Source organism: Ruegeria sp. BHSB056 (assembly GCF_059613305.1).
Genome location: NZ_JBXWSG010000006.1, coordinates 1 through 57,671 on the forward strand (window position 1 = coordinate 1; position 57,671 = coordinate 57,671).

Below are 57,671 nucleotides of genomic sequence, written 5' to 3' on the forward strand. Positions count from 1 at the left end.
CCGGTCGATTCTGAGAATTCTGGCCGAGGATGGGCGCATTTCGGTCGCCGATCTTGCGCGCGAAATCGGTTTATCTAAATCACCGACACAGGCGCGCCTGAAACGGCTTGAAGCAAGCGGGGTGATCAAAGGATACCGGGCGATGCTGGATCCGATCAGATTGGGGCTGGACCACGTTGCCTTTGTCGAGGTGCGCCTGGCCGATACCCGCGAAAAGGCACTGGCCGAGTTCAATGCGGCTGTCCGAAAAACTGCCGAGGTCGAGCAAGCCCATATGATCGCCTCGAACTTCGACTATTTGTTGAAGGTTCGCACGGCCACAATGTCGGAGTATCGCCGTGTTCTGGCTGAAAAGATTTCATCCTTGCCGCATGTCGCCAGCACTTCGACCTTTGTGGCGATGGAGGCGGTTAAGGAAACCGGCAGTTTGGGTGGGTTCGAGCATCAGGCTTGACGGATCAGGAATACGAACCATCCTTGGTGCATGACACACGGTTTCCTCGCTGCTCTTGCTGTTGTTGCCTTGTCCTGCACGGCGCACGCTCAGTCCTGCCCGACCGCTCCGGATCATTCGGAAAGTGTGGAAGCGCTAATCAATCAGGTTCAGAAGGCAGAATCGCAAAGTGATGCGCGCGCCATTTCCAGCCAGATGTGGGAGCTTTGGACCGACGCACCAGATGCGCGTGCGCAAGGCTTGCTGGACCGGGGAATGGCGCGGCGAGAGGCCTGGGATTTACAGGGCGCGTTGGACGAACTTGACCAACTAGTCGATTACTGCCCGAACTACGCCGAAGGCTATAATCAGCGCGCGTTTGTGAACTATCTCAGACAAGACTTCGCTGCTGCCTTGCAGGATCTGAATGTCACGATCGAGTTGTCGCCGAACCATATAGGCGCGCTGAGCGGGCGTGCCTTGTCATTGTTGGGTCTGAAGCGCCTTGACGATGCGCGCGCGGCACTTGCCGAAGCGCTAGAACTTAACCCATGGCTGTCAGAAAGGGCCTTGTTGGAACCTGGCGGTCTTTTGGAACCGCCCGGTCAAGATATCTGACATCAGGTCCTCGAAAGAACCGCAATGGGAAACCGAACCTATTTGCAAGCAAACTGGTCGTGTTGGACCCATCCGAGTTGTTCACTGGCTATCATATGGCATGACTACTGGCTGACGGACGCGTCTATCGACGCTGAGCATCATTGGCGAATACACCAGCGAGGCGCTGATGATCCGTGTCGATCGCAAGTTCAACTCAACCGATGCGCTGAATGCTTCAACGACCGGTTCCGGGATGAGCTGCTCAACGGTGAAATCTTCTACAGCCTAAGGAAGGCGCAAATCCTGATTGAGCAATGTCGTGTCCACTATCACTCCGTCAGGCCGCACAGCGCGTTGGGCTACCGCCGGCCTGCGCCCGAAAGCATCGTCCCGATAGACCAGAGGCCCACGGTGCAGTAACAAACAAACCGGACCACCCGAAAGGGGCACGCCGCCGAAGGCGCTGAAGGCGGCAATGCTGACCCTTCTTGAATATCCTGCCGAACACAATGTGGGCCACCTGTACAAAGCCAAACCCGATTTGGCGGCGCATTATAAATGCTGTGATCCAACCAACTCTTTCAATCCGGGGATAGGAAAGATGTCCAAGGCGCGAAACTACCGGTGACTATGTCACATGGGATTTGGGCGCGTGTGATAGGCATCCAGCAGAGCCTTGCCGTTTTCATAGAACGCAGTTTCGCCAACCAGTTCTGTGACACCGTAGCGATCCAGCTCGGCTTTCACATCTGGCTCGACCAGCGTGAAAACCAGCCGTATCCCCTTGGTTCGTAGGAAGCTGATTATACTGCGCAAAGTGAACCCGGCTGTGAAATCGACAACATCAATTGCCGAGGCGTCGATGCAGAACCATGTCAGTTTTCCGTCTGCGTTCTGAACGATTGTTGTGACTTCTTCTGTAAGTATTTGCATGTTCGCGTAGTACATACCGTGGGAAAACCGATAGATTACCAGACCGGGCTCGAACTGGTTTGGTGCTTCCAACCCCTTTGAACGCCAGCCACCGGACTCGGTGCGCAATACGACCGAATTCTTTGGGTGGTATCCCCGGCGCGTGTGGTCGACCAAAGACAAGACCATGGCAAAAACGACGCCTTGCTCGACCCCAACCAGAACGACCACGGTGGCGGTTGCCGTGGCAACCCAGAATTCAGACCGGGCCTGCCTGTAAATTGTTGTCATTCCATGCAGGTCGATCAGCTTGAGACCGATCAGGAAAACGATGGCCGACAATGCTGCTGTGGGCAGAAAGGCTAAAGGCTTGGTCAGGAACAGGATAACCAACAGGACTATTGCCACTGTTGTTAGTTGGGCCACCTGGCTGCGCCCTCCGGCGCTGGCGACCATCTCGGTCTTTGTTGGGCTGCCATTGACCACGAATGTCCCCGTGAAGGCCGCTCCGAAATTCGCAAGACCCAGTCCGATCAGATCGGTATTCTCATTGAACGTCTCGTTATATTTTGAGGCGTATGCCCGTGATGTGGCGGCGCTTTGTGCCAGAATAACTACGAAGATGGACAGGGCCGTGGGTAGCAGTTGTTTGAACAGGACCCAGTTCCACTGCACGTCCGGGATCGAGAACGAGGGCAAGCCGCCGGAAATCTCTCCCAATACTGAAATTCCGGAAGTGTCGAATGAAAAGGCCCAACTGCACAGGACTACCCCGACTATGGCGACCAATGGCCCAGGAATCTTGTGTGACAACCTTGCGCAACCTAAGACGGTGCCCAACACGGCTGATGAGACGATCACGGTCGGCCAGTTGACGTTGGATATGTTGAGATAGAGGTCCTTTAACCTGGCAAGTGTTCCGTGCCCAGCGGATTCGATCCCCAACAATCCAGGGATTTGACCCGTTGCAACCTGAATGCCCACGCCGGTCAGAAAGCCGACCAAAACCGTTCTGGACAGAAAATCGGCAAGAAACCCCAGCCCGATGACACGCGCAGCAATCAAAAGCATGCCAGCCATAAGCGCCAGCAAGGACGCCAGTGCCAGATACTCAGACGTTCCGGACATCGCCAAGCCCGCCAGTCCCGAGGCGGTGATGGCTGCTGTCGCCGAATCAGCGCCGACAACAAGGTGTCGGGACGATCCGAACAGCGCAAACAGAGCCATGGGAATCAGGATCGTATACAGCCCGGACATGACCGGAGTGCCGGCGATTTTGGTGTAACCCATGACTTCAGGGATCGCGAGGCAGGCAAAACTCAGACCAGCCAGCATTTCCGCCGGAAGGCGCGCGCGGTCAACAGGCAGAATGCCCTGCAGGATTTGCAGACGCGCCGCTCTAAGATTTCTGTCCTGTTTTTCCATGGGTTACCCTATACCCATTCAACCAGCGAACCGAATGTTCGAACCGTCAGGCTATCTTATAGGCAAATTATCACAGGTAAATTGGGTGGCTTGATTTGCTGTATTTCCCAGTTTTTAAGTTATTTTCGCCGAACTACGGGAATCCCCCAATTTCGCAAACTGCCGATCAGGGGTAAACATGACCTACCGTACTTACCACACACAAACACGGTATTTACTTTCCCCGATGAGGGGCTGGTCACACCCCCTCGGCCGGCCCCTCTTAACTTTTAGGGGTTCGCGAAGGCCCAACTCACTCGTTTGAAAACTGACATCGTGTGAACGTACTTAGTTTTGGATCAATTTGGCCACGAGTGTCGGCAGTGTTTCAGATGCACTGTAAGCAACGGTGTGCGGTATATTGGCCACCAGGGTTTTGCGGTACCCTTCCGTGAACAGCAGAAACGGTATCTTGGCGTTTACAGCTGTTTCTGCGTCGACCTCGCTGTCGCCGACATACAAGCGTGTGCCCGAGGTCCCAATTGCTTTGAAGCTTTCCAGCAGGTGGCCCGGATCCGGTTTGCGAATTGGCAATGTATCACCGCCGAAAACAACGTCGAAGAACCGGGATAGGTTGAGCGCCTCCAGCACGTGACGTGCGGGTGCTTCGGGTTTGTTGGTGCAGATACCAAGAACGCAACCCATCTGTTTCAGTGTTTCCAGGGCTTCGGGAACCCCGGGATAAGGCACTGTCGTTGCACTGACCGCCGCATTGTAGTGTTTCAGTGTCTGTTGCGTCAGTTCCGTGTGGCGGTCCATGGGCAAATCACAGTGTCGCATCAAACGCTCGACCAGTTTGGGAAGGCCATTGCCAACAAACCCTCTGATCACATCAACGGGTACAGGATCGTGACCGACGCCATTCAGCGTTTTATTGGCCGCTGCTGCCAGGTCCCCGACGCTGTCGACCAACGTTCCATCCAGATCAAAAACAACTGCTGCGGTCACGTTTTGCTTGCCTCTCAATACCTGTCTCAAGTCTTAACTCGTCGTTTTCAGGGGCGCAATCTGCTCAATGACGCCTGATTTGAAACAATGCTTGACATTTCTTACCAAAATAATCAGGTTTAATGTCAGAAACAGGAAGCCAACCCTCTCGGGTCAGCCAGATAAAACGAAACGCAACAGGTATGGCACCATGCCGACTAGCTCTGGAGATGCCCCGATGAACGTACAGAACCCGACCCCAACCCAAGGTTATGCTGTCTCGATGCTGCCTGCGCACAAGGCCGAGGATTTGACCAAGGGTGGCCACCTGGCCCATATCGAGTTGGGCGACCAATTGTATACCCTGCGCATCACCCGAGCAGGTAAACTGATCCTGACGAAATGAGCGCGCATTCAATGCGCGGCGGTGCCGCGGTCGGCCGTCTGGCGGACCTTGATCCAGTCGAAGCGGGTGCGGTGATGTATCTGCGGATGTGGAGCCAGGGCGAAAGTGGTCGCGCTGATGTCGCGAGCGATTTTTGCATAGCGCTGGGATCAGATTATGGGCGTGCCGCCATGCTGACGCTGGATCGTCTGTGTTCTCTTTGCGCAACGCATTGTCGACGCCCGTTAATCAGGCACGGTATGGGTTGTGCATGTCTGGGCGCGGATGAGAATTGTTTTGCCCAAATGGTTGCCGCCGCATCCGAAGGGGCACGCGAAGACGCGATGATGATGGCGTCACTGATCGTGCGCCCGGATTTTGCGCCTGCTCTGGCATCCTTGTCGGAGGAACTGGGCCTGACGCTCCGGCGTATGACAACGGGAAATGGGGTTCCGACAACAGGCCACGATACCCTCTCTGCCGTTTTGCATTGACTGTGCTTGCGGGTCGGTCAAACCCCGGCAATGCACCGGGGTTTATCCTTCAGCAGCACCCACATCCCGCGTGGTGATGGTCGTGATCGCAAACCGGGGCAGGGGTGAAGTCACCGATCTCGGACAGCACGTCCCTTAGGGCCCACAGGATCATGTCCACATCCTCGGCCTCAATCGTCAGCGGGGGGCGGATTTTCAGAATGTTGTCCTTTGGTCCCTCGCTGCCGATCAGAATACGGTGATCGCGCATCCGGTTTTTGACATAGCTGCAAATTTCGCTGCCTTCGCTTCCGTCAGGATTGATCAGCTCAACACCCAGAAACAGTCCCATACCCCGCACGTCGCCAACGCAACCAAAGTCGCCTTCGATCCGGCGCAGCCCCGCCATCAGGCGCTCACCCATCAGGCGGGCATTGTCCTGCAGGCCTTCGTCATCGACGATGTCCAATACTTCCTTGCCGATCCGGCAAGACAGAGTCGATCCGCCAAAGGTCGAGAAGAACTCGATCCCGTTGTTAAAGCTGTCGGCAATCGCCCGCGTCGTAACCAAAACGCCCAGAGGGTGCCCGTTACCAATGGGTTTACCCATCACCACGATATCGGGAAGCGCGCCTTGATGCTCAAAGCCAAAGTAATATTCACCCAGGCGACCCAGACCGGTCTGTACCTCATCTGCAATGCAGACACCCCCGGCGGCGCGGATTTTTTCATAAACCGCAGGCAGGTAGCCCTTGGGCGGAATAATCTGTCCACCGACAGACGGGAAAGTTTCGGCGATGAACCCGGCCAGACCCTGACCCCGGTCCTGCAAAGCCGCAATGGCCGGGTCCACAAGATCAGCAAATTTCTGCGCCCGATCCGCATCGTCACGCTTGAATGACCCGCGATAGTCATCAGCAACCTCAACCAGTTCAACCCAGTCGGCTTTCCCGATGCCGCCCGGTTTGTTGAACTTGTAGGCCGAGATCGCCACAGCCGCATTCGTATTGCCGTGATAGCCATGGTCTGGCGTCACGATCCCTTTGGCCCCGGTATGGGCGCGGGCAAGCCGCAGGGCCAGTTCGTTGGCTTCAGTTCCGGAATTGACGAAGAAACAGACCTCGAAGTGATCGGGCAGTTTAGACAGGATCTTGTCGGCAAAAGCTGTCTGTGCCGGATGCAGGTACCGTGTATTCGAGTTCATCCGCTTCAACTGGTCCGCTGCCACGGCCTGAATACGCGGATGCGCATGACCTACGTGCGGGACGTTGTTATAGGCGTCCAGATAGGGGCGGCCCCATTCGTCAATCAGGTGATGTTTCCACCCGCGTACGAGCATGACAGGGTCATCATAAGTCAGCGACAGGTTGCCGCCAAAGTGATCGCGGCGACCCTGCAGGATCGCCTGTTTGTCTGTGGGTTGGTAGAAAACCTTGTCATCCGGCAGGTTCAGTAAGGCCGCCGGGTTCGGGCAGACTGCGTGCCACAACTCCATCTCATCCGGATCGCCGACACCGGGCCAATCCGCCTCCATGCCATTGGTTGTCAGCGCCAGCTGGAAATGCACATGCGGTGCCCATCCGCCATTCTGGCTGGCGTCGCCCAACCGGGCGAACGCCGCCCCCTGTGCCACCGGATCGCCGGGTTTCAACCGGTCACAGCATTCCGGGTCCAGATGACCGTAGAGTGTATAGAACGGATCGCCCTCGGGTGTTTCATGGTGCAGGATAATCACCCCGCCGTAATCGAGGTGTCGATCTCGGTTCTCGACCACTTCGACCCGCCCGCTCATTGGTGCGTGCAGCACCGTCCCTGCGGGTGCAAACACATCCACCGCCAGATGCACTGTTCGCCGGTCCGAGGCTTTCCATGGCCCTTTGCGAAATCCTGGCTCGGCATAAATCAGGCGGGGTTCGTTGTAATAGCCCAGCCACAGCCCTTCGCCGTATTCTTCACCAACATGTGCGGCCTCGGCCAATGGCATGTGGAAAGGGTTCTGGGGCCACACACAATTTTCAACCGACAACGACCCCATAGGAACATCGCTTAGGTCCTGACCGAACAGTTGGGAAAACCGGCCGCGATGTTCTTGCAGATACGCATGGATGCGTTCTGCGCCGTCCACGACCGGCAGCCCGCACGCTGCCCGAAGACGCGCAGACATCAGTCCGCCGTTGACGGATGCATTCTCAAGAAACCGCCACGCAGGTGCCTGCGAGATTGTCACATATGGATCGTCCGGGTTTTCGACCGCCATCAGGGTCGAGTTGAGGACAGATACTGCCAGTCGCATCCGCAGCAGAGGCCAGATCAGGTCGATCTCCTCGGCTTGCAGTCGGTTTGCGGCATGGTACCCCCGTATGAGAGCAGTTAATGCCCGCTCGGGTCTGGCATGATCTAGCACCACATAGGCCCCGGCGATTGCAAGGTCACAGACGCGCGGTGCTGCACACATGTCACCCAGATCAATCAGGCCGGAAACCCGCCTCCGCTCGCCCAATTCGCCTTCAACCAGAACGTTATAATCATTGGCGTCGTTGTGAATGGCCTGTTTCGGCAGGCCCTCAAGCCTATCCGTGATCGCCGTGAATTCGTTGCAGATATCCCGAAGCAACGCCCGACGCGCGGGATCGCTGATGGCGCCCAGCTTGTCATTGATCCAACTCGCTTGCGTCAGGTCCCATTTGAAATCTGGGCGGTGCAAAGCTTCATGCTGAAACCCCTCCAGCGCGCGATCTGTTGCGCCCACAACACGACCCAATTTCAGGATCAGCTCTTCGGATTTCGGGTTCGCTTGTGCATAGCAGCGCCCGGGCAGGCGTTCCTGCAACCACACCAGCCGCGATTTCCCTTCGGAATCGGAAATTTCCGGCAGCGTCGCGCCGTTCAACGACGGGAATACCTTGGGAAACGGCAACCCCGGTGCTTCCGAGGCGATATGCGCAAGCGCTTCGATCTGAAGATCTACCAGACCCGCTTCGCACCCCGCGCGCATGACTTTCAGCACATAGTCTTGGCCATTTGTGGCCTGCGCCAGAAAGTTCAGATCATATTCGCCATCCAGCCGGGTCAACCGTGCGTCCAGCCCCCAGTTTTGGCGCAGCGCGTCCGCCCAGAAGTTCACCAAGTCGCTCATGTCTTTCTCCGTCCCGCTCATCCGGGACCCTCTTCATCTGGCCGAAAATATCCTCGGGGGTGAATTGGCCCAAAGGGACAAGAGGGGGCAGACAGCCCCCTGACCCCTCAATCCAAGGCACGCAAACGTTTGAACAGCGATGAGGTATCCCATCGCCCGCCGCCCAGTTTCTGCACGTCCTTGTAGAACTGATCGACCAGAGCGGTCACCGGCAGAGACGCACCGGTCTCATTGGCGGTATCCAGACAAATCCCCAGATCCTTGCGCATCCAGTCGACAGCAAAGCCATGTTCGAATTGATCATTCAGCATGGTTTCATACCGGTTTGCCATCTGCCAGCTGCCTGCCGCACCCTGGCTGATCACCTCAACAACAGCCTTTCCGTCTAAGCCCGCTTTTTCGGCAAAGTGCAATGCTTCACTGAGACCCTGAACCAGACCGGCAATCGCGATCTGGTTGCACATCTTGGTCATCTGGCCCGCGCCGCTGGCTCCGAGGCGACGGCAGATTTTGGAATAGACGTTCATAACCGGCTCAGCCGCATCGTAAGCTGTCTGGTCGCCGCCACACATAATTGAGAGAACGCCGTTTTCAGCGCCGGCCTGACCGCCCGAAACCGGGGCGTCCACAAAAGCGATACCCTGAGATAGGCCAGCAGCGTAAAGCTCGCGCGTGACCTTTGCTGAAACCGTCGTATGGTCGACAAAAATGGCCCCGTTGGACATTCCCTGAAACGCGCCATCCTCTCCGGTGCAAACCGCGCGAAGGTCGTCGTCATTGCCGACGCAGGCCATGACAAACTCAGCACCCTTGACGGCGCCTTTCGGAGTGGTCGCCATTGCGCCGCCATGCTGCGCGACCCAGGCCTCGGCCTTGGTGGTCGTACGGTTGTAAACGGTGACGTCATGGCCTGCGGTTTGCAGATGTCCGGCCATGGGATAGCCCATGACACCAAGGCCAAGGAACGCGACTTTTGCCATTTTGTGATCCTCTCCGCTGTTCGGTCGGCTTCCGCGAAACAGGCCTGACCAAAATCTCTGGCGAAGACAAAGCAAAGCTGCGCCCAAAGGGCAACCCCAAGTCAGCCTTTCCCACCCAGATCCCGCAGGATCGGGCAATCGGGCCGGTCGTCCCCGGCGCAGGCGTCGATCAGGTGGCTTAGCGTATCGCGCATGGCGTTCAGGTCTGCGATCTTGGTTTCGATCTGAACAAGATGGTCGCGTGCAACTTGTTTCACGTCGGCACTGGCACGGGTTTCATCTTCGTAGAGCGCCAGCAGGGTCCGGCAATCCTCGATGGTGAACCCAAGCGCCCTGGCGCGGCCCAGAAAATTCAGCTTATGCACGTCCTGGTCGCGAAACCGGCGATAGCCATTGTCGTCGCGCATCGGTTTGATCAGGTTGATGTCCTCATAATACCGGATCGTCTTGGCGGGCAGGCCGGTGCGGGCGGAAACATCTCCGATGTTCATGCGTGCACCTCTTTGGTGGCCGTACCTGATGTTTCCGGCACGCTGGCGCGAATACGGCGCAGGCGCAGCGCGTTTGAGACCACAAAAACGCTCGACAGTGCCATTGCGCCAGCTGCCAGTGCAGGGGACAGCAGATAGCCGCCAAACGGGTACAGCGCACCGGCAGCCACCGGTATCAGTAGGACATTGTATCCGAAGGCCCAGCCTAAATTCTGGCGAATATTCTTCATTGTCCGGCGACTGATCTCGGTCGCATTTGCGACACCACGCAGATCACCAGACATGAGGACAACGTCGGCTGTTTCGATGGCTACATCCGTTCCGGTTCCGATGGCGATGCCGATATCAGCCGCCGCCAGAGCGGGGGCGTCGTTGATCCCGTCACCGACAAAGGCCAGCACTCCGAACCGGTCCCGCAAGGCCGTGATTGCGTCTACCTTGCCATCAGGCAGTACCTCGGCAGTGACATGATCAATCCCCAGCCGGTCGGCCAGAGCCTGCGCCGTGCGCGCGTTGTCACCGGTGATCATGGCCACGGTCAAACCCATCTGGTGCAACCGTTTCAGCGCCTCCACTGTGCCGGGCTTGATCGGGTCGGAAACGGACAACGTGGCCGCCGCCTGCCCATCCAGAGCGACGAACAGAGGGGTTGCCCCTTGGGCGGCACGCGCTTCGGCCTCATCCGCCAGGGGTCCAAGTGTAATCCCACGCTGCTGCATCAGTCGGTGCGACCCGATCAATACGTCGCGGCCTTCGGCCAACCCTTGCAGGCCGAGCCCGGTAAGCGAACGGACATCCGATGCCTCTGGCAGTGTCGAGGGGCCCGCGCGGGTGATGGCGGATGCGATCGGGTGTTCCGACCGTGCCTCAAGGGCTGCGGCCAGTCGCAAAACCTCCTCCCGGTCAAACCCCTTCGCCGTTGTCACGCTGTCCAGTTCGGGGCGTCCCAGCGTCAGGGTTCCGGTCTTGTCCAACGCGATGACGCGCGCCTGCTGAAGCTGTTGCAACGCATCACCCTTGCGGAACAAAACCCCGAGTTCTGCCGCCCGCCCGGTGCCCACCATGATCGAGGTTGGGGTCGCCAACCCCATTGCGCAGGGGCAGGCGATGATCAGAACTGAAACACCCGCGACAAGCGCCAGAGGAAGGGCCGGGCTGGGGCCGAAGATCAACCAGAGCGCGACGGTGATCACTGCAACTGCGATGACCGCAGGAACAAAGCGATAGGTAATCCGATCCACCAGACCCTGGATCGGCAGCTTCGCGCCCTGCGCCTGCTGCACCATACGAATGATCTGTGCCAGAGCCGTGTCGCCGCCGACGCGGGTGGCGCTTACTCGTAAAGCGCCGGTGCCATTGACAGTACCACCGACAACAGGCGCGCCAACCGACTTGCCAACGGGTACAGGCTCGCCCGTGATCATGCTTTCATCGACGTAAGAGGTACCTTCGACCACTTCGGCATCCACCGGTACACGCTCGCCGGGGCGGATGTGCAGGATATCTCCGACAACAATTTCGGCGATTGGCCGGTCCTGTATCTGTCCATCCAGTTCGACCCGCGCGGTTTTTGGTTGCAAACCCACCAGTTTTCGGATCGCAGCACCTGTTTTGCCTTTGGCACGCGCCTCCATCAATCGGCCGAGAAGGATCAGAACCACGATCACCGCGGCCGCTTCGAAATAGACATTGGCGGTACCTTGCGGCAGCAGGCCGGGCGCGAATGTGGCCGTGACCGAATACAGATAAGCTGCGCCGGTCCCAAGCACTACCAACGCGTTCATGTCCGGCGTGCCCTGCAACAGCGACGGGATTCCTTTGCGGTAAAACACACGGCCCGGTCCGATCAGCAAAGCCGAGGTCAGGGCAAACTGAATCAGATGGCTCGTCTGCGTTCCAATGGTCGCCTGTATCCAATGGTGGAAGACGGGGATCATGTGCCCGCCCATCTCAAGAATGAATACGGGCAGGGCTAGTGCCGCTGCCAGTATTGTGGAACGGACCAGCCGCTGAATTTCATCGTCTTCCCGGCTTTCTGGTTCCGCAACGCCTTGGATACGCGCGGGGTATCCAATTTCGGTAACAACCTGGGCCAGCGCCTCGGGTGTAGTTGCCGCTATAGCATAAGTTACCGTGGCCGTCCGAGTTGCCAGATTGACCTGTGCTTCGATCACACCAGCGGTGGATGCCAACGCGCGCTCGATCTTGCCAACGCAGGATGCGCAGTTCATGCCCTCGATACTCAGATCCGCTTCACTAGTTTCAGCCGGATAGCCAGCTGCATCCAGCGCCGCTGTCAGTGCCGAGACCGGCCCGTCAAATGCCACCTGCGCTGTTTTGGTCGCGAAATTGACCGAGGCCGCATCAACACCAGACACATCACGCAGTGCAGCCTCGACACGGCCCACACAGGATGCGCATCCCATGCCGGTGATTTTCAGTTCTGTCAGTGCTTCTTGCGCCATGCGACTCATCCCAAGTGGTTTTCTGCCCTCCAGATGGGGGTTCCAGTGACGGGAAGGTCAAGGGGGTCGCGGCGAAATTCTACGACCCGGGCCCGCGCATGTTACGCTCCATTAAGCGCTGATACTGGCGTGGTGACAGTCGGTTGAACCACCACGATATGTGTGCAACGCGACCGACCGGGATCATGGGCTGCGATTTGTCCAGTCCGCGCAGGATCGCCATGGCGGCACTCTCGGGGCTCATTTCGTCCATTCCGTCCTTGGCCGATCCGGGGCGCGCGGTTCCATCGGGTTGCTCCATTGCGTTGCCGGGGTTGGTGGCCACAAAAGACGGCGCTGCAATCTGAACCTGAACGCCATGTGGCTTTTCTTCGGATCGAAGCGATTTGAAAAAACCCTCAAGCGCGTGTTTCGAGGCAGCATAAGCCGTGCGATGGCAGAGCGGAGCGAAACCAGCCACCGACGAGATAGCCAGATGCGTTCCCTTTGACGCGCGGAGAGGCTGCAAGAATACGCGGGCCATTTCAACGGCTGCGAAATAGTTGACTTCGAACAATGCACGGTGACTGGCCGCGTCAGCCTGATCAAACCCCCGAATTTGAGTAACCCCGGCGTTGTAGATGACCAGATCAATACTGTCGCTGGACGTGATCGCCCTTTGAGCCGCGTTGGCAAGCTGTTCGGGGTCAGTCAGATCACAGGCAATTGGCAGTTGGTTCGGTTCTGTTTGCAGATCGGACACATCAAGGTCCAACAGCACCACCCGCCACCCACGGGCTTGCAGTGCACGGCTCAAAGCTTGTCCCAAACCGCCCGCACCGCCAGAGATGACTGCGGTCTTCATAACCCGGCCTGCCGTTGCCAGAGCGCAAAAACCTCGGCGCTGGATTTTTCGGGCACATAGCCGAATTCAGATTTCAGGGCGGAATTATCCAGAACTGGCCGATATTGAAGGAACCGTACCTGTTCCGGCCCATAGCGAGATAAACCCAGTGGGCGCGCCACGGCTAGGGCCGCTTTCAGCACCCATGCGGGCAGACGCAGAACCGGTTTTCCCATAGCGTAGGCCATGTCGGTCACGCCCATCGTTCCGTCACCGGCGACGTTGTATATCCCGGCTGGCCCGTCGGTTGCTGCGCGCTGAAGGATGCGTGCCAGATCCTGGGTCCAGATAAAGACAAACGGGCTTTCGCTGCGGGACACCGCCAGCAAACGGGGTTTGCGAAACAGGGCGGTGATCTGGTTTTCGGTTCCAGCCCCCAGAACCGTTCCAACGCGCAGAACAACCTGCTCAAGATCCGGGGCGGCACTGCGGGCTTCGGCCAAAATCTCTTCGACCTGACGCTTGTGATCTGAATAGGGAAACTCGGGGTTGCCGCGCAATGGGTCGTCTTCGCGCAACGGCACAGGACTGTCTGCATGATATCCATAAGCGGCACCGGAAGACGTAACGACCAATCTGCGCACCCCGTTTGCGATAGCGGCATTCACCACATTGCGCGTGCCTTCGACATCGACAGCATAGGCTGTCGCGCGCCCCATCTTCGGTGGCGGCGTCACGACAGAAGCCAGATGCACGATCACATCCGGTTTCACATTGCCAATCACACGTGCAGGAGCGTCGGTTGTAACATCCATGGTCAAAAATGAGACGTCTTCCGGCAGGTTATCCGGGCGTTTCAAATCGGTTGCAAAGACCTTGTGCCCCACAAGTTCGGGTAACAGCGCTTGCCCGACCATCCCGGCAGCGCCGGTTATCAGGATGCGGGTCATCGCGCAGCCTCGGTTCGCGCCATGACCGACGCCAAAGCCAGGCCCGAGATAGCGTGCCATACTCCCCAGAATGCAGCGACCACGGCCATGCCGCCCAGACCGTTGAAGAATGCAAAGATCAGGACGAGCCCAAGTCCGGAGTTCTGAATTCCTGTCTCAATGGTGATGGCGCGGCGATCAAAGGGGGACAGCCGGGTCAGAGTGGCCACAACCCAACCGACCCCCAGCGCCAGGGCGTTGTGAAGGATCACAAGCCCGGCAACAGCCCCGGCAAACCCAAGGAAAAACCCCCAGTTGGCAGCCAGAGCAAGTACGATAAACCCAGCAAAGATACCCATCGACAGAAGTTGCAGCGGTGCGCGTAAACGTGCCGTCAAGGCGGGGAGGCGTTGATTCAGCGTAATTCCCAGAACCAACGGCAGGATCAACATCAGACCGACCAGGATCGCGATCTGCATTGGGTCGATCTGGGTCTGTTGCAGGATTGCGCGGGTTGGTTGGTAAAGCCCGCCCCAAAGCGCAATATTGAAAGGTGTCATAAAGATCGCACAGATGGTGGCGAAGGCTGTCATCGACACCGAAAGCGCTGCATTTCCGCCCGCGCGGTGGGTAATGAAGTTCGAGATATTGCCCCCTGGGCAAGCCGCCACAAGGATCAGGCCAAGCGCAATTGATGGTTGCGGTGCTGCAATCCACACCATCACAAAGGTCAGTGCTGGCAGGACGACGAGTTGTGAAAACAATCCGACAATCACAGGTTTGGGTGCGCGCCTTAACCGGTCAAAATCCCGAGGCGTCAGGTCGATGGCAATCGAGAACATCACGATTGCCAGAATAGCATTCAACAGCGTCAGAGACGCCGGACTGAAATTCAGTGTGATCTGGTCAATATCAATCATGCGGCGGCCTTCCGCAGCCGGTCGATCCAGCCGGTGACAGCCCTTCTGTAGGTATTCTTATCAACGTAATAGGCCATGCGGGGCAGGTCGATATAGTTCATACCTCCGGTGGCGCGCGTATAGTCTTTTTGCTTTTCTTCGTGCAGATCGGCTGCCACGGGGCAGCCGTTTCGAAGCCCCTTAATGTAGCGCGCCACCATCTCGGCTTGCTCGTGCCTGCCCTGCCAGCCCAGGCCCGTGGCCTCGACCATGCCCAGCACGAACAGATCGTCCCGTTCGGGATGTATCGTGTTCAAATACAGATGCGGGGCATCGCCGCGCCAGTTCAGCAGGTCCTTGTCGATAAACGGGTAGTGCAGTTTATATCCGGTCGCGGCGAGGATCATGTCATAGTCGTCGCAGGAGCCGTCCTTGAAATGCACGGTGCGGCCTTCCAGCCGGTCGATATCCGGGCGAATGCTCAGATCGCCATGACCTGCGTGATACAGAACCAGTGAATTCACTACGGGGTGACTTTCGTACAGCTTGTAATCCGGTTTGGGAAAGCCGTATTTCTGCGGATCACCGACAAACCAGCCAAGGATCAGGCTGTCGACCTTACGCTTCAGCCACATCGGCAGACGGATCTTTCCGCCCATTGTGTCAGCGGGTTTGCCAAAGACGTGTTTCGGAACGAAATAATACCCGCGCCGCATCGACAGATCGCAGCGTTTCGCGTGATGGATGGCGTCGACTGCGATGTCACAGCCGGAATTGCCTGCGCCCACGACCAGCACACGCTTGCCGTCGAATTGGCTTGGGTACCGGTATTGCGAGGCATGGATCAACTCGCCGTCAAATGTACCTGGAAAGCTGGGTACATTCGGTTCCGACAGGGTGCCGTTCGCAATGAGTACGCCGGCATATTCGGCCTGATGGTCGCCATCCTCATCCCGCCAGCTCACGCGCCAACCGTCACCCGGATTGCCCAGCGGAGTGATCTGAGTGACTTCCGCGTTGAATCTGAAACTATCACGCAACCCGAAACGATCCGCAAATGCGCGGAAATAGTCGCGCATCGCCCGGTGCGAGGGGTACTCGGCGACCGCGTCATCCATGGGGAAATCTGCAAATTCGGTCATGCGTTTGGACGAGATCAGGTGCGCTGACTCGTACATGGTTGATCTTGGGGCATCGATGTCCCACAGACCGCCCACATCCGAATGCAATTCAAACCCCTGGAATGCGATCCCCTGTTCTTTCAGCACCTTGGCCGCGGCCAAACCCATTGGCCCCGCCCCGATCAGGGCGAATGCGTCGCGCGTTTCTGTCATGAACCCTCCCAAAGTTCGTGAGGTTTAAATTGAACGAACGACCAAAATAAGGCAAGATGAATTTCATGACGCTGAAAAACGTAGATAAACCAAGACAAAGGGCACCGTCCAAGCGGTCTTTGGAAACCAAAGCGCGGATCATGAATGCGGCCGAATCCGTCTTTGCCGAACGCGGATTCGAAGGCGCGTCAATCCGCGATATCGCTGCGCTTGCAGGCGTTCAGGTTGGCCTTGTTCATCACCATGGCGGCGGCAAGGAGGAGCTGTTTTTTCGAGCGATCGAACGCCGTGCGGGCAAGCTGGCACAAATCAGAACCGATGCGCTGGCCAAAGCAAGAAAAGCAGGCCCGCTAACATTGCGCAGCATTCTGGACAGTTTTATCCGGCCTTATGTGGAACTGGCAGAAACAGGCGGTTCGGGATGGATGGCGTATGGGCGCCTCGTGGCGCATGTCTCGGTCGATCCCCGCTGGCGCGATATCGCGGCTGAGTGTTTCGACCCGACCGCCCGGCTTTTTATCGACGAAATCGCTGCGCTTTATCCGGATGTTGACCCTGCGCTGCTGGCCAGCGGCCAGGTCTATTCAGTTTCGGCAATGCTGGCGCATCTCAACAGTGGCTGGCGGGTCGGGGCCCTGTCGCAAGGCGGCGGAGTGTCGGAGGCGGAACGCCTGATCGATTTTTGTGCAGCCGGTATCGAAGCGATGGTTCAGACCAGTCGTGGTTGAACGCGCGGCATTGCTATTGCTGCAAATGGTTGAACAGGATGGTGCTGAACACAGAAGGTGGTGACGTTCGGACGGCGCTGGGTGAGACAAAAAAACCGAACATCATGATCATAAGGATCAGGGCCGCTCCGGCAAGGCACGCCGCAGAAAGCTGAAAGACCGAACGAACCATTGGCTTATTCCCTGTTTATACTCAATAAAATCTGTGGTGTCTTACGCGTCACGAGAGCTTTGACAGCTCTTGTTTCAGCCTTTCATTTTCAGCCTGCAACTGCGCCATTTGCTGGCCCAGACTGTTCAGATGCGGGCGCAGTTCGGCTTCGGTGAAACGCGGCGTGATGTGGCGCGGGCAGTTCCAGTCAAGCGCCTCAACACGTATGATCGCAGCCCGTTCAGCAGGGGCTTCGGCCCCTTCTGGATACAAGCTGGCTGCCGCTGCTTGACCCTCCGTGAATTCGACACGCCCCAGGATCTTTAAACGGCGTTGATTGGCGTAATCCATCAGGATCATCGCGACCCGATCGTTGCCGTCCAGATTCCCGCGCGAGATATACTGTTTGTTACCCGAAAAATCGGCATATCCGATGGTTTGCGGCCCCAGTACTTTCAGAAACCCGACCGGCCCGCCGCGATACTGCACATAAGGCCAGCCTGTTTCAGACACCGAGGATTGATAAAACCCGTCGCGCGCCTGAATGAACTGTTTTTCCGGCTCGCCGATCAGATGGCCCTGTTGCGGGCCATCTTCAATGAATTTGGCATAGGTTTTTGCCGATCCCATCCGCTCCTGATGGGCACGGACGGCAGGGGTGAAGGTCAGTTCGGAAAACGCACGCGGCACGGTAAGTCCTTTCAAAGACCCAGATCAGAAAGCCCGAGATGGTCATCGGGGCGTTCACCCAATGGCCAATGGAACAAGCGGTCGCTTTCGGCTATGGGGTGATCGTTCAGCGAGGCATGCCGATGCGACATGCGTCCGTCTTCGGCAAACTCCCAATTCTCGTTGCCATATGACCGGAACCACTGACCGCTATCGTCGTGCCACTCGTAAGCGTAACGCACGGCGATGCGATTACCGGTAAAGGCCCAGAGTTCCTTGATCAGCCGATACTCCAGTTCCTTGTGCCATTTACGGCTTAGGAAGGCGTGAATTTCGTCATGCCCTGACAGAAATTCCGCCCGGTTTCTCCACTGACTGTCATCTGTGTATGCGGGGGTGACGCGGTCGGGATCGCGGCTGTTCCAGGCATTCTCTGCCATGCGCACTTTTTGCGTGGCAGTTTCCAACGTGAACGGGGGAAGAGGGGGTCGAGACATGGTGCAGGGGGCTTTCAGGTCAGAGAAGCGGCAAGAATGGCCAGTGTCAGAAGAAATGGAACGTACTGAGGGGGGAAAATGCTGGCGCGACGTTTCATCGGTCAAATCCTCTGGTGTACTGATCGGTTAACTTTGCAATAAGGTGTACCGATCTGTTAACTTTTACAAGGGGGAAAGCAGAAAATTTTTCGCGCGGTTCAGGGCGAGTCGTGAGTTCTAATGAAAACAATGCTTTGTGTGAGGCCGGTTGTACTTCATGTTTCGGGGCAATATGTACAGAACGGTACACCATGGAGCCGAATCATGCGTCCAAACAAACGGGATGAACTTGTCAGCAAAGCCCTGAAGGTTTTTTACCGCGACGGGTTTCACGCGACCGGCATGGATAAGCTGGTGGCGGAAACGGGCGTTTCGAAAACGTCGATGTACAAACATTTCCGCACTAAAGAAGACCTGATTGTAGCCGCTCTGCGTCTGCGGGATGAGAATTTTCGCGAGTGGTTCTATCGGCGCATCGAAGAGATGGCAGAAACACCGGCCGGGCAACTCATCGCTAGTTTTGATGCCTTGAAGGAATGGTTCGAGGAAGATGGATTCCGGGGCTGCATGTTCATCAAGGCCGGGGCAGAATATCAGGAAACAGATCATCCGATCCATGTGCAGGCAGCCGAACATAAACAGCTGTTGCTGGAGCATTTCACGTCCGTCGCCGAACAGGCTGGTGCGCGTGATCCTCAGAAACTCGCCAGCCAGATCGTGTTGTTGCAGGAAGGGGCAATCGTGTCTGCGGTTTTGCTCAAGAATTGTGATCCTGCGGAAGACGCCAGGGATGCGGCACAGCAATTGCTGGCATTGGCGCTGACTTAATTTCCTTAAAAACAAGCAGGTTCTTTAAGTTACCTAGCATAGAAACGTTGCGTTGTTCCAAGTCGGAACGCCGCGTCACATGGATTGGCGGGAATCGGGCGGACCGCTAGGCTTTTGCGAAAGACAGTTTGGAGAGCCTTTGATGTCACTTTTCACTTCGACCGCAGCATGGGTCACCGACGAACACCGCATGTTTGCAGATATGGCTGGCCGGTTCATGGATGACGAACTGTCACCGAATATCGAAACCTGGGTTGAAAACGGGGCCGTTGATCGCGACTTCTGGCGCAAAGCGGGTGAAACCGGCCTGATGGCTGGTGCAATCCCCGAAGAATATGGCGGCGTCGGCGGTGGTATGGGCTTTGACGCCATCACTGCGTACGAACAGGGCGCACGGGGCGACGCCGGCTGGGGCTATGGTATTCAGTCGATCGTGACCCATTATCTTACCGCCTATGGCAGCGAAGATCAGAAACGGAAATGGCTGCCCAAACTGGCTTCGGGCGAAATGGTCGGCGCACTTGCCATGACGGAACCTAGCACCGGCTCGGATGTTCAGGCTGTGCGCACAACAGCCGAGAAAGACGGAAACTCCTACCGGCTGAATGGCTCGAAAATTTTCATCACGAATGGCCAGACGGCTGATCTGATCATCGTGGCCGCCAAGACTGACAAGTCCGAGGGCGCGCGGGGTGTGTCATTGATCGTGGTCGAAACCGAGGGGGCCGAGGGGTTTCGCAGGGGGCGCAACCTCAAGAAACTGGGGATGAAGGGCAACGACACGGCCGAACTGTTTTTCGAAGATGTCAAAGTTCCGATGACGAACCTGCTGGGGGCTGAGGAAGGTCAGGGGTTTTATCAGCTGATGAAGCAACTGCCATGGGAACGGCTGAATATCGCGATCATGGCGTTGGGTTCGATCGATTTTGCCATTGCCGAAACGGTAAAGTACGTGCAGGAGCGCAAAGCGTTCGGTCAGCGGGTAATGGATTTCCAGAACACGCGTTTCAAGCTTGCAGAATGCAAGACCAAGGCCGAGGTTCTGCGCAGTTTCGTCAATGACTGTATCGGCAAGCTGGAGGCAGGAGAACTGGACGCGGCAACCGCCTCGATGGCCAAATACTGGGGCTCGGAGGTGCAGAACGAAATCATGCACGAATGCCTGCAGCTGTTCGGCGGCTACGGTTTTATGATGGAATATCCAATTGCCCGCCTCTACGCAGACGCGCGCGTGCAGATGATTTACGGCGGCACCAACGAGGTCATGAAAGAGGTGATTGCACGGTCGCTCGACGTCTGAAGGTATCCGGGCGGCCTCTTGCCTGATGTCATCATCCCTGACGGACTATTCGCTTCTTTTGGACCTCGCAGGCCCGTGCTTGCGGGGTTTTTTCTTTGCTGACCCGACCGCAGTTGCCCACTTGCAAAGGACGTGCAGCGGCATGATGATCCGCCGAAAAGACTCAGAGGTCTGACGTGAACGATCCCGAACAAGCCCTGTGGCGGACCACATGTACCGAAGCAGTCAAAGCTCTGCCGCTGAGCAGCGATACAACCGTTGATCTGGCCATCATAGGTGGCGGATATACCGGGTGTTCAGCTGCCTTGACGGCAGCCCGTACCGGCGCTTCGGTCTGTTTGCTTGAAGCGCAGAAGATCGGGTTTGGCGGGTCGGGGCGCAATGTCGGTCTGGTCAATGCCGGGCTGTGGCTGCCACCGGATGACATTCGCGCGCATATCGGTGCAGAGGCTGGCGATCGGCTGATTGATTTGTTGGGTAAAGCACCGTCAGACGTTTTTTCCCTGATCGAAGAACACGGCATCGCATGTGAGCCCATTCGCAACGGAACCCTGCATTGCGCGCATTCCGCCGCGGGGCTGAAGAACCTGCAAACGCGCCACGCGCAGCTAAGCGGGTCTGGTGCGCCGGTAGAGCTGCTGTCGGCGGATCAGGCCCGTGACCGGACCGGTAGCGATGCTTTCCATGGGGCGTTGTTCGACCCTCGCGCAGGAACCATACAACCCTTGGCTTATGTCATGGGATTGGCGCGTGCCGCGTCTCAGGCCGGGGCGCAGATCCATGAACAAAGTCCAGTGCAGACCCTTCGGCACAAAGGTGGGCAATGGGTGTTGACCACACCGGGCGGGACTGTAAGGGCCAAGTCCGTCATTCAGGCAACCAACGCCTATCACCTTGGATTGCCGGATACTGCACCCGCCTATGTTCCCGTTTATTACTTTCAATACGCAACGGCCCCGCTGTCGCATAATTTGCGCGCCAACATCCTGCCGCAGGCAGAAGGTTGCTGGGATACAGGGCTGATCATGACGTCATTCAGGCTGGATCAGGCGGGGCGGATGATCATTGGCGGCATGGGCGATCTGGGGAATGCAGGCCGCAGCGCGCATACCGGATGGGTCCGACGCAAACTGGCTGAGCTTTATCCTCAGCTTGCCGATCAGCCGTTTGAACAGGGTTGGCACGGTCGCATTGCCATGACCTCGGACCATATCCCGAAAATCACGCAGATTGGCCCCGACGCTCTGGCCGCGCACGGATATTCCGGCCGTGGTATCGGCCCTGGCACGGTGTTCGGTCGAATGATGGCCGAAAGTCTTATTGCAGCTGAGCCTTCGCTTTTGCCCGTTCCTGCGGTGCATGAGCATCGCGAAAGCTGGACGCGCATGCGCCGCGCCTTTTTTGAATCCGGCGCGGCACTGACGCATCTGATAAAAGCGCGGATCTGAAATTCAGACCGAGCGGGTGATGCCACCATCAACCCGGATATTCTGCCCGGTGATGTAGCCGCCCCCTTCGGATGCCAGCAGGGCCACGACCGAGGCGACCTCATCATAACTGCGCCCATAACGCCCCATGGGAATGCGCGCGCGGAACTCTTCTTTTTCGGGCAGGCTGTCAATGAAACCGGGCAGGATGTTGTTCATGCGGATGTTTTCGGCAGCGTATTTGTCCGAGAACAGTTTGGTGAAGGCGGCCAGCCCGGCGCGAAACACGCCCGAGGTCGGAAAGACCGGGTCAGGTTCGAACGCGGCGAAGGTCGAGATATTGATGATCGATCCACCGCCCTGCGCCTGCATGATCGGTGTCACAAGCCGCGTGGGGCGGACCGCATTCATAAAGTAGACGTCCATGCCGGTGTGCCAATCCTCGTCCGTCAATTCAAGGATCGGGGCACGGGGGCCGTGGCCGGCGGAATTGACCAGGACGTCAATGCGCCCCCAATGGGCCATGGCCGCATCAACAAGCTTTTGCAGATCCACCGTAGACTGGTTAGAGCCGGTTACACCGACGCCTCCCAACTCATGCGCCAACGCTTCGCCCTTGCCCGAGGATGACAGTATCCCGACCTTGAAACCGTCGGCGGCCAGCCGCCGAGCGGAATCCGCGCCCATGCCGCTGCCGCCTGCTGTTATAAGTGCTACTTTCTCCATCTGAGATCTCCGTTTTGATTTGGTTTCAGGATGGCGAATGAATTGCGGTTTGACCAATCAGTTTTGTTGAATACTCGTGACCGCGCCCCGTAGCCAAACCTGGCCCCGGTCATGCGTAGCTGACGGCTATCTCAGGTCTGAAGGGACGCTGCGATGGCTTCTAACCGGCCGCGTAACCAGCGGTGGGCGGGGTCATTGGTCGATCTTTGATGCCAGACCATATAGATGGACACAGGCGGGCAGGCGAAAGGTAACGGTGCGCAATCAAGCACGGCCAACGGCCCCTGTTTCATCAGCGCCGTATCTGTCGAGACCAGGTCGCTGCCCTGCACAAAGGCCGGGATCGCGTTGAAATGCGGCAGGGTCACCACCGCTGGCCTGATCTGGCTTTGATCGACGCCACGCATGACGGCGCGCGCGTTTCGGCCATCGGCAAATCGCACCTCGACATGGTCGCTGTGGCAATAGTCTTCCCAACTGTCCGGGGGCGTGCGTTGCGTGGCGTCGTAGAACACCATCAGCGGGCTTTCGATCAGTCTCTTCTGGAAAATATCTGGTCCATCGGGCGGTAGCGGGGTCAGCATCAAGTGGCACCGGTCGCTGCGCAACAATTCGGGGTCGGGCACACCCGATGGGATGAATTCCAACCGCAGGCGCACGCCTTCGGCGCGGGTGTCACGCAGCAGCTGTGGAAAGATCAGCTCGCGTGGCATGTCATTGGTGGCGATGCGGATGTTGATCTGTTCCGACAATGGGTCGAACGGTCGGCCGTCGGTCAGCGCCCGCATTCCGTCCAGCACCTTTTGCGCGGGCTCCTTCAGGGACAAGGCGCGCTCGGTCGGGGTCAGGCCCTGACCGGACCGGACAAACAACGGATCGCCCAGCACCAGCCGGAGCTTGGCCAGCGTGTGGCTGATGGCCGATTGCGTAACCCCCAGCCGATCTGCGGCTTTCGAGACCGAGCTTTCCTCGAGTATCGTCAAAAAAGTGCGCAGAACCTTGCCGTCGAGATCGGTGAAATCGATTTTCTTCATACCGCTTATGATTATGCATGAATGGTTTCGCTGTCCATGACGGGGTAGGGGAGGGATGGCAACAGGAGGCGCATAATGGGAATCCGCTTTTTCTCGGACAAGAACCGGCCCGTTCACATGGGGCGATACCCGTTGGAGCGTTTGATCCGACAAGATACCATGCCGGATTTGTCGCGCGTGCCCGCCATGGGCGAACTGAGTTTCCACCGGCCGGAACGGCCCGACAGCATCGTCAACGCCATGGGCGAGTTTCAGGCGATGCTGGACGCGATCCGCGACGGGTTGGTGAACCCGATTGCATCCGAGATCCCATCAGACCCGCAGGAGCGCGCCAACCATCTGAAGGCATTTGGGTATTTCAACGACGCATCGATGATGGGCTGCGGGCCATTGCCGTCGGATGCACTGCTGGAGGAACCACGCCGCAACCCCGATATCGACCGGCTTGCCCACGCATTGCGCACGCGCCAGACCAAAACGCTGGCCTCTGGGATCGACCTCATCATGGCCGATCTGAAAGACAGTATGGAGGCCGCGCCCAAGCCGATTGACGACCACCGTCACGCCATCGCCTTTCTTTACGAACACAACCGCGACCCGGACCCTTCCGAACCCGGTGCGGACTGGATCATCGATGCGCAGGATCATCGTGCATGCCTGCTGGCAACCGAGAATGCCGTCGTCATCGCCAACTATATCCGACTGCTGGGTTTTGACGCCCGCGCGCACAGCGTGATGTCGACCGAAGTTGATCTGGGCAAGCTGGCGGTCGCCGCCGGGTTGGCTTCGGTCGAGGATGAAGAGGTCGTCGTGCCCTGGCTGGGCAAGCGCTTTGGATTGGCCGCTGTGACGACTGACATGCCGATCGCCCATGACAAACCGCTGAAGCCTATGGCCGATCAACCCTGGTTTCGGACGCAGGGTCCAGCATGGTGGTTGGGAACGGGCTTTGCCAAGAACGCCCTCAACCGTGATCCATATGCCAAACGACGCTATGTGGACGGGGCCCATCCCTTCGAAAAGCTCAAACGGGTCGAGGCCCCGACAACCTATGTCGACGAAGAGAACGTTGCCCGCGTTCCCAAGCGCGCCGACATGTTCGCCCGCGCCCAGTTCGGCGACATGGGGAAGCCATTGCAGGACGCCGCGAAAGGCGGGTACTACGTGCGCAAGGCCGCGCCCAGCTTTGCCCAACGTCGTGCTTTGGGTGCGTTTGTACTGTTGCAGGACGGTGAAAGTGCTGACGCGACCAAGCCAACTGACGCGCAACGCAACGCAGCAAACATCAAGGCTGCGACCTATTTTCTTGGGGTCGATGCGGTGGGTCTCAGCCGGTGCCCAGAATGGGCCTGGTATTCCCATGACGCGACAGGCGAAGAAATCGTGCCGCCCCATGATCAGGCCGTCAGCATGATCATCGATCAGGGCTATGAGACGATGGAGGGTGCCAGCGGTGACGACTGGATCAGCGTCGCTCAATCCATGCGCGCCTATCTGAGATTTTCCTTGCTGGGTGGCGTGATTGCACTGCAGATCCGCAATCTGGGCTACAAGGCCAAGGCGCACACGGTGATGGATGGCGAGGTGCTGCAACCGCCGCTGTTGCTGCTCTCGGGGTTGGGCGAGGTCAGCCGGATCGGAGAAGTTATCCTGAACCCCTATCTGGGCCCGCGCCTGAAATCAGGCGTGGTGACGACCGACATGCCGATGGCGCATGACAAACCCATCGATTTCGGTCTGCAAAGCTTTTGCGAATCTTGCAATAAATGCGCGCGTGAATGCCCTTCGGGCGCGATCACAGCTGGGCCAAAGCTGATGTTCAACGGCTATGAAATCTGGAAATCCGACAGCCAGAAATGCGCGACCTACCGCGTGACCACTCCGGGCGGCGCGATGTGCGGGCGGTGCATGAAGACCTGCCCCTGGAACCTAGAGGGTATCTTCAAGGAGCGCCCATTTCGCTGGGCCGCGATGAACATCCCCTCGGCGGCGCCGGTATTGGCCAAGCTGGATGATGCGGTTGGCAATGGTGGTTTGAACGACACCAAGAAATGGTGGTGGGATATCGAGTTGCAGCCCGACGGGGCGTATCGGCCAACTACACACCCTTTGAACCGGCGCGATCTGCAAAAGGAACTGGACCTTAGATACGAGGATCAGACATTGGCGGTCTACCCCGCCTATCTGGCCCCGCATCCCTGGCCCTATCCGTTTGCAATGGATCGCGAGGCAGGAATTGCCGCCTATGAGGCTTTGGTGACGGCCGAAGAATACAAGGCGCGCAAAGCTGCGGGGGATATGTCGATCATTCATCGCTATCAGGTCGCAGGTGACGCGCCGGTAATGCGGGTCGCTGTGACCAAGGTCGACAAGATGACCGCCGACGTCACCAAGTATGAATTTGCCGCCCTTGACGGTGCACCGCTTCCGGAATGGTCCGCAGGTGCGCATCTGGATGTGCTTGTCGCGCCAGAGTTCCTGCGCCAATACTCCATGTCCGGCGACCCGTCGGAGCGGGGAACCTATCAGATCGGTGTTCTGCGCGAGGATGAAGGGCGGGGTGGCTCGGCCTTGCTGCACCGAATTTTCAACGAAGGGCGCAAGGTTTTCATCTCGAAACCGATCAACCATTTCGAACTGGATGAAGAGGCGTCCAAAACCTTTTTGATGGGGGGTGGTATCGGTATCACTCCGATGATTGCTTTTGCTCATCGCCTGCACGCATTGGGCATGGATTTCGAGTTGCACTACTCGGCCAGCACGCGGGGCGGCGCGGGGTATCTGGATGATCTGGCGGGGATGCCCTGGGCGAACCGCGTCCACTACCATTTCTCGGATGAAGGCACGCGTGCTGATCTGGATGCAATCCTGTCGGGGTATCAGCAGGGATGGCACGTCTATACGTGCGGGCCTGATCGGTACATGGATGGGGTCATGCAGGCCGCAGAACATCAGGGTTTCCCCGAAGAGGCGCGACATCTTGAATATTTCTCGGTCCCGGAAACCCCGGAATACGAAAATCATCCATTTACCCTGAAACTCGCGCATTCAGGGAAGACGCTGCTGGTGCCCTCAGACAAGGATGCCGCGCAGGTTCTGAACGAAGCGGGTTTTCACGTGGATGTGAAATGCGCCGATGGTATCTGTGGTGTGTGCAAATGTGGCGTCCTTTCGGGCGAGGTCGAGCATCGGGATTTCGTGCTGTCCAAAAAGCAGCGCCAAAGGGCGATGATTCTGTGCCAAAGCCGCGCTGCGGAGCCGGATGGTGTGATCGAGCTCGATCTGTAAGCATGGTCAGAAAGCGACCTTTGGACGGTTAAATTTGGTCGCTCGGCCCATGGACGTCAGGTGGGTGGTGAATTAACGTCGCCCCGAACCCAGATATCCCTGACCAACAGGTGCGAGGTAGCATTATGGATTATCACAGCCCCGCCAGCTTTGCCGAGGCTTCGGCTCTGGCTGCAAATGCGACGGGCATCACGCGCTTTCTGGCGGGCGGCACCGACGTTTTGGTGCAGCTGCGCTCGGAGTTGGTGACGCCTGATACGCTGATCGACATCAAGAAAATCAACGGTGTACACGACATCACCCGTAATGCTGATGGAAGCTGGACGTTGGGAATTGCCGCAACCGGTGCCGAAATGAGCGAACATCCCGAATTAGGTCGTGACTGGCCCGGTGTGGTCGAGGCGATGGACCTGATCGGTTCAACCCAGGTTCAGGGCCGCGCGACGCTGACGGGCAATCTGTGCAATGGCTCACCTGCGGCTGATTCCGTTCCCGCCATGGTGGCCGCAGGCGTGACCGTCACCGTAACCGGCCCCGATGGCACGCGTGACGTTGCGGTCGAGGACATCCCGACCGGGCCCGGCAGGACCTCGCTGGCGAAGGGCGAGTTGATCTCGGCCGTCAACATCCCTGCACGCGGCGAGAATGGGGGCGACGCCTATCTGCGGTTCATCCCCCGTACCGAAATGGACATTGCGGTGGTGGGCGTTGGCGTGAACCTCCGTCTGGATGGTGACGTCATCACCGAGGCGCGCGTGTCGCTGGGTGCCGTGGCACCGACCGTTCTGTTCGTTGAAGACTGTGCCAACGCGATCATCGGCAGCACTTTGGACGATGCCGCCCTCGACGCACTGGCCGCGGCCGCGTCGGCCGCCTGCAATCCGATCGACGACAAACGAGGTACGATCGCATTCCGCACCGAAGTCGCCGGCGTTCTGGCCAAGCGTGCCGCAAAGATCGCCTATGCCCGCGCGAAGGGAGAAAACGCATGAGCAAGCTCCACGTATCCACCACAGTGAACGGGGACGCAGTCGAATACCTGTGCGACCCGCGGGAAACCCTGCTGGACTGTCTGCGCGACAAGCTGAACCTGACCGGCGCCAAAGAGGGCTGCGGCACTGGTGATTGCGGCGCGTGTTCGGTCACCGTCGATGGCCGCCTTGTGTGCTCGTGCCTGATGCTGGGTGTCGAGGCCGAAGGCAAGCAGATCGAGACCGTCGAAGGGATCGCGGATGGTGACGTCCTGCACCCGTTGCAGAAGAAGATGATCGAATACGCCGCGCTGCAATGCGGCATCTGCACTCCGGGCATTCTGGTGGCGGCCAAGTCGCTGTTGGAAAATAACCCAAATCCGACCGAGGAAGAAACGCGCTATTGGCTGGCGGGCAACCTGTGCCGCTGCACCGGCTACGACAAGATCATTCGCGCCGTGATGGACACGGCGGCTGAGATGCGGGAGGCGTCATAATGGCTCTGGACGATCGCAAAACTGATTTCACCTTCGTTGGCACCCGCCCCGATCGCCCTGATGGTCTGGACAAGGTGACGGGCCGGGCCAAGTTCGGTGCGGATATCTCGGCCCCCGGCATGTTGCACGGCGCGATTCTGCGCTCACCCCATGCCCATGCCCGGATCGTCAGGATTGATACCTCGAAAGCCGAGGCATCGAAGGACGTCAAAGCCGTCGTGACCCGAGCCGATTTCGCCGATGTCCCGTTCAAGCCCGGGCTTGAAGGTGAATTCTGGAATGTGCTGGAAAACGTCATGGCGGGGGAAAAGGCGCTCTATGACGGGCACGCGGTTGCTGCGGTGGCGGCCACATCTGCCTTGGCGGCACGGGATGCGCTGAAACTCATCGAAGTCGAATACGAGGTGCTGCCGCACGTCACCGACGTGGACAAAGCGATGGCCCCGGACGCGCCGGTGATCCGGGAAGGTGCGGCGGATTATTCGGTGCCGGAAGGGATGCACCCGAACGTCGTGCGCTATCACGAAAGCGGTCACGGTGACGTCGAAGCGGGCTTTGCCGAGGCCGATCTGGTTATCGAAGACAGCTTTGTCACCGAGGCGACCCATCAGGGGTACATCGAACCGCATGCCTGCCTGGGCATGCTGGGCAATGACGGCAAGGGCGAGTTGTGGTGCACAACCCAAGGTCACTGGATCGCGCAAAAGACCTGTGCGGCGCTGCTGGGAATCGAAACCTCTCAGCTGCGCGTCACGGCATCTGAAATCGGCGGCGGTTTTGGCGGCAAGACCACGGTGTTCATCGAACCCGTTGCTCTGGCGCTAAGTCGCAAGGCAAACCGACCGGTCAAGATCGTGATGACCAGGTCCGAGGTTTTCCGGGCCACCGGGCCGACCTCTTCGGCGTCAATGGACGTGAAGATCGGCATGAAGAATGACGGCACGATCACGGCGGCGCAGGGTGTCTTCCGCTTGCAAGGCGGGGCCTTTCCCGGCGCGCCGGGCGACATGACAGCCATGTGTGCCTTCGCACCCTACAACCTGACCAACGTCAAGCAGATCGGCTATGACGTGATGGCCAACCGCCCAAAGCAGGCAGCGTACCGCGCGCCGGGTGCACCAATGGGCGCCTTTGCAGTCGAGTCCGTGATTGACGAGTTGTGCAACAAGCTAGGTCTCGACCCTGTTGAGGTGCGCCTGAAGAACGCCGCGCATGAGGGCACGAAAGCCAGCTATGGACCGACCTACGAGCGCATCGGTCTTGTCGAAACGCTGGAAGCAGCCAAGGCACATCCTCATTATTCGGCTCCGCTGAAGCCGGGGCAGGGGCGCGGTATTTCCTGTGGCTTCTGGTTTAACCATGGTGGCGAGACCAGCGTTTCGCTTGCCTTATCCGAGGATGGTTCGGCTCAGGTGATGGTCGGAACGCCTGATATCGGTGGCTCGCGCGCGTCGATGGCCCTGATGGCGGCCGAGGTTCTGGGCATCCCGTATGAAAACATCCGGGTGACCATCGCCGATACGGCTACACTGGGCTACAATGATGTAAGCCATGGCTCTCGCGTGACCTACGCGTCAGGGCTGGCGACAATCAAGGCTGCGAGACACGCGGTCGAGAAACTGTGCGAACGGGCCGCGGCCAAATGGGGCATCCCGGTTGATGCGGTGAAATGGGAAAACGGCTGTGCGGTGCCCTCAGGCCCGAATGCAGGCGATTTCGATCCGATGCCGCTGGCCGATATCACCGCCGATATGGGCCGCACCGGTGGTCCGATCTCGGGTCATTTCGAGGCAACCCCCGAAGGTGCTGGTGTGTCCTTTGGCACCCACATCGTGGATGCCGAGGTTGACCCGGAAACCGGTAAGACCAGTGTGACCCGCTACACGGTCATTCAGGACGCGGGCAAGGCGATCCATCCGACCTATGTCGAAGGCCAGTATCAGGGCGGTGCCGCGCAGGGTATCGGCTGGGCCCTGAACGAGGAATATATCTACGGTGAAGACGGTCGCTTGCAGAACTCGATCTTTCTCGACTACCGCATCCCGGTGGCCAGCGACTTGCCGATGATCGACACCGTGATCGTCGAGGTTCCGAATCCGGGCCACCCGTTTGGCGTCCGCGGTGTGGGTGAGACGGGTATCGTGCCGCCACTGGCCGCCATTGCCAACGCTGTGTCCAACGCGGCTGGAGTGCGGATGAAGCGGTTGCCGATGTCGCCGCCACGTATTCTGGCCGCTCTCAAGGACAATGGTTGAGGTTCACCTCTGGTCCGGCCTCCGGTCACTGACCGGGGGCCAACAGGTGGTTGAGGTCGAGGCCAAAACCACTGGCGAGTTGCTGCGCGCGCTCGTGCGTGCACATCCGCAGCTTCAGGCGCCCATCGACGCTGGCGTTTCTATCGCTGTCGACGGGCGCGTGATCGCGACCGGACTGACCGAACCAATTCCCGAGGGCAGTGAAGTCTATCTGATGCAAAGGTTGAGAGGCGGTTAAGCGTCAGGCGACCAAGGCTCGCGCCCGACCAGTCGGTCTGCCTCGGCCGTGATATCGTTCATATGCTGCTCAAGGCTTTGGCGCAGCGCTTCGATTTCGTCTTCACTGGCTTTGCGCGGTACTGTTTCCGTCCATTCCCGGCACAGAAACACCCCCTGGTTACCCCATGGGCGGGGCATCAAAAGATGATCCCATGTTCCTGCTTCGCGCCCATGTTTCGCCGAAAAGGTAATACCAAACACACGTTTACCCGATGCGCGCGCCCAAACCAGCGGAACCGTCGACAAAACCCGCTCTGGCCCACGGGGGCCGTCTGCCGCTATGCCAATGGATATTCCCTGTTTCATTTTGCCAAGCACTTCGCGCGACAATGCCACGTGGCGTTGATGACTGGACATGGCAATCGTGTCCATTCCGAACAGCTTCTGCACGCGACCCACCATGCTGCCAGCCCGCGCAGAAGATGTAATCGAACAGATGCGCCCCTTGTCCAGCGGGAAGAAATAGGGCGACTGCGCCAGCCGTTGGTGCCAGAGAACAACGATGACCGGCTCACCCTGTTCGGCCAATTGGTCCAGTTCGTCATAGCCGATGCGCTGCCATCGTGTGTTGCGGTGTACCAGCCGAATATAGTTTGCAATCCGACGCGCCACCCAGTTTAGCACAGCTTCACTGTCTGCAATCTTCTTACGGAGGTTCACGCCGGGTTCCTTCTGCTAACCGGTCCTTGTCTTAGCGCACCATGCGTTTTGCGCAACTTGTTTGTCCGGGCATTTCGTGGATGGGAATCTGAAAAAGCCTCTTGAGTCCGCCGCGTGGCTGGCATATCTGGGGCTCACTACAGGGGTATAGCTCAGTTGGTAGAGCGACGGTCTCCAAAACCGTAGGTCGCGGGTTCGAACCCTGCTGCCCCTGCCACTAAAATTGTCCGAATACTAAGTTGAGATATCCAAGGGTGAACGGGTTTCAGCCTTTGAGTTCGCTTTGCCTGAATTCAGCCATTTCGCGCCTGGGTCATTACTGGTCGCAGTATTGGCTTCGATAACTCTGCTACAATGGCGCGAGGCCATCGTGCCCTGTTATTATCTTTTGGTGGCACCTGTATTTTCGTGCGGACCTACGGCATCCAGTTTTTTAGCCCACATATGCTGATATTCTTGAAACACCGCCGGCTTGTTTGAGTGGAGCGCCATCAATGCACACGCGGCCCACATAGCGACATCGTAATCCGAGTCGCTCTTTTTCAATAATTGCGCATTCAGTGCAGCGGCTTCTGATGTCGAAGGTTTATGCATTGCCATCGGACCCTTTTTGCCAACTGATGCTGTTTTTCGCAATCGTCCTGTCACGGACATTCACGATAACCAACAGGTATCATTATGTGGGTAGAACAGTGAATGGGTTGGAAACAAGACGTTAACATGTCGTTAACTTTTTGCTGGGGTGCTTGTCCGCAAGAGTGTTCATGTGACCGGTCCATAGTGAACTAAGTTACAGACCAATCACTAGAATCCCGCTTTACTTACTACTGTTATGAGTTGGCGCTCACGTTCGGTACATGACGCTTTTTTTGTTTTTCTCTCTTGTGGATGGGGCGCGCTTGTGGTTGAGCGCGCCCTTCCCATGTCCGGGTAACTAGGTTGTCACCGATGTCGGTTCTGAGGCGGTAATCGAGGTTTCCTTGGGTGGGCGATTGACTTATTGTCCGGCCACGACGCAATCAGCCGGATGAGGATACATGTCGCGTTTTGATGGATATTTCCTGCGGCAATTGCTGGTTTTATTCGGCTTCTTCACCCTTGTCCTGGTGGGTGTGTTCTGGATCACCCGTTCCGTCAGCCTGTTTGACAAGGTCATCAGCGGTGGCCAGTCCGCTATGGTGTTTCTTGAATTCACCGCACTTACCCTACCAACGCTTGTTCGTACGGTTATGCCGATGGCGGTATTTGCGGCTGCCGTCTATGCGACCAACAGATTGAGTCGCGAAAGCGAGATGACAGTGATGCTGGCAACCGGGTCAAGCCCGTGGCGACTGGCGCGGGCCGTTGTTTTGTTCGGTTTGATCACTGGTCTGATGATGGCCGCCATCAGCGTGTTCCTGCGCCCTGCATCGGTCGAACAACTGGAGACCCGACAAGCCGAAGTTGCAGGAGATGTGACAGCGCAGTTGTTGAATGAAGGTGAGTTTCTGCACCCCGCCGAAGATGTTACGGTTTACATCGGGGGCATCGATCTGGACGGTACGTTGCACGAGGTGTTCGTATCGGATCGCCGCGACCCGGAAAACGCGGTCAGCTATTCCAGCGTGACCGCCTATCTGGTCAACAACGACGCAGGAATTCATCTGGTGATGGTCGACGGGGTAGCGCTGCGCCTGAACAAGGTGGGCAGGGTTCTGTCCTCGACCCTGTTTCAGGACGCATCATACGACATCTCTGAGCTGACGAACACAAGCCCAATGGCGCATCGCAGCCTCGAAGCCATTCCGACCTCTGATCTGATCTTCGACCGTGATGCGATCTCAAAAACCGAAGGGTTCAGCCAGGGTAAGTTGATCGAAGAATTGCACCAGCGTTTTTCCTGGATAGTTATTTGCATTGCGGTGTCGCTGGCGGGGTATTCGACCCTGATGCTGGGCAGCTTTTCACGGTTTGGATTGTGGCCTCAGATTTTGGGTGCATTTACCATACTTGTACTGCTTGAAGGCGTTCGCGGGTTTGTGTCCCCGGTTGTGATTGATGACCCGAGGCTTTGGGCGCTGCTTTACCTTCCCGCCATAATGGGTGTGCTGATTTCGTGCTGCTTTCTACTTGTCGCAGGTCGCCCGCTTTTACGGAAACGTGCGCGCGGGTCCGAGGTCATCCCAACACCCGCTTGATTTCAGGCGCGAAGTTCTTCCAGACAACACCGAATGTCGTCAAATTCCTTGTGATCACCGCGGGCGACCAGATACATCGGCAGCGGCAGGCTAACACTGTCTTCGACCGGTTCGAGTGCCCCCGAAGCCAGATGTTGGGAAATAACGTAATCGGGGAAGTAGCCGCATCCGCCTCTTTGCAGGACATACCGTAGTGCCATCATGCAATTGCCAAGAAACAAGGTCTGCCCTGAGGCGCGTCGCACAGCCGATCTGACGTGATCCTGGTAGATCTCACCAAGTTCAAGGTTGACGAAGACCAGATCTTTTTCTGCTGTTTCTGTTTGTGGGGTTCTGACGAGGGTTAGAAGCTCCGGTTCCAGCTCGTGATAGGTGACACGTCGGTCCGATGGCGTTTCATACGTGATCGCCACGTCCAGCACATGGGTCGCCACAGCTTCAACCATGTTCAGATCGTGGTCGTAATTCAGTGTCAGCAGCAGTTTGTCAAAGCGCTGTTCGAACCGAACAGCCAGATCCACAAGCAAAGGGTCCCAGATACTAAGCTGACCACCCAACCGAAGTGCCGGGCGGTTTTGTGTCTGCAACGGTAAATCGCGCGACGCGAAGGCCCAAAGAGACAGTATTTGTTCTGCGTACGGTTTGAATTGTTGGCCAAAGTCGGTCAACGAAGTGCCACCGGCTCCGCGGGTGAATAGTGGTCTGCCGATTTCTTCTTCGATCAGATTAATGCGCGCGCTGACGGCCGTTTGAGTCACATTCAGCTTACGGGCAGCGGCATGAAAACCACCTGTTTCAGCCACACATAGAAAAGTTTCCAAGGCTTTGGTCCGCATGTTGAGAGTATTTTTTGATCATTCTGATAAAATCAATTCATTTTTTTGAAGGAAGAACCCGTAGTACTGTCGACTTCAGGAAGCACACCAAAGGATCAACAATGCTGGACAAACGCCACAAACCGACCTGGACCAGTATTGAGAATGCCACCAAGGCGGACTGGGACGCTGTTATGGATTATGAAGAGGCGTATAATGCTGCCTTGCCGGATCGCATCCTCGACGCTATTCGGTCGCTGGACGAGGAATGGACACCCTATCCCATCAACCGGTATCAGCATAGCCTTCAGGCCGCGACCCGGGCTTTTGAGGATGGCGCGGATGAAGAATTGGTGGTCGCCGCTCTGATCCACGATACCGGCGATATTCTGTCACCCTACAACCATGGAGAGCTGTCAGCGGCGATGATGAAGCCCTATGTCAGTGAGAAAACCTATTGGATACTCAAACACCATTGCGTGTTTCAGGGCTACTACTACAACCACCACCTTGGCGGCGACCGCAACGCGCGCGACAAGTATCGCGATAGCCCCCATTGGGAAGACTGCCGCTATTTCTGCCATGAATACGATCAGAAGGCGTTTGACCCAGACTACCCGACGAAACCGCTGGAGTTTTTTGAACCCATGCTGCGCCGCATCCTGAGCAAGGGCGAAGGCCATATGGAGCTGAACGAAACTGCCGAAGATTAACAGGCGGCCATCAGGCGATAGACAATCTGAGCTGTGGTGAAGTCCCAGGCGGCATTGCCGTCCGGGGCCAGTTCGACCACATCGAAGCCCACGCATCTGCGCCCCTTGAGCGCGTGCTCGACCAGCCGCAGTGCCTGATAATAGCCCAACCCTCCGGGCACCGGTGTTCCGGTGGCGGGCATCAGTGATGGATCCAGCCCATCAACGTCGAAACTGACATAGACCAGCTCGGGGAAGTCAGCAGGCAGGTCAACCGAATGGAGGTTACCTGTCACCAGTTCCTCGGCATCCACGTGAAAGACGTGGTTTCTCAGACGGCTTTGGGCCTCTTCAGTTGAAAAAGCGCGGACACCGAACTGGGCGAGCCGAACGCCTTCTTCGGCAAGCAGGTGCATCACTGAGGCGTGGGAGTGTTTTTCGCCCTGATAAGCGTTGCGCAGGTCGGCATGGGCGTCGATCTGGACGATGCCGATGGGTTGGTTTAGCGCACGGGCTACACCTATCACTGCGCCATAGCTGAGGGAATGCTCGCCGCCCAAAGTGACCGGCACCTTTCCGGCCCGAATTGCAGCCTCGGTGCGTTGCGCAAGGCGTTCCATTACCTCGGGCAACGGGCCGTCACAATTCAGCGGTTCTTCGGTGAAAATCCCTTCGACACAGGGCTCCGCGTGACCGGTGATGCGTTCCAGTTCATTACTGGCCTCGATAATTGCTTCGGGGCCTTTGGCCGTGCCGGACCCGTAAGAGACCGTGCGCTCCAAAGGCACCGGGATCACGCGAAAGCGGGCATCTTCGGTGCGTTCGGATGCGGTCAATTCGCTGTCGAGAAAAATGCTCATGAGAGTCTGTCCTTGAAGTCGTCATATCCGAACTGCCGGATGATCTTCAGCTCGTCTGTTTCGCTGTTCCACAGGGCGATTGTGGGCAGGGGGACGCCATTGAAGGTGTTTGTCTTGACCATCGAGTAATGTGCCTGATCGAGGAAGGCAAAACGCTGTCCGATCTCCAGCGGCTTGTCCCAGGTGTAGTCGCCAATAACGTCACCCGCCAGGCAGGACGGGCCGCCAAGGCGATAGGTATGGCCTGTTTCGACCTCATCCATCAGGGCGGGGCGATAGGGGGCCTCGATCACGTCGGGCATGTGGCATGTGGCCGAAATATCGGTGATCGCGAGGTTCATGCTGTTGGTCGGCAGGTCGAGGATTTCACCGATCAGAACACCTGCGTCCAGCGCCACTGCTTCACCGGGTTCGAGGTAAACATCAATGCCGTAGGTTTCGCGAATGTTCTTGAGGAAAGCCACCAGCCCGTCGCGGTCATAATCGTCGCGGGTGATGTGGTGGCCACCGCCAAAGTTCACCCACTTGAGTTGATCAAGGTAGGGTTTGAGCTTCGGTTCGACAGCGTCCCAGGTGCGCTGCAAAGGCGCAAACCCTTGTTCACAAAGCGTATGCATGTGCAGCCCGTCAACGCCACGCAAGGTGTCGGCGGTCAGTTGGCTGACCGGCGTGCCAAGGCGCGAGCACGGGGCGCAGGGATCGTATTTCGGAACCTCGCCTTCGGAATGTTCCGGATTGATGCGCAGGCCAACCTGCACTTTGGCGGTTTGGGCTTTGGCGAGAAACCGGTCCTTTTGGGCAGCGGAGTTGAAGATGACGTGATCGGACAGCAACAGGATTTCGTCGATATCCGCGTCTTTGTACCCGGCGCAGAAGGTGGCGACCTCTCCGCCATATTCCTCGCGTCCCAGCCGGGCTTCATAGATACCCGAGGCGCAGGTGCCCACAAGGTGTCGGCGTACCAACGGGGCGAGCGAAAACATCGAAAACGCCTTGAGCGCGCTGAGAACACGCGCGCCGGAGCGGGTTCCTACATCGGCGAGGATTTTCAGGTTCCGTTCAACCGCTTTTTCGTCGACCACAAAGCAAGGGCTGGGTACACGGGAGAGGTTGAAATTGCGGAAGGCGCCGGCGTCTCCGGCCTGTGTGGTCATCATGTCGGACATAACCGGCGTCTCCGTTTGGTGGAGAGGCCGGGGGCGCTGCCCCCGGACCCCCGGGATATTTAGGGCCAGATGAAGCTGAAGCGGATCAGAAGGTGACCGGGCCGTCGAGTTCATGGACCTGCCACGGCAGGCCATGTTCGTTCAGCATGGCCATGAAGTCGTCCGGGTCGAGTTGTTCCATGTTCCAAACGCCGGGCTCGGTCCAGTTGCCTTTCAGCACCTGCGCCGCGCCGATCATGGCGGGGACACCGGTGGTGTAGCTGACAGCCTGGCTGCCGACTTCCGCGTAGCATTCCTGATGATCGCAGATATTGTAGATGTAATAGGTCTTTTCGCCGGAGCCATCCTTGGCCTGACCTGTGGCGATATCGCCGATGCAGGCCTTGCCCTTGGTTTCCGCGCCCAGATCACCGGGATCGGGCAGGAGGGTTTTCAGGAACTGGATCGGGATGATTTCCTTGCCGTCATGCATCACCGGGTCGATGCGGGTCATGCCGACATTTTCCAGAACCTTGGCGTGGGTGATGTAGGCGTCACCGAAGGTCATCCAGAAGCGGGCGCGCTCGATCTCGGGGAAGTGAGTGCTGAGAGACTCCAGTTCCTCGTGATACATCAGGTACATGTTCTTGGGGCCGATGGCGGGGAAGTCGAATTCGACCTTGTGGGTCATGGCGGGAGAGTGCTTCCATTCGCCACCTTCCCAGTGGCGCACTTCGGCCAGCACTTCGCGCAGGTTGATTTCGGGGTTGAAGTTGGTGGCAAATTCCTGATCGTTCGAACCACCATTGGCATCAAGCACGTCGATCTGGCGGATGGTGTCCAGCTTGTGCTTTTTCAACCATTTGGCAAAGACGGATGTAACACCGGGATCGAAGCCCGAACCAAGGATGGCGGTCAGGCCGGCCGCCTTGAACCGCTCCTTGTAGGCCCACTGCCAGTGGTATTCGAACTTCGCCTCGTCCTCGGGCTCATAGTTCGCGGTGTCAAGGTAATGAATGCCCGCCTCAAGGCATGCGTCCATCAGCACCAGATCCTGATAGGGCAGGGCGAGGTTTACGAGGATTTCAGCACCGGTTTCCTTGATCAGCTTTACTGTGTCTTCGACCTTGTAGGCGTCCAGTTCGGCGGTCGCGATATCAACGCCCACACGGTCTTTCACCGATCTGGCGATGGCGTCGCATTTAGATTTCGTGCGGCTGGCCAGCGTGATTTCGGTGAAGATATCCGAATTCATCGCCATCTTGTGCACGGCAGCGTGGGATACGCCGCCCGCGCCGACAACCAGTGTTTTGCCACTCAAAGTTCCCATGGGGGTGATCTCCTCTCAGGGGTTATTCGTAATAGGTGTAACCGTTGATCGACTCGCGGTAAGCGCTCATCAGGGTTTTGCGGTCCTTGGCATTCAGGGTGCCGGTCGAAATCGCCTCATCCACCATTTTGCGGAAGGCGGCGACGCAATCCTGCGGGTCGAATTCGACATATGACAGAACCTGGCTGATCGTGTCGCCCTCTTGTTCGTGCAGCAGGTCAAAGCCACCGTCCCGACGCAGGTCGATGGTGACCACGTTGGTGTCACCAAAGAGATTGTGTAGATCGCCCAAAGTCTCCTGATAAGCGCCAACGAAGAAGACACCCATGAAGTATTCGTTCTCTTCGGGCAGGGAATGCACCGGCAGGCTGGGGGAAACACCGTCGGCCAGAATGAACCGGTCGATCTTGCCGTCGCTGTCGCAGGTGATGTCGGACAGCACGGCGCGACGGTCGGGGATCTGGTTCAAAGATTGCAGTGGCACGATCGGGTGCAGCTGGTCGATGGCCCAGACATCTGGCAGCGACTGGAACAGCGAGAAGTTGCAGTGATAGATGTCAGCAACCTTTTCAAGCTGGTCATTCAGGTCCGTTTCCAGATCCTCTGACGCGGCCAAGGCCTTGAGCCGCGCCATCAGCGACAGGTATATCCGTTCGGCCCGGGCCATCTGACGCAGGTCGACATAGCCGCGACGAAACAGGGCGCGTAGCTCGTTACGATAAAAGGTGGCGTCGTTCCAGCATTCCTGAAGACGGTCTTTGCTGAGATAGCCATGCACCGCAGCAAGGTCTGAAACCATGTGGTGATCGTCGGCTTCAACCTCGGGGCCATTGGGCGCATCGTAAAGCGTGCTTTCGAGCACGTTGAAGACCAGCATCGAGGACGTTGCCACCACCGCACGCCCACTTTCCGTGACCAGTGTCGGGTGGCCCACCTCTGCTTCGTCCATGGCGTAGGCCACGGTTTCGACGACATTGGCACAGTATTCTTCGACCGTGTAGTTGATCGAGTTTTCGGCGGCTTTCTTTTCGCCGGTGTAATCAACCCCCATGCCGCCGCCAAGATCCAGGTGGGTCAATGGCACACCTTCGCGTGTAAGCTCGGTGTAATAGCGACAGGCTTCGCCGACAGCGCGGCGCACATCGTTGACATCCTGAACCTGGCTGCCCAGATGTGAGTGCTGCAGCTTGAGGCAATGCAGCAAGCCTGCGTCTTTCAGCTTGTCTACGGTGGCGATAAGCTGATCGGTGTTCATCCCAAAAGCCGAGCGGTCGCCCGAGCTTTCTTCCCATTTGCCGCTGATCTGGTTGGTCAGTTTCACCCGAACACCGATCAGGGGCTCGATGCCCAGTTCGTTGTAAACTTCGATTACCGTATCGGCCTCTTTCGGGCTTTCCAGAACGATGACCGTGTTGAACCCGATCTTACGGCTTAGAATCGCCAGTTGGATGAATTCGGCATCCTTGACACCGTTACACACGATCAGTGCTTCGGGGGCCAGACGATGCGCCAGCGCAATCACCAGTTCGGGTTTGGATCCGGCCTCGAGCCCATAATTGTATTTCTTTCCAAACTCGACGATCCGGTCAACAACCTGCGCCTGCTGGTTCACCTTGATCGGGAATACACCGCGATAGCTGCCTTTGTAGCCCACGCGCGCAATCGCATCATGAAAGCTCTCATTCAGGTGGGCGATTTCGTGTTCCAGATAAGACGCGACGCGCAGGACCATCGGTGCCTTGATGCCGCGGTCGTCCAGATCACTGAGGATACCGGGCAGGCTGATCGCCGCTGCCTCGGGGGCCATGGGATTGCGCAGACCGATCTCGCCCTGTTCGGTCACCTCGATGAGGCCTTTGCCCCATTTCTCAACTCCGTAGATGGAATGCGGTGCGTCGGGCGTCTGTTTCAATCAAGTCAGTCCTTAACATAGGGTGCCAGTTTCGCGCCCGCCAATACGGCAGCAGTTTGATTCTTCCAAGTGTAAACTATCTGATTGGGGATTCCGAATATTACGCGGACGGGAGGATCGGGATCAGATGATTGTCCCATTGGCATTCGGCGCGGGTTCGAACAGCTGGGCGCGCGCCCGTCAATGTCCCGAAAGCGCCTGTTCCTGTGGTAAAGACCAACCCGGCCGCTCCGGCTCCAAGCCCGCAGACATCCTCAACCGTGAAGGCGCCGGTGAATGTGCCGCTGGTTGTGTCAAACTGGTGCAGCGCATTGCCGCGCGGACAGGTTATTGCGATCGTCTCGGCGTCGGCTGAAAACGCGATGCTGCCAGCGTATCCCTGCAACATGCTTTGTTCGTGATCCGGTGCCGCAAGCAGGCGCGGGGCTTCACCATGACGATGCAGGCCCAGCAGGGGCGGATGTTCGGACTTGCTGCCCTGCCATTGCATGGCAAAACCAACCAGACCGTCACGCCGCACGGCCAGATGGCGGATCGAGTTCTTGTGAAGCTCGTGAGGTAACGACACCTGCTCTTGGATACTGCCCGACAGGGTGAGATAGCTCAGGTTGGGTGCCATCGTCGGCAGGTTCAGCTTTGTGCGCCCAGTTTCGGGGTGGGTTTCGATCCCGCCATTGGCAATCACCAGCGTTTCCTCATCGGGCATCAGGCGCATGTCATGTGGGCCTATTCCGCCAGATGAAAACTCACCCAGACGCGCAAAGCTTTCAGCATCCCAGACACTGACGATACCAGTCCCGGCTTCGAAGTCGTTTTCGGTGGCAAGAAAGTACGCGCCATCCGCCGAGAATGTGCCGTGGCCATAGAAGTGGCGGCTTTCAGGGGCCTTTAGCCGCGCAATCTGCGCGCCGGTTGAGCAATCGATGACGATGGCAAAAGTGCCCGGACGCCTGGCGAACGCGACCGCTAAGGCCTTGTGCGGGTGGGCAGCTGCCGCATGTCCGCGTCCGGGTAGAGGCACGGAGAACACGAGCTCGCCCGACGTGCTTAAACCGGCAAGTCGAAAGGACCCGTCGGGGAACAGCCCCGCGGCCAGAAAATCGGGCGCTCCTACCGAGGCCCACCCGCGGACCGGGGAAATCGCGGCTGCGGCAAGACCGGCAAGAAAATGGCGGCGCGACGTCATGGGTTAATCTCCGTCCAGCGCGTTGAATCCTGCGCTGATCCCCAATGTCGGACCCAGCTTGGTCACGGCGATGGTGCGGATATCGTGGATCGACTGTTGAAGGGCCTCGATCCGGAACCGGGCCTGGGGATCTGAAACCCCGGCCAGCGAGGGATCGTCAATGGATTGAGCGTTCTGGATGGCACGTGCAAACGCTGCATCCAGTTCCGACGCGATTTCTGCGTGATCAAAAGACAGCCGAGCGGCTAAATCCCGCAAGGATATCAGCGAAAGTTCCACATGGCGCAAAGACCGCCCGGACCGCCACGCTTCGGCCCGGTTCGGACGGGGGCGGTCGAATGTCCCCATGGGGCGACCCAGCCGAGTGTCCGCCGTGAACTCAAGACCGGTTGACAGGGCCTTGAACAACTCCTGCATCGCTTCGTCCTGCGTCCGGTAGCGGCTGTTCTCTCCGGGTAGGGTAAGGCTTGGGGCATAGCTGTGCCAGTCCTGCGCCATCGCGCGGGCATTGGCATCGATATCCGCCGTGATCGCCCTGATCAGCGCGCAGCGATATTCGGCATTGCCCTGTTCCGCGTAATTAGGATCGAACAACATCCGTTCGAGAGCAAAGAACCCGCGCCCTGCTATGGACGTTTCGGCATAGGCCTCCGGGCTTTGCACGGCATCATCCTGAGCTTCGATATGCTGGGATAGCGCTTTGGATGTGAACCCTTTCGTGTCGGGCCAAAAAGCCATGGCGAAAGCGCGGTCATCGACCTCGGTCGGACCAAACCGCAGGTGGCTGGCGGATATCCAGCGATCGAAAGCCGCGTCGTAGGCCGCGCGCAGCGCCGGTGAGGTCGGATCGCACTCAACCAGTGATGCGCTGACCAGCGCGCCCGTCGTTTCCGGGAGCGTGTCGAACCGGGGCAGGATATGGGTTTCAGTCACATCCATCAGGATCGGCGCGCGATCCTGTGCCTGGGCGGCAAGTGGCATGATCAACGCTGCAACAAGGGTAAAAACTCGCATGGGTCAGAGGCTCTCCAGAAATTGGATCAGGGCGTCACGGTCTGCCTTGGGCATCGAAACTACGGTGTCTCGGGTAGCCTGCGCTTCACCGCCATGCCACAGGATTGCTTCAAGCAAGGTGCGCGCCCGCCCGTCATGCAGAAACTCTGTGTGGCCCGAGACGCGTTTCGTCAGGCCAATGCCCCACAAAGGCGGCGTCCGCCATTCCCGCCCTGTCGCTCGGGCCTCGGGGCGATTGTCGGCCAGACCTTCGCCCAGATCATGCAGCAACAGGTCGGTGTAGGGCCAAATCAGCTGAAAACTGTGCTCGGGTCGATCTTCCATCCGATGAGTGACATGTGACGGTGTGTGGCATGACGCGCAGCCAGTCGCATGAAATACCTCTTTCCCGCGCAACACCTTGGGGTTGTCCACGTCGCGGCGACCCGGCACCCCCAGATTGCGGCTGTAGAATGCGACCAGGTCCATACCCTGATGATCGATCTCAAAGCCGCGCTCATCATTGTCGCCGTGCGGGGCTTTGATGCAGTTCACCTGCACATTGGTGCAATCCCCGTGCGGAGCAGGGTAGAGTGGGTTCGATATGCCGATATCCCCGGCAAAAGCAGCAGCCGATTGTTCCATAACTGTCGGCATCCCCGCCTTGTGACCGAACCGGCCCATCATCGGCCTGTCAAACTCGACCGACCAGACGATATTCGGCCGGCCCGATATGCCGTCCCCATCCAAATCGTCCGGGTCGGCGTTGGCAAGCAGGTCTTCGACCGGGATCGTTTCCAACAGGCCAAGCCCGATCATCTGTGGCGCGACCCGGGGGCTTAGCATCGCGTCGGGGTGCAGCGGGCCATAACCCAGATCGGCTGCCTGATAAGTCGGGCGGCGTAGTGAGGCGGTTTCACCGTCAGAAAGCTCTACCGGGATTTCTTCGTACGAGATGTCCAGCCGGTATTCCGCTGGATGACCTGCCAGTGCGAAATCCTGCATCTGTCCACCATAGGTAGGCTCGGGCAGAGTGGCGATGTAATCTTCGATCGCTGCATAACCATCTTCCGACGTGCCTGGGATCGAGACCCGCAGAAACATCGAAACTGCGTTGTCATCGGGCCCGTTTGGCGTGTGTCCGCGCCCATCCTTGATGTGGCAGCGCTGGCACGACCGCGCGTTATAGAGCGGCCCCAACCCGTCAGAGGCGAGCGTTGATGAGGGCGACGAAACCCAGACCTTCTTGAACAGCCCGTTTCCGACTTTGAAATTCAGCTCCTGTTCAAAGCTCAGGTTGTCTGACGGTTGCGAGAACGCATCCGCGTCCGTACGGACCCGAACAGTCGCGGCCCCGGCGGGCAGTTCTTCAAACTGCTGCGGTGCGCTGAAATCCTGAGGGGGTGCTGTGACAACGGCAATCCGGGCGCGTTCATCGTCAGTGCGGGGGGTGACATTCAGATGCAGATCCTGCAGTTCGGCTGACAGGGAAGGGGTGGCCGCGAAGGCCACCGCCGACAGGGCGACAAGGCTACTCGCCTTCGTCCATTTTCGATGCGTTGAGTTGCGCATAATTGGCTTCGCCGATCCTTTCATAGAGGTCGAGCTGCGTTTCGAGAAAGTCGATATGGCCCTCTTCATCGGACATCAACGTTTCGAACAGCGACATCGAGACATAGTCGCCGGCATCCCGACAGTATTCGCGCGCTTCCTTGTACAGGGCCCGTGCATCGATCTCGGCCGCAAGGTCGCATTCCAGCGTTTCCTTTGGTGTTTGACCGATCCGAAGCGGGTCAAGCTTCTGAAGGTTGGGGTGGCCTTCCAGAAAGATGATCCGTTCGATCAGCTTGTCCGCGTGGCCCATCTCTTCGATGCTTTCCTCGCGGCTTTTCTTGGCCATGTGGCCAAGCCCCCAGTCTTCCTGCAACCGGTAATGCAGCCAGTATTGGCTGACAGCAGTCAGTTCATGCCGCAGAGATTTGTTGAGATATTCGATGACTTTTGGATCGCCCTTCATCTGCACTCTCCTGTGATACCACCGCGCGCAGGGCGCGGAGTTGCATGGGTACTTCGAGATTATCGCTTGACCGCATCGTGTCCAGAAACAGAGGCATGCATCCGCCGCAATCCGCCGATTTTCCAAGAGCACGGTAAACCTTGCCGGGGGTGATGATGGTTCGGGGGTCGGCTGTTCGCATCCAGTCGATGGCGGCGCGGATGTCGTGGTCCGAGATGTTGGTGCAGTGGCAGACAATCATGGTTGTTGACTTGGGTTTGTGTGGTTCAAAGGGCTGGCGGGTCAGCGTGCTGAGTGTGCCGGGGGCAGGCAAGCTCCCGGTACGCGTTCGTGTTTAGTGGAATACCGCGTCGGGGTTATCCAGACTGTCTGATCCTTCAAATTCGATCTGGTCCAGTTCCAGTGCGGTCACGATGCGCTCGATTGTTTTGGTCTGGTCGATCAGGCCGTTGACGCCGGCCATGATCAGGGTTTCACCGCCTTCGTTGCCGCGTTCCAGCATCTGGTCATAGGCAAACCCTGCTTCCGCGGTCGATTTGATCCTGCCAAGGGCTTGCATCGTGACGGCTAGTTTCGCCTTCATCTCGGCGTCCAGTGCCGGATCAGTTGCGATTACCAGATCGGCCAGCGATGCGCCCGATACAGGTGTGCCATCGATGCGGGTATAGCTGCCCAGATAGACGTTCTGAACGCCCAGCCCGTCGTAGTAATGGCTGTTGTGGGTGTTGTCCGAAAAGCAATCATGTTCTTCTTCCGGGTCGTTCAGCATCAGGCCCAGACGCATCCGCTCACCCGCCTGTTCACCGTAGGACAGTGAACCCATACCGGTCAGGATCGCACTGACACCCCCAGTTTCGTTTTCCATCAGCGCCGCGCGCGCCGCGCCGCCTTGTTTCCACTGGTCCGCCATCCAGCTCAGGTCGCTGACCAGCAGGTCGGTTGCGGCGCTCAGATACTGGGCACGACGGTCGCAATTGCCACCAGTGCAGGTATCGCCGTTTGCATAATCAGTGGCTGGACGGTTGCCTGCACCGGCCCCGTGGCCGTTCATGTCCTGACCCCACAGCAGGAACTCGATAGCGTGATAACCTGTCGCGACATTGGCTTCGATACCATCAGCTTCGTGCAGGGTTTCGCTCAGCAGTTCCGGAGTAATCTCGCTGGCGTCAATGGTTTCGCCCGAAAGTTCGAAGCTGGGGTTGGCGATGACATTCAGAACCGCAAATTCGTTCTCATCCGTCGCGCCACCATAGGCCGCGTCGACATAATCAATCAGACCTTCATCCAGTGGCCAACCGTTTACTTTGCCTTCCCAGTCATCAACGATTGCGTTGCCAAAACGATAAACTTCGGTCTGTTGATAAGGCACACGCGCTGCAACCCATGCTGCCCGTGCCGCAGTCAGGGTCGCGTCCGAGGGTTCGGCAATCAGCGCACCGACTGCGTCCCGCAAAACCTTTGCCGCAGTCAGGCTGTCGTCATACTTGGCTTCGGCAATATCGGCATAGGTTTCCAGAATATCCGCTTTTGTCGGCACATCACCGGCAAAAGCAAAAGTGGCTGTCGCAAATGTCAAAGCGCTGGCTGTTGCAAACAACTTGGTCATAGGGGTCGTTACTTTCTTGTCTGAACTGTCAAATCAGGCGGGATTGTTCCCGCGGCGGCTTTCGTTGAAATAACTGAGTTAAAAAGTCAACATTGTCAATCTGAGTTTTTTTGTCGGATAAAGAAACCGCTGACTCGGTTGCCACTGTCCCCATATCTGGCGGGGGTTCGGTCCGGCGGATCACATTGTGCGGTACATGTTTCGGGCTAAAATCCGCCAAGTGATTCTTTGTAGGTGGTTTGTTGTTCATGAAGCGCATGGTTCTGGCCTTGTTCCTGTTTCCTGCGGCACTTGCAGCGCAAGCAACGCAGGTTTCCACGCCTCATCACCACGGTTCGGGCCAGATCGATATCGTGTTTTCTGAAACCGGGTTTTCGTTGGCACTCCGGGTGCCCAGCATGGATATCGTCGGGTTCGAATCCCCGGTTGAAAACGATGACAACCGCACGCGTGTGGCCATAGCAATGTCAGAGCTTTCCGACCCGCTGGACCTGTTCGTAACCCCTCCCGAAGCTGGGTGCTCTACGGTGACCGCCCATGTGGTTCTGACATATGGAATCACACGGCAGAGTGGCGAGGCAAACGCAGTCACAGGCTCCACAACGGAGGAGAGTCACTCGGAGTTTCAGGCGGACTATGTCATTCAGTGTCAGGATATGAATGCGCTGAACATGATCGAGTTCGCCTATTTCGCGCGGTTCAGTGGGACTGGCCAGCTGAACATCCACTTGAATACGGACGGGGTACAGGACGCTGTCGAAATCACACGCGCGGCACCATATCTCGATCTTCCGCCGGATCGATGAGCGCTGAAATCAAAAGAAAAACCACAAGTGGTGTTTCGGTTTGATGCTCTGGGGAATTGGTAGCGGAGGAGGCTACCAAACTTATTTCTCACCAAATCTCACTAGCTCAATTTCTCCTTATATATTGATACGTTCTTTGTCATAGGCTATCAAGCCTTATCACTAAGCTTCACTCTGTCCCGCCACCAAATGGTGGGAATTGTGGCGGGACAGATTTTGGCGGGACAAATTGAGGGAACCAAATGCCCAAGTTGACAGTCAAGAAAGTGAGCAGCTTGCAAGAACCCGGAATGTATGGCGATGGCGAAGGGCTTTACCTTCGTGTGGGCCCTACAAAAGCTAAGTCCTGGATACTGAGGACTGTTGTTCAAGGCCGTCGCCGAGAATTGGGAATTGGTTCCGCTAGCGTTGTCACACTGGCTGAAGCTCGTGAGATTGCCAGGGATCTACGCATTATCGCCCGAAAGGGTGGTGACCCGGACAAAGTGCGAAAGCACGGCGGCATGACCTTCGAACAGGCCGCGCGTAAAGTGCACAAGAACCTGTTGCCGACTTGGAGCAACGAAAAGCACGGGAAAAAGTGGTTGGCATCGCTGGAAAACGATGTGTTTCCGGTTTTTGGAGATCGGCCAATCGAAGCGGTTGGATCTGCCGAAGTGCTTGCGGCTCTTTCGCCGATTTGGGCTAAAAAGCACGACACCGCCAAGAGGATCAAGCAGCGGATCGCCTCGGTATTCGATTGGGCAAAGGGCGCCGGTCACTATCCCCACGAAAACCCGGTCAACGGCGTTGCCAAGGCCCTGCCGACCATAAAGCAACGCCCCGAGCATATGGCCTCGCTGCCGTGGCGGGATCTTCCCGACTTCATGGCAGACCTGAGTGAGCGTGACGGCATTTCGGCGCGTTGTCTTGAGTTCATTATACTGACGGCTGCCAGATCAGGCGAGGCACGTGGCGCCCGCTGGGGCGAAATCAAGGACGGTATATGGACTATACCCGCCGAACGGACGAAGCGCCGTTTGCCGCACCGTGTGCCGCTTTGTGCGGAGGCTCTGGCTGTTTTGGAGGCTGTTAAGGGGTTCGACCGCGATCTGGTGTTTCCCAGCGTCCAGCGCGGCAAGGATGGCCGGTCCAAACCCATGTCTGACACTGTCTTCAAAGCCCTGATGTCTCGGATGAAACGAGAGGGGCTGACGACCCACGGGTTTCGTTCGACTTTCCGCGACTGGTGCAGCGAAAGTTCCAAAGTGGATCGTGCGGTTGCAGAGGCCGCACTTCACCACACCTACGGGGATCAGGTGGAGCGTGCATATGCGCGGTCAGACCTGTTTGATAGGCGTCGTGCCGTCATGGATGCCTGGGGCAAGTACGCGTCCGGCACAGCAGGTGACGTTGTTCAGATGGTGAGGGTATGAGCCCAGAGTACACTGATGTCTTTCGGCGATTTTTCAAACTGAGAGACTTGTGGAATGTCGAGTCTTACGAGTGGTCTTTTGAAGTGTTGGCCACAATCATTGCGTGGAGAACAGCACAGAGACACGACTTCTCTACAGACAATGACAAACTGCTGCACAGATTCAAAGATGATACGACTTACGCTTTCGCGCTTCCTCTATATTTTGCGCCAATTGACGGTGAGTTCTTTCGGCTGGCGAAACGGACAATGGCGGCGACGCTCTTGCATGGCTCAGAACTGATGCCTGGACACCGAGCAATGGCTGCTGGGTTATTGGTATCGGAGCCACCAACAAACAATCGACCAAAGGCAGTTCGAGACGCGCTAATTGTTATGGCGCTGCAAGTCGGTTGTGAAATTGGTTGGAAGCCTACTGAAAACGATCAGCCGTCCGAAACCACGCGGAAAGATCAAAGCGCTAAGAGTGGGAGTTCGCGGCTTAAAGAAGTTGTTGACCGCATCTATTCGAGGGACTCTCCGAGCTTAGCCGCGTTAAAAAAAACTTGGTTACTTCGAGAAAGAAAGCTAACCGCTGTCGGATTTGACGAGGAGGAAGTACAACGCTTTTTAGAACCTCGGCCTTTATATGGGAATTTTTGAGCTTTAGATTTCCCATGATCCAGCGAAACCCGATCAAATATTCTCACTGCATGTCACAAGAAACAGGTGAGAAGATGAACCAGTCACAAACCAGTTCACCAGAATTAATCAATGTCCGTGAGGTCGCATTCATGCTGAGCCTCGGGGAGTCGAGCATCTGGCGACATGTCAAGAACGGTGATTTGCCTAAACCCATCAAGATCGGTCGATCTGTTCGTTGGCGCGCCGCAGATATCCGTGCATTGGTCGAGCAGCATACTGCCGCCTAAACAAAACCCCCACCAGCAAAGCTCGGCGGGGGTTCGGTATTTTGTTCTCGATAAACACAAGATACCTCCCGCGCCGCTTCAAATCAAGAAGTAGGTCGATGCAATCCAGCAGAAAACAACACGCCCGAAAACCAGAAGAAATAGAACGTATAGACGATCTTGTACGCCACCTAAGAAACACAATGCGTCGGAGCGACATTCCCGATTCACTACGGGAACAGATATGCGGTGTTGTTCGTCATTGGTTGGTGCACTTGTTATCTCGCCATTCTTACATTCATCCCGGGATGGAAAAGATGGCCGCATGGGGAGAGGTCACCCCCCGACAGGCGCGAGTAAATTTCGCGATCCTTCGAGACTTCGGGGTGGTTAATCCAATCATGTACGCAAAGGGTGGGAGACGTGCGACACGTTTCCAAGTCTCTTTAGTTCATCTGAAGCGTTTTCTGGTTGCTCATAAGGCTAACCCGCACCCCAAGTTGATAACGAAGTTAACTGACCCAAAATTTCAGCCCGCAGTGCGTCAGAGAAACCCGGAAGTGAAAGGTGCATCAAACCCGGAAAAATACCCGGAAGTCACTTCCGCCGGTATACATAGGATATACCAAACGTCTCACACGGGTGTCGTTGACTTGCAATCCAGGCGCTAAAATAGTCACGCTCAGGTAGATACCTCTCAGCGAAACGCATACTAGTAATTAGCGCCTCCGGCGCCGAGGCAGCGGCGCAGTACAGTTATCCAAATCGATCTACAGGGTGTTTTTTGCTTAGAAGGGATTGAGCGGCTTACCATTCACAAAAAATGGTAAGCTGTTCTCAATCACAAAGGGAAGATCAAGCCGAGCGAATCTGACGCCGAACAGCTTCATCCTTTTCGCGTTGTTCGCGTCGGATATCGCCCTGCCGTTTTGACTCCTCGGTCTGGGCTCGGACCGCATCGCCAGCAGATCTCGACAATGCGTCGGCGGCAATCTGAAATTCCAGCATTGCGTCCTGTTCATTTCTGCCTCTCTTTTTGGCGAGGGCGCCAGCGGCTTCTGTTGCAGCGGTCTGAAATCGACCGTCGGCCTTGTACCAGACGTGTAATACGGCCTCCGCAAATCTCAGCTTGGCCGTATTACGTTCTTCTGCGGTTGAACACAGGTTCATGGTGGTGCTCCAAGTTGGTGTTGTCATCAGAAACAGACTACGCGGTCAGACAGCTGCCGCGCCATGCACTGGGGGTGTTCGCAATCGGCTGGAAAATCTGGGATTTTGGAGTTGGCGACGACCCTTTTTGGCGCGCGCGAGGGCCAATGCAGGCAAATCCCACTGATCTTACCCGCCTGAAATCACGCCTTTTTCGCTCAATCCAGCATATCTGTGAACAGGTCAAACAATTGAGAATCCTTGCGTTTTCGCGCTGGGATTTTTGGCGTTTTTTTCAACGTGAATTTGCGACGTGATTTAGAGCGATGTAGTGAGGGGCGGGCACCGCCAATGAGCGACTTCCTACGACCTATGAGTGTCTTCGACCTAGCTTTCATCGGTATATACCCTATCTTCGGGATCTCGCTTCGCGTCGTCTTCGACTGCTTCGCCATTGATAGTTTCGGCATATTCGGTCGGATCATCGAACTCGAAGCCTTCAAACGTGTGGTTGTGGCGGTATATACCCTGAACCCTGGTGATCGGGGCGACACCCTGCACACCGGCAAGCCATTGATTGGCCTCCAGCCTGACATGTTCGCTCTTCGCGCTCCGCGCCAACTCCCCGATACGTGCTATAGCGGCCTGTCCTTCGTTGTTGCGTATATACTGGGTGAGTTGGTTATAGCGCTGACGGACCTGCGGGAGATTGAAAGCACGCTCAAGGTTACCGCGGCGCATTCCCACCATTTTCGCGGCGTGATGCAAGGGGACGCCCTGCCAGGCCATGATCTCAAGCGCTTCGATTGAATTCTTGCCCAATCGCAGGCCGTCGAAGTTCGGCGCGGTCGATGTATGTGAACTGATTGACGTCATCTGATGGTCTTTTCTGGGTTTGATCGGACTTGGGAATGGGAGAGGGTTAGGCGAAGCGGGTTCACAGGCTCGCTGGGGCGTTGCACAGCCGCCCAAAGGGCCCTTTTAGGTGTCCAGGGGTGCTAATGGCGCGTTCCGCCCCTCTACGGGCCTCTCACAAAGCATGTTTGTATCTCGCCTGATTTGGTTGGTACGGATTGCCCTTGCGGGCTTCTATGGCGCTGGTGGTTGCCGTCGGCAGCGGTATGGGCGTGGTCGTGATCGAAAAGCCTAGTGTCTGCGCCCACAAAATAAGAGTTGGAAAGGTGGCAACACGTGCGAGGCTTTCGAGCTTGTTGACGTAGCCATCGGCAACGCCCATGGCAGCGGTCAGGTCTTCCTGGCTGAGCCCCAGCGCGCTGCGCCTGTCTCTGAAGGTGCCCACCAGAGCGAGGTACATCTCGAAGGTTTGGGCATCATAGCCTTTGATATGTCTGGCGGTGCAGGGTGCGGGTGGTTCCACAGGTTCAGCCAGCGATATCGTCCTGGTCTCAACGCAACCTATGTGGACGCATTGCAGGCACATCTTAGTTCCGTGGACCGAAGCGATCCGCCATCCCCGTTCCCGCAGGGCCTTTGTCAAATTTGGTGTCTCCATGCCTTGGGTCTTGGACAAAAAGACGAGGCCGCGAAATGCACTGGCCCTGGCGGCCGCGCGGAAGGGCGGGTGCATTGCCCGGTTTTCTTCAAGCGGCAATCGTCGTGAGACCAACACCAATGGAAAGCTATGTGATGCCCTTCAAAGACACCGACGATTTCTTCGGCCCTTTGGCCCTGCCTGACGGGTTGAGCGTGACCCCCACCGAGGAAGCCCCAAACGGTATCGGTGATATCCTTGGTGCTGCCTTTCGCACCGAAAACCCGGTTGTCTCCGCTGTCACCAGTTTCAACTATGATCCGCTGAAACCCTTCGATCCGGATTACAGGCCGTGGGATGATATCCAGGGCACCGAGTACGAGGACTATGCGGGCCGGTTCGCGGGGGCCCGTGATGTCGAAGATGTTGTCGCGATGAAAGCCCAGATCGACAGGGAGCGAGAGGATCGGGCGGTCCTTGACGCAGCCGGGGGGATCGGGGTGCTGTCCCAGATGGGGGCGGCCCTGCTGTCACCGTCATCGCTTATCCCCGGCGGGGCAGTTGTCAAAGGCGCCAAGGGTGTTTCCATCGCGCGTACCGGGCTGACCGTTGCGGGGTCCGCTGCTTTTGCCGCGGCCCTTGATGAAACCGTTCTTCAGGGCACACAGGAAACCCGGACAGCCGAGGAAAGCGCGTTTGCCATCGGGGGATCGTTTGTTCTTGGTGCCGTTCTTGGGGCGGCGGCCGGGAAGATTGCATCAGCGGAATTCAAGGCGGCTTCGCTGCGCGCCGAAACCGCAATCAAGACTGTTCATGAAGTCGATCAGGGAATTCGTTCGCTCAGCGCCGCAGCCACGGTGTCAGGCGACGATTTCAAGCTGAGGCGAGAAGGTGTGTTTCAGGGGATCAAGAACATCCCGCTGTTTGGACGCCATTTTGTCGGGTCTGATCCATTGCTTCGCACGACCTTGAGTGATTTCACCGAGGTGCGGGCGGCGACTGCGCGGCTGGCAGAGCCTGTTCTTGAGCTTGACATCGCTAAGGATGGGCGCACCGCTCTCGGAGGACGGGTTCCGGTTGAAACCCGGGTGAAAACGCGGCGCAACACTGAGCTTACTTCTCTGATGGCGGACTTGACCCGGTTCTATGCGGAATACGAACGCGATGGTCCGGTTGGCACAATAGGGACCATCACTGCCCCAATTACCGGCAAATGGGGGCATCTGCTCGGGAAGACGCGCAAGCTTTCTATCCGTGAGTTTTCAGAGGAAGTCGCCAAGGCGATGCGTCGGGGCGACAAACACCCGATCCCGCAGGTTCAATCGGTTGCCGATGCGATCCGCCGAAACCTGTTTGAACCGGTCAAGAAAGAGGCGGAGGATCTGGGGCTGATACCTGATGGTGTGGAGTTATCTGATGCCGGCAGTTACCTCTCTCGGATCTACAACGTTGAAAAAATCAATGCGCACTATGGTGACGGGAGCGCCGACGACATTCTCCCGGTTCTTAAGCACGAGTTTCTGAAACGGCGCGACGCCGCCAATAGGCGCGTCGCCGCAAAGGCGAAACTGAAAGATAAGGATCTGACATACGCGAACCAGAGCGACGAGGAGGTCGCCACAGCTGTCGAAGAGACCATTCAGGCCATCAAGGGTTTGAAACCCGGTCAAGCCGCCTGGAACGTCGCTCTGGGCTCGCCTTCGCGTGCAAGGGTTCTGGATGTTCCAGACGAGGTGTTGGAGCCATGGCTTGAATCAGACGTTCGGGCCGTAATGGCGAGGTACTTTGAAACGATGGTCCCAGACCTCGAAATCATCCGGGAATTCGGTGACATCGACATGACCGACGTATTGACGCGCATCAACGAGGAAGAAGCCAGGAGCATGAAGCTGGCCAAATCTCAGCAAGAGCGCGGCCGGATCGCACGAGAGGCTAAGAATGCACGCAGGGATTTGCTGGCGATGCGGGATCGAATTCGCGGATCGTACAAGTTGCCCGAAAACCCCCGCGATGTTTGGATCGTCGGCAGTCGCATTGGCCGCTCTTTGTCATACACGTCACTGCTCGGTGGTTTCATGATTTCAGCTCTCCCGGACCTGGGCAAGTTGTTGCATCAGTCGGGGATTGAAGCGGCCTTCGGATCAATCACAGCATTGACCGATCCAAAGAAGCTGGGTCTCGCTCTTAAGGATGCGTCCGAGCTTGGCGCGGCGGCAGAGTGGTATCTGAACGGGCGGGCGATGGAAATCTCCAACCTAATAGACCCTTATGGCAGCGCTACGCGCGCCGAACGTATTATGGGAGATATCACCAACAGTTTCAGTTATCTGAATGGTGTCATCCCCTGGAACGCAGGGTGGAAGACGGTCGGCGGCGCGTTTGTGTCCTCTCGAATTGCCAAAGCCGCAGTTGCCGTACGGAAAGGCTCTGCGTCCAAGAAACAACTGCGCCATCTTGCGGCCAACGGAATCGAACCGTGGATGGCGGACAGAATTGCCGTGCAGATCGAACGCTTTGGTGACACCGATGATTTGCTGTGGCTGCCGCGGGCCGGACGTTGGGATGACCAAGAAGCTTTTCAGGCGTTTCAACATGCGATGACCCGTGAATTCGATCTGATGGTGATCACGCCGGGTCAGGACAAGCCATTGGCCTTTTCCACGACGCTCGGAAAATCACTATTTCAGTTCAAAAACTTCGCGTGGTCCGCCCACCACCGGATCGTTTTGGCAGGTATCCAGCAAGGTGATGCGGCAATGCTGGCATCGGTTGTCACAATGCTGTTGCTGGGAGCTCTGACGTCCAACATCAAAGCCGATGTGGGAGGATACGACCGGAAAACAGGGTCCGCGCTATGGGAAGATGCCCTTGACCGATCTGGTTTGGCTGGGTGGCTATTTGAGATTTACAACCCGGTGAACGCCATGATGGGAGGTGCCCTGTCACCGTCTGGTGAAGTCGTTTCCCGTTGGCGGGCCCGCTCCGAGTTTGAGGGGTTGGTTGGTCCCACCGTTGATCTCGCGAAGGGCGCATTCGAGGGGGCTAATGCGATATCACAGCACGTCGCAGGCTCAGGGAAACTTTCAACCAGGGATATCGATAAGGTCAGCCGAATGGTGCCGGGGAACAATCTCTGGTACCTGCTGCCGTTGCTCGATCGCATCGAGAAACGCGTGGAGGAGTCTTTTGGCGGTCGGTAGGGAACTTTTAGGGTCTCGGTAGCAAAAACCTGATGGACCGACACCCTCGTGCGACTTAGTCTGCCCAGACATAAGTGAAGCAGAAGACATACTCCAAGGTTAATTTATGACAACTTACCTCGATGGGGTTGCGATAAGGTTTTTCAGGGGCATTGGTTCCGAAACGCAATATATCGCACCTTTCTCAACCATGAATTTTTTTGTCGGTGAGAATAACTCTGGAAAGTCGATTGTGCTAAACGCAATTTCGCAGCACATCTCAAAGGTTGTAAGCAACGAAGACATATTGGTTTCAGATCCGGCGGATAGTTATCGGGGCAATGAGACTGGGGAACCAACTATCCTAATTGGGCTTAGCTCCGATCAAGTTAAGCGGCGACTTCAACACCGTATTGAGAAGTTAAGTCAAAATCAGGTGCGTCTTTCGATCGACTTATTGGGATTGGCTGATTTACTTGTCGATAAGTTGAGCTTCCGTGACACGGTTTGGACAACTAAATTGAGGAACGGCAAGCCTACCTTTTTCCCAGAAGTCGAGATAAAAGAAGCATCCGGTTGGACAAGCCACTGGTACCACATCTGGGTTGGGTTGACCGGAAATTCAGGAGGTGGTGAACTCCAGCACTGGGTTCCGCAGACACTCGATATCATACACGGTCTGGCGCGTCCAAAATTGCCATCTGTGAACTTGATTCCTGCAAAGCGAGAGTTAGGCGTCTCCGGGGAAGCCTTTGATGACTTAAGTGGAAAAGGATTAATTGATCACCTGGCCGCTCTTCAAAACCCTAAGTGGGAAGCGCAGGAGGATCGGGAACGATTTGGGCTAATAAATAGCTTCGTCCGAGAAGTTACAGGCAAACCTGACGCGTTGCTGGAAGTTCCTAGTGATAGGGAGCATTTGTTGGTTCACATGGACGAAAAAGTGCTCCCGCTTTCTGCATTGGGCACGGGAATTCATGAAGTCATCTTGATCGCTGCGTTCTGCACTATTCACGATGGCTCGATCATGTGTATCGAAGAGCCCGAGATCCATTTGCACCCACTCTTGCAGCGAAAGTTGGTGAACTACTTGTTGGAGAACACATCCAGCCAATACTTCATAGCCACGCATTCTTCGGCATTCATCAACACGCCGAACGCATCCATTTTTCACGTTTCAAACGATGGAAGCCAAACCTATGTTAGGCCAGCCATCACCGTTGATAATCAAAGAGCGATACTTGATGACCTGGGGTGCCAAGCTTCTGATATTTTGCAATCAAATGCTGTGATTTGGGTCGAAGGTCCCTCCGACAGAATTTACCTCAAGCATTGGATCAGCGCTGTTGATGACCGGCTAATCGAGGGCGTCCACTATCGCATCATGTTTTATGGAGGCGGTCTGATAAGCCATTTGACGACGTCTGACGAGGCGCTGGAAAAATTCATTAACCTTAGGGATTTGAACCGAAATCTGGCAATTGTGCTCGACAGCGACAAGGGTTCAGCAGACGAACCTTTGAAACCCCACGCTCAGCGCTTGTTGGACGAGTTCCAAGACGGTAGCGGAATGGTATGGGTAACAGCGGGTAGGGAAATTGAAAACTATGTAGATGGCGAGAAGTTGCAAGCGGCTTTGAAAGAGATTCACCCTAAGGTGTATTTGGAACCAGGAAGAACCCGCCAATTCGATCATGCTTTTCATTTTTGGACGGAAGATCCGAAGAATTTGGAGCAAAGAAAGACGTACAAAGGCGGCAACAAGGTTAAAGCGGCCAACATCATCTGTGGTGAGCCCGCAGACTTGGACGTCCTAGACCTACGAGAAAGGACTTCTGATTTGGTTGCGTTGTTAAGGTCAGCGAATGGCTTGTGTTGAATACTTGTTCCTTGCGCCGAAGTTGTGAAGTAAAACAAGAGGACGCTGACCTAGCCCATAACCCACTGAATGATCCTATTGCTTCGGGAATAGTTCACGGGCGCAAATTGGACGCCATCCATGGATATTATTTGGTGCTTTAACTGCGATGCATCGCCGTCCGGAACTAGGCTCAACATCCAGAAGCTGCCCGCAATAAACTTGGTTTGATGGAGTAGTACAAAGGATTTCTGCGTTCAATAAAGTCCCAGCCCGCAACGAATGTTCAAGCGCTGAGGTGGCTGCCAACGTATCTTCTATCTCGGACAAGGAACCGGGGCCGAGGAGTTTTTTAAGATGGCCAGTAGAAATGCTATCGAAATCAGGATAGGAAAGCCCCCATATGTCTTGATCACTTGCTGGTGTCGCGCCCGTTCGGGCCCAGTTTGTTAGGTCGGGCTCATCAATTGATACCCCTGTACCCTTTTGCAGAGCACGCAGCGCAAAAAGCCGAGCCGGTAGACTTTCACCGGGATTGTCTTTGTCATAT

52 protein-coding genes, 1 tRNA gene and 2 pseudogenes (1 of these 55 running past the window's edge) are annotated in these 57,671 nt (G+C 57.1%); 24 read left to right on the plus strand and 31 right to left on the minus strand.

Annotated elements, in window-relative coordinates; all coding sequences use genetic code 11:
- The 4 genes and pseudogenes from AC2FND_RS02710 to AC2FND_RS02725 all read left to right on the plus strand — a co-directional run.
- Positions 1-454 (plus strand): Lrp/AsnC family transcriptional regulator (locus AC2FND_RS02710; RefSeq protein ID WP_496767751.1); only part of this gene is annotated, 454 nt, incomplete at its 5' end.
- A 30-nt stretch (positions 455-484) separates the two neighbouring features.
- On the plus strand, positions 485-1,051 hold the full coding sequence (locus tag AC2FND_RS02715) for a tetratricopeptide repeat protein (RefSeq protein WP_496767753.1): 567 nt from the start codon (positions 485-487) through the stop codon (positions 1,049-1,051).
- A 198-nt stretch (positions 1,052-1,249) separates the two neighbouring features.
- Positions 1,250-1,453, plus strand: a pseudogene (locus AC2FND_RS02720) (integrase core domain-containing protein); the annotation flags it as partial.
- A gap of 31 nt (positions 1,454-1,484) precedes the next feature.
- Positions 1,485-1,661: pseudogene (locus AC2FND_RS02725) on the plus strand (hypothetical protein); the annotation flags it as partial.
- A 5-nt stretch (positions 1,662-1,666) separates the two neighbouring features.
- On the opposite strand, the gene AC2FND_RS02730 reads toward AC2FND_RS02725, so the two are convergent.
- Together AC2FND_RS02730 and gph are read right to left on the minus strand one after the other, a co-directional pair.
- On the minus strand, positions 1,667-3,370 hold the full coding sequence (locus AC2FND_RS02730; RefSeq protein WP_496767754.1) for a SulP family inorganic anion transporter: 1,704 nt from the start codon (positions 3,368-3,370) through the stop codon (positions 1,667-1,669).
- 327 nt (positions 3,371-3,697) lie between these two features.
- Entirely contained in the window at positions 3,698-4,357 is a 660-nt protein-coding gene (gph, locus tag AC2FND_RS02735; protein WP_496767755.1) for a phosphoglycolate phosphatase, read from the minus strand.
- 217 nt (positions 4,358-4,574) lie between these two features.
- Between gph and hemP the strand changes: the two genes are divergently transcribed.
- Positions 4,575-4,742: a hemin uptake protein HemP gene (gene hemP, locus AC2FND_RS02740; protein ID WP_209504713.1), complete on the plus strand. Its 168-nt coding sequence runs from the start codon at positions 4,575-4,577 to the stop codon at positions 4,740-4,742.
- Positions 4,739-5,215: a hypothetical protein gene (locus AC2FND_RS02745; protein ID WP_496767756.1), complete on the plus strand. Its 477-nt coding sequence runs from the start codon at positions 4,739-4,741 to the stop codon at positions 5,213-5,215. Before hemP ends, AC2FND_RS02745 begins: the two co-directional genes overlap by 4 nt.
- 49 nt (positions 5,216-5,264) lie before the next feature.
- On the opposite strand, the gene AC2FND_RS02750 is transcribed toward AC2FND_RS02745, so the two are convergent.
- The 8 genes from AC2FND_RS02750 to AC2FND_RS02785 all read right to left on the minus strand — a co-directional run bounded on the left by AC2FND_RS02750 (position 5,265) and on the right by AC2FND_RS02785 (position 16,251).
- The gene (locus AC2FND_RS02750; protein WP_496767758.1) at positions 5,265-8,330 is read right to left on the minus strand and encodes an aminotransferase class III-fold pyridoxal phosphate-dependent enzyme; all 3,066 of its coding nucleotides are present in this window, start codon (positions 8,328-8,330) and stop codon (positions 5,265-5,267) included.
- A gap of 107 nt (positions 8,331-8,437) precedes the next feature.
- A complete protein-coding gene (locus AC2FND_RS02755) occupies positions 8,438-9,310 on the minus strand; it encodes an NAD(P)-dependent oxidoreductase (RefSeq protein WP_480870102.1) in 873 nt (290 codons plus the stop codon).
- Between the two features lie 101 nt (positions 9,311-9,411).
- Positions 9,412-9,801 (minus strand): Cu(I)-responsive transcriptional regulator, encoded by a 390-nt coding sequence (gene cueR / locus AC2FND_RS02760; protein WP_209504709.1) that lies wholly within the window; start codon positions 9,799-9,801, stop codon positions 9,412-9,414.
- A complete protein-coding gene (locus tag AC2FND_RS02765; RefSeq protein ID WP_496767760.1) occupies positions 9,798-12,266 on the minus strand; it encodes a heavy metal translocating P-type ATPase in 2,469 nt (822 codons plus the stop codon). Before AC2FND_RS02765 ends, cueR begins: the two co-directional genes overlap by 4 nt.
- A gap of 79 nt (positions 12,267-12,345) precedes the next feature.
- The gene (locus AC2FND_RS02770; protein ID WP_496767762.1) at positions 12,346-13,110 is read right to left on the minus strand and encodes an SDR family NAD(P)-dependent oxidoreductase; all 765 of its coding nucleotides are present in this window, start codon (positions 13,108-13,110) and stop codon (positions 12,346-12,348) included.
- Positions 13,107-14,039, minus strand: coding sequence for an SDR family oxidoreductase (locus tag AC2FND_RS02775; RefSeq protein WP_496767764.1), 933 nt, complete (start codon positions 14,037-14,039; stop codon positions 13,107-13,109). The genes AC2FND_RS02770 and AC2FND_RS02775 overlap by 4 nt, the downstream gene beginning before the upstream one ends.
- Positions 14,036-14,938: a bile acid:sodium symporter family protein gene (locus AC2FND_RS02780; RefSeq protein ID WP_496767766.1), complete on the minus strand. Its 903-nt coding sequence runs from the start codon at positions 14,936-14,938 to the stop codon at positions 14,036-14,038. Before AC2FND_RS02780 ends, AC2FND_RS02775 begins: the two co-directional genes overlap by 4 nt.
- Positions 14,935-16,251 carry a flavin-containing monooxygenase gene (locus AC2FND_RS02785; RefSeq protein WP_496767768.1) on the minus strand — a complete coding sequence of 439 codons (1,317 nt, stop codon included), beginning with the start codon at positions 16,249-16,251 and terminating at the stop codon, positions 14,935-14,937. The genes AC2FND_RS02780 and AC2FND_RS02785 overlap by 4 nt, the downstream gene beginning before the upstream one ends.
- Before the next feature lie 65 nt (positions 16,252-16,316).
- Between AC2FND_RS02785 and AC2FND_RS02790 the strand changes: the two genes are divergently transcribed.
- The gene (locus AC2FND_RS02790) at positions 16,317-16,979 is read left to right on the plus strand and encodes a TetR/AcrR family transcriptional regulator (protein WP_496767770.1); all 663 of its coding nucleotides are present in this window, start codon (positions 16,317-16,319) and stop codon (positions 16,977-16,979) included.
- Between the two features lie 220 nt (positions 16,980-17,199).
- Here AC2FND_RS02790 and AC2FND_RS02795 read toward each other — a convergent pair whose 3' ends face one another.
- The gene (locus AC2FND_RS02795; protein WP_496767772.1) at positions 17,200-17,820 is read right to left on the minus strand and encodes a pyridoxamine 5'-phosphate oxidase family protein; all 621 of its coding nucleotides are present in this window, start codon (positions 17,818-17,820) and stop codon (positions 17,200-17,202) included.
- Between the two features lie 11 nt (positions 17,821-17,831).
- Positions 17,832-18,296, minus strand: coding sequence for a nuclear transport factor 2 family protein (locus AC2FND_RS02800; RefSeq protein WP_209597988.1), 465 nt, complete (start codon positions 18,294-18,296; stop codon positions 17,832-17,834).
- A gap of 303 nt (positions 18,297-18,599) precedes the next feature.
- Between AC2FND_RS02800 and AC2FND_RS02805 the strand changes: the two genes are divergently transcribed.
- From AC2FND_RS02805 to AC2FND_RS02815, 3 genes are all read left to right on the plus strand, one after another.
- Entirely contained in the window at positions 18,600-19,163 is a 564-nt protein-coding gene (locus tag AC2FND_RS02805; protein ID WP_209504701.1) for a TetR/AcrR family transcriptional regulator, read from the plus strand.
- A gap of 142 nt (positions 19,164-19,305) precedes the next feature.
- The gene (locus AC2FND_RS02810; RefSeq protein ID WP_480482138.1) at positions 19,306-20,463 is read left to right on the plus strand and encodes an acyl-CoA dehydrogenase family protein; all 1,158 of its coding nucleotides are present in this window, start codon (positions 19,306-19,308) and stop codon (positions 20,461-20,463) included.
- A gap of 176 nt (positions 20,464-20,639) precedes the next feature.
- Entirely contained in the window at positions 20,640-21,911 is a 1,272-nt protein-coding gene (locus AC2FND_RS02815) for an NAD(P)/FAD-dependent oxidoreductase (RefSeq protein WP_496767774.1), read from the plus strand.
- Positions 21,912-21,914: 3 nt separating this feature from the next.
- Here AC2FND_RS02815 and AC2FND_RS02820 read toward each other — a convergent pair whose 3' ends face one another.
- Together AC2FND_RS02820 and AC2FND_RS02825 are read right to left on the minus strand one after the other, a co-directional pair.
- Entirely contained in the window at positions 21,915-22,616 is a 702-nt protein-coding gene (locus tag AC2FND_RS02820) for an SDR family oxidoreductase (RefSeq protein WP_496767776.1), read from the minus strand.
- Between the two features lie 131 nt (positions 22,617-22,747).
- Positions 22,748-23,650, minus strand: coding sequence for a LysR family transcriptional regulator (locus AC2FND_RS02825; protein WP_496767778.1), 903 nt, complete (start codon positions 23,648-23,650; stop codon positions 22,748-22,750).
- A gap of 75 nt (positions 23,651-23,725) precedes the next feature.
- On the opposite strand from AC2FND_RS02825, the gene AC2FND_RS02830 reads away from it, so the two are divergent.
- From AC2FND_RS02830 to AC2FND_RS02850, 5 genes are all read left to right on the plus strand, one after another.
- Entirely contained in the window at positions 23,726-26,938 is a 3,213-nt protein-coding gene (locus AC2FND_RS02830) for a reductive dehalogenase (protein ID WP_496767779.1), read from the plus strand.
- 125 nt (positions 26,939-27,063) lie between these two features.
- Positions 27,064-27,930, plus strand: coding sequence for an FAD binding domain-containing protein (locus AC2FND_RS02835; RefSeq protein ID WP_496767780.1), 867 nt, complete (start codon positions 27,064-27,066; stop codon positions 27,928-27,930).
- Positions 27,927-28,406 (plus strand): (2Fe-2S)-binding protein, encoded by a 480-nt coding sequence (locus tag AC2FND_RS02840; RefSeq protein ID WP_224853918.1) that lies wholly within the window; start codon positions 27,927-27,929, stop codon positions 28,404-28,406. The genes AC2FND_RS02835 and AC2FND_RS02840 overlap by 4 nt, the downstream gene beginning before the upstream one ends.
- Positions 28,406-30,661 (plus strand): xanthine dehydrogenase family protein molybdopterin-binding subunit, encoded by a 2,256-nt coding sequence (locus AC2FND_RS02845; RefSeq protein ID WP_496767782.1) that lies wholly within the window; start codon positions 28,406-28,408, stop codon positions 30,659-30,661. Before AC2FND_RS02840 ends, AC2FND_RS02845 begins: the two co-directional genes overlap by 1 nt.
- The gene (locus tag AC2FND_RS02850; protein WP_170346142.1) at positions 30,654-30,899 is read left to right on the plus strand and encodes a MoaD/ThiS family protein; all 246 of its coding nucleotides are present in this window, start codon (positions 30,654-30,656) and stop codon (positions 30,897-30,899) included. The genes AC2FND_RS02845 and AC2FND_RS02850 overlap by 8 nt, the downstream gene beginning before the upstream one ends.
- Here AC2FND_RS02850 and AC2FND_RS02855 read toward each other — a convergent pair.
- Positions 30,896-31,600 (minus strand): lysophospholipid acyltransferase family protein, encoded by a 705-nt coding sequence (locus tag AC2FND_RS02855; protein WP_496767783.1) that lies wholly within the window; start codon positions 31,598-31,600, stop codon positions 30,896-30,898. The genes AC2FND_RS02850 and AC2FND_RS02855 overlap by 4 nt on opposite strands.
- Positions 31,601-31,741: 141 nt before the next feature.
- Between AC2FND_RS02855 and AC2FND_RS02860 the strand changes: the two genes are divergently transcribed.
- Positions 31,742-31,817, plus strand: a tRNA-Trp gene (locus AC2FND_RS02860).
- A 164-nt stretch (positions 31,818-31,981) separates the two neighbouring features.
- On the opposite strand, the gene AC2FND_RS02865 is transcribed toward AC2FND_RS02860, so the two are convergent.
- The gene (locus AC2FND_RS02865; protein ID WP_480870118.1) at positions 31,982-32,254 is read right to left on the minus strand and encodes a hypothetical protein; all 273 of its coding nucleotides are present in this window, start codon (positions 32,252-32,254) and stop codon (positions 31,982-31,984) included.
- Between the two features lie 383 nt (positions 32,255-32,637).
- Here AC2FND_RS02865 and lptF point away from each other — a divergent pair, with 383 nt between their 5' ends.
- Positions 32,638-33,777 (plus strand): LPS export ABC transporter permease LptF, encoded by a 1,140-nt coding sequence (lptF, locus tag AC2FND_RS02870; protein WP_209504690.1) that lies wholly within the window; start codon positions 32,638-32,640, stop codon positions 33,775-33,777.
- Between the two features lie 2 nt (positions 33,778-33,779).
- Here the strand turns inward: lptF and AC2FND_RS02875 are convergent, their stop codons facing one another.
- Complete coding sequence (locus AC2FND_RS02875) at positions 33,780-34,598, minus strand: LysR family transcriptional regulator (protein ID WP_496767785.1); 819 nt, start codon at positions 34,596-34,598, stop codon at positions 33,780-33,782.
- A gap of 116 nt (positions 34,599-34,714) precedes the next feature.
- Between AC2FND_RS02875 and AC2FND_RS02880 the strand changes: the two genes are divergently transcribed.
- On the plus strand, positions 34,715-35,305 hold the full coding sequence (locus AC2FND_RS02880; protein ID WP_496767787.1) for an HD domain-containing protein: 591 nt from the start codon (positions 34,715-34,717) through the stop codon (positions 35,303-35,305).
- On the opposite strand, the gene speB is transcribed toward AC2FND_RS02880, so the two are convergent.
- The 10 genes from speB to AC2FND_RS02930 form a co-directional block, all read right to left on the minus strand.
- Positions 35,302-36,144, minus strand: a complete 843-nt coding sequence (speB, locus tag AC2FND_RS02885) for an agmatinase (protein WP_496767789.1) — start codon at positions 36,142-36,144, stop codon at positions 35,302-35,304. The two genes, AC2FND_RS02880 and speB, sit on opposite strands and share 4 nt — an antisense overlap.
- On the minus strand, positions 36,141-37,310 hold the full coding sequence (gene nspC, locus AC2FND_RS02890; protein ID WP_496767791.1) for a carboxynorspermidine decarboxylase: 1,170 nt from the start codon (positions 37,308-37,310) through the stop codon (positions 36,141-36,143). The genes speB and nspC overlap by 4 nt, the downstream gene beginning before the upstream one ends.
- Positions 37,311-37,395: 85 nt before the next feature.
- Entirely contained in the window at positions 37,396-38,619 is a 1,224-nt protein-coding gene (locus tag AC2FND_RS02895) for a saccharopine dehydrogenase family protein (RefSeq protein WP_496767793.1), read from the minus strand.
- 22 nt (positions 38,620-38,641) lie between these two features.
- Positions 38,642-40,531 carry a biosynthetic arginine decarboxylase gene (gene speA, locus AC2FND_RS02900; RefSeq protein ID WP_496767795.1) on the minus strand — a complete coding sequence of 630 codons (1,890 nt, stop codon included), beginning with the start codon at positions 40,529-40,531 and terminating at the stop codon, positions 38,642-38,644.
- 100 nt (positions 40,532-40,631) lie between these two features.
- On the minus strand, positions 40,632-41,717 hold the full coding sequence (locus AC2FND_RS02905; RefSeq protein WP_496767797.1) for a DUF1513 domain-containing protein: 1,086 nt from the start codon (positions 41,715-41,717) through the stop codon (positions 40,632-40,634).
- 3 nt (positions 41,718-41,720) lie between these two features.
- Positions 41,721-42,731, minus strand: a complete 1,011-nt coding sequence (locus tag AC2FND_RS02910; RefSeq protein WP_496767798.1) for an imelysin family protein — start codon at positions 42,729-42,731, stop codon at positions 41,721-41,723.
- A 3-nt stretch (positions 42,732-42,734) separates the two neighbouring features.
- Entirely contained in the window at positions 42,735-44,282 is a 1,548-nt protein-coding gene (locus AC2FND_RS02915) for a di-heme oxidoreductase family protein (RefSeq protein WP_496767800.1), read from the minus strand.
- Positions 44,242-44,727 (minus strand): bacterioferritin, encoded by a 486-nt coding sequence (gene bfr / locus AC2FND_RS02920; protein WP_209597970.1) that lies wholly within the window; start codon positions 44,725-44,727, stop codon positions 44,242-44,244. Before bfr ends, AC2FND_RS02915 begins: the two co-directional genes overlap by 41 nt.
- Positions 44,675-44,968, minus strand: coding sequence for a (2Fe-2S)-binding protein (locus AC2FND_RS02925; protein WP_496767850.1), 294 nt, complete (start codon positions 44,966-44,968; stop codon positions 44,675-44,677). Before AC2FND_RS02925 ends, bfr begins: the two co-directional genes overlap by 53 nt.
- A gap of 93 nt (positions 44,969-45,061) precedes the next feature.
- A complete protein-coding gene (locus AC2FND_RS02930) occupies positions 45,062-46,333 on the minus strand; it encodes an imelysin family protein (protein WP_496767803.1) in 1,272 nt (423 codons plus the stop codon).
- 248 nt (positions 46,334-46,581) lie between these two features.
- On the opposite strand from AC2FND_RS02930, the gene AC2FND_RS02935 reads away from it, so the two are divergent.
- The 4 genes from AC2FND_RS02935 to AC2FND_RS02950 all read left to right on the plus strand — a co-directional run bounded on the left by AC2FND_RS02935 (position 46,582) and on the right by AC2FND_RS02950 (position 49,464).
- Positions 46,582-47,139 (plus strand): ZrgA family zinc uptake protein, encoded by a 558-nt coding sequence (locus AC2FND_RS02935; RefSeq protein ID WP_496767805.1) that lies wholly within the window; start codon positions 46,582-46,584, stop codon positions 47,137-47,139.
- Positions 47,140-47,381: 242 nt separating this feature from the next.
- On the plus strand, positions 47,382-48,554 hold the full coding sequence (locus AC2FND_RS02940) for a tyrosine-type recombinase/integrase (RefSeq protein WP_496767807.1): 1,173 nt from the start codon (positions 47,382-47,384) through the stop codon (positions 48,552-48,554).
- Complete coding sequence (locus tag AC2FND_RS02945; RefSeq protein ID WP_496767809.1) at positions 48,551-49,195, plus strand: hypothetical protein; 645 nt, start codon at positions 48,551-48,553, stop codon at positions 49,193-49,195. The genes AC2FND_RS02940 and AC2FND_RS02945 overlap by 4 nt, the downstream gene beginning before the upstream one ends.
- Before the next feature lie 74 nt (positions 49,196-49,269).
- Positions 49,270-49,464 carry a helix-turn-helix transcriptional regulator gene (locus tag AC2FND_RS02950; protein WP_496767811.1) on the plus strand — a complete coding sequence of 65 codons (195 nt, stop codon included), beginning with the start codon at positions 49,270-49,272 and terminating at the stop codon, positions 49,462-49,464.
- 834 nt (positions 49,465-50,298) lie between these two features.
- Here AC2FND_RS02950 and AC2FND_RS02955 read toward each other — a convergent pair.
- The 3 genes from AC2FND_RS02955 to AC2FND_RS02965 form a co-directional block, all read right to left on the minus strand.
- A complete protein-coding gene (locus AC2FND_RS02955; RefSeq protein WP_496767813.1) occupies positions 50,299-50,613 on the minus strand; it encodes a hypothetical protein in 315 nt (104 codons plus the stop codon).
- A 366-nt stretch (positions 50,614-50,979) separates the two neighbouring features.
- On the minus strand, positions 50,980-51,468 hold the full coding sequence (locus AC2FND_RS02960) for a hypothetical protein (protein ID WP_496767815.1): 489 nt from the start codon (positions 51,466-51,468) through the stop codon (positions 50,980-50,982).
- A gap of 154 nt (positions 51,469-51,622) precedes the next feature.
- Positions 51,623-52,105 (minus strand): helix-turn-helix domain-containing protein, encoded by a 483-nt coding sequence (locus tag AC2FND_RS02965; protein ID WP_496767817.1) that lies wholly within the window; start codon positions 52,103-52,105, stop codon positions 51,623-51,625.
- A 104-nt stretch (positions 52,106-52,209) separates the two neighbouring features.
- Between AC2FND_RS02965 and AC2FND_RS02970 the strand changes: the two genes are divergently transcribed.
- Positions 52,210-55,284, plus strand: a complete 3,075-nt coding sequence (locus AC2FND_RS02970) for a hypothetical protein (RefSeq protein ID WP_496767819.1) — start codon at positions 52,210-52,212, stop codon at positions 55,282-55,284.
- A gap of 106 nt (positions 55,285-55,390) precedes the next feature.
- Positions 55,391-57,142 carry an ATP-dependent nuclease gene (locus AC2FND_RS02975; RefSeq protein ID WP_496767821.1) on the plus strand — a complete coding sequence of 584 codons (1,752 nt, stop codon included), beginning with the start codon at positions 55,391-55,393 and terminating at the stop codon, positions 57,140-57,142.
- Between the two features lie 75 nt (positions 57,143-57,217).
- Here AC2FND_RS02975 and AC2FND_RS02980 read toward each other — a convergent pair whose 3' ends face one another.
- Positions 57,218-57,671, minus strand: the 3' portion of a protein-coding gene (locus tag AC2FND_RS02980) for a hypothetical protein (protein ID WP_496767823.1). 260 nt of this gene lie beyond the right edge of the window; the window shows 454 of its 714 coding nt (coding positions 261-714); the start codon falls outside the window, past its right edge — the gene reads right to left on this strand; its stop codon occupies positions 57,218-57,220.

Coding starts and splice junctions, on each gene's coding strand:
- AC2FND_RS02715 (WP_496767753.1), top strand. CDS start 485: ATGACACACGGTTTCCTCGCTGCTCTTGCTGTTGTTGCCTTGTCCTGC.
- AC2FND_RS02730 (WP_496767754.1), bottom strand. CDS start 3,370: ATGGAAAAACAGGACAGAAATCTTAGAGCGGCGCGTCTGCAAATCCTG.
- hemP (WP_209504713.1), top strand. CDS start 4,575: ATGAACGTACAGAACCCGACCCCAACCCAAGGTTATGCTGTCTCGATG.
- AC2FND_RS02745 (WP_496767756.1), top strand. CDS start 4,739: ATGAGCGCGCATTCAATGCGCGGCGGTGCCGCGGTCGGCCGTCTGGCG.
- AC2FND_RS02750 (WP_496767758.1), bottom strand. CDS start 8,330: ATGAGCGACTTGGTGAACTTCTGGGCGGACGCGCTGCGCCAAAACTGG.
- AC2FND_RS02755 (WP_480870102.1), bottom strand. CDS start 9,310: ATGGCAAAAGTCGCGTTCCTTGGCCTTGGTGTCATGGGCTATCCCATG.
- cueR (WP_209504709.1), bottom strand. CDS start 9,801: ATGAACATCGGAGATGTTTCCGCCCGCACCGGCCTGCCCGCCAAGACG.
- AC2FND_RS02765 (WP_496767760.1), bottom strand. CDS start 12,266: ATGGCGCAAGAAGCACTGACAGAACTGAAAATCACCGGCATGGGATGC.
- AC2FND_RS02770 (WP_496767762.1), bottom strand. CDS start 13,110: ATGAAGACCGCAGTCATCTCTGGCGGTGCGGGCGGTTTGGGACAAGCT.
- AC2FND_RS02775 (WP_496767764.1), bottom strand. CDS start 14,039: ATGACCCGCATCCTGATAACCGGCGCTGCCGGGATGGTCGGGCAAGCG.
- AC2FND_RS02780 (WP_496767766.1), bottom strand. CDS start 14,938: ATGATTGATATTGACCAGATCACACTGAATTTCAGTCCGGCGTCTCTG.
- AC2FND_RS02785 (WP_496767768.1), bottom strand. CDS start 16,251: ATGACAGAAACGCGCGACGCATTCGCCCTGATCGGGGCGGGGCCAATG.
- AC2FND_RS02790 (WP_496767770.1), top strand. CDS start 16,317: ATGACGCTGAAAAACGTAGATAAACCAAGACAAAGGGCACCGTCCAAG.
- AC2FND_RS02800 (WP_209597988.1), bottom strand. CDS start 18,296: ATGTCTCGACCCCCTCTTCCCCCGTTCACGTTGGAAACTGCCACGCAA.
- AC2FND_RS02805 (WP_209504701.1), top strand. CDS start 18,600: ATGCGTCCAAACAAACGGGATGAACTTGTCAGCAAAGCCCTGAAGGTT.
- AC2FND_RS02810 (WP_480482138.1), top strand. CDS start 19,306: ATGTCACTTTTCACTTCGACCGCAGCATGGGTCACCGACGAACACCGC.
- AC2FND_RS02820 (WP_496767776.1), bottom strand. CDS start 22,616: ATGGAGAAAGTAGCACTTATAACAGCAGGCGGCAGCGGCATGGGCGCG.
- AC2FND_RS02825 (WP_496767778.1), bottom strand. CDS start 23,650: ATGAAGAAAATCGATTTCACCGATCTCGACGGCAAGGTTCTGCGCACT.
- AC2FND_RS02830 (WP_496767779.1), top strand. CDS start 23,726: ATGGGAATCCGCTTTTTCTCGGACAAGAACCGGCCCGTTCACATGGGG.
- AC2FND_RS02835 (WP_496767780.1), top strand. CDS start 27,064: ATGGATTATCACAGCCCCGCCAGCTTTGCCGAGGCTTCGGCTCTGGCT.
- AC2FND_RS02840 (WP_224853918.1), top strand. CDS start 27,927: ATGAGCAAGCTCCACGTATCCACCACAGTGAACGGGGACGCAGTCGAA.
- AC2FND_RS02845 (WP_496767782.1), top strand. CDS start 28,406: ATGGCTCTGGACGATCGCAAAACTGATTTCACCTTCGTTGGCACCCGC.
- AC2FND_RS02850 (WP_170346142.1), top strand. CDS start 30,654: ATGGTTGAGGTTCACCTCTGGTCCGGCCTCCGGTCACTGACCGGGGGC.
- AC2FND_RS02865 (WP_480870118.1), bottom strand. CDS start 32,254: ATGTCCGTGACAGGACGATTGCGAAAAACAGCATCAGTTGGCAAAAAG.
- lptF (WP_209504690.1), top strand. CDS start 32,638: ATGTCGCGTTTTGATGGATATTTCCTGCGGCAATTGCTGGTTTTATTC.
- AC2FND_RS02880 (WP_496767787.1), top strand. CDS start 34,715: ATGCTGGACAAACGCCACAAACCGACCTGGACCAGTATTGAGAATGCC.
- speB (WP_496767789.1), bottom strand. CDS start 36,144: ATGAGCATTTTTCTCGACAGCGAATTGACCGCATCCGAACGCACCGAA.
- nspC (WP_496767791.1), bottom strand. CDS start 37,310: ATGTCCGACATGATGACCACACAGGCCGGAGACGCCGGCGCCTTCCGC.
- AC2FND_RS02895 (WP_496767793.1), bottom strand. CDS start 38,619: ATGGGAACTTTGAGTGGCAAAACACTGGTTGTCGGCGCGGGCGGCGTA.
- AC2FND_RS02905 (WP_496767797.1), bottom strand. CDS start 41,717: ATGACGTCGCGCCGCCATTTTCTTGCCGGTCTTGCCGCAGCCGCGATT.
- AC2FND_RS02910 (WP_496767798.1), bottom strand. CDS start 42,731: ATGCGAGTTTTTACCCTTGTTGCAGCGTTGATCATGCCACTTGCCGCC.
- AC2FND_RS02915 (WP_496767800.1), bottom strand. CDS start 44,282: ATGCGCAACTCAACGCATCGAAAATGGACGAAGGCGAGTAGCCTTGTC.
- bfr (WP_209597970.1), bottom strand. CDS start 44,727: ATGAAGGGCGATCCAAAAGTCATCGAATATCTCAACAAATCTCTGCGG.
- AC2FND_RS02925 (WP_496767850.1), bottom strand. CDS start 44,968: ATGATTGTCTGCCACTGCACCAACATCTCGGACCACGACATCCGCGCC.
- AC2FND_RS02930 (WP_496767803.1), bottom strand. CDS start 46,333: ATGACCAAGTTGTTTGCAACAGCCAGCGCTTTGACATTTGCGACAGCC.
- AC2FND_RS02935 (WP_496767805.1), top strand. CDS start 46,582: ATGAAGCGCATGGTTCTGGCCTTGTTCCTGTTTCCTGCGGCACTTGCA.
- AC2FND_RS02940 (WP_496767807.1), top strand. CDS start 47,382: ATGCCCAAGTTGACAGTCAAGAAAGTGAGCAGCTTGCAAGAACCCGGA.
- AC2FND_RS02945 (WP_496767809.1), top strand. CDS start 48,551: ATGAGCCCAGAGTACACTGATGTCTTTCGGCGATTTTTCAAACTGAGA.
- AC2FND_RS02950 (WP_496767811.1), top strand. CDS start 49,270: ATGAACCAGTCACAAACCAGTTCACCAGAATTAATCAATGTCCGTGAG.
- AC2FND_RS02955 (WP_496767813.1), bottom strand. CDS start 50,613: ATGAACCTGTGTTCAACCGCAGAAGAACGTAATACGGCCAAGCTGAGA.
- AC2FND_RS02960 (WP_496767815.1), bottom strand. CDS start 51,468: ATGACGTCAATCAGTTCACATACATCGACCGCGCCGAACTTCGACGGC.
- AC2FND_RS02965 (WP_496767817.1), bottom strand. CDS start 52,105: ATGGAGACACCAAATTTGACAAAGGCCCTGCGGGAACGGGGATGGCGG.
- AC2FND_RS02975 (WP_496767821.1), top strand. CDS start 55,391: ATGACAACTTACCTCGATGGGGTTGCGATAAGGTTTTTCAGGGGCATT.